At 66.2% G+C, this 57671-nt stretch carries 49 protein-coding genes and 3 pseudogenes (2 of these 52 cut by a window edge); 28 read left to right on the top strand and 24 right to left on the bottom strand.

The genetic code is table 11. From position 1 onward, the window contains the following. Positions 1-4206: the 3' portion of a trifunctional serine/threonine-protein kinase/ATP-binding protein/sensor histidine kinase gene (locus tag JQX13_RS05800; protein WP_203408072.1), read on the top strand. The gene continues 1080 nt to the left of window position 1, outside the view; 4206 of the gene's 5286 nt are visible here — the last part of the coding sequence; its start codon lies beyond the left edge, outside the window; it ends in the stop codon at positions 4204-4206. A gap of 393 nt (positions 4207-4599) precedes the next feature. Here JQX13_RS05800 and JQX13_RS05795 read toward each other — a convergent pair whose 3' ends face one another. Next, positions 4600-5526: an alpha/beta fold hydrolase gene (locus JQX13_RS05795; protein ID WP_239014564.1), complete on the bottom strand. Its 927-nt coding sequence runs from the start codon at positions 5524-5526 to the stop codon at positions 4600-4602. 560 nt (positions 5527-6086) lie between these two features. On the opposite strand from JQX13_RS05795, the gene JQX13_RS05790 reads away from it, so the two are divergent. Continuing rightward, positions 6087-6770 (top strand): hypothetical protein, encoded by a 684-nt coding sequence (locus JQX13_RS05790; RefSeq protein WP_203408071.1) that lies wholly within the window; start codon positions 6087-6089, stop codon positions 6768-6770. Positions 6771-7098: 328 nt separating this feature from the next. Here JQX13_RS05790 and JQX13_RS05785 read toward each other — a convergent pair whose 3' ends face one another. From JQX13_RS05785 to JQX13_RS05775, 4 genes and pseudogenes are all read right to left on the bottom strand, one after another. Beyond that, positions 7099-7995 carry an RCC1 domain-containing protein gene (locus JQX13_RS05785; RefSeq protein ID WP_239014563.1) on the bottom strand — a complete coding sequence of 299 codons (897 nt, stop codon included), beginning with the start codon at positions 7993-7995 and terminating at the stop codon, positions 7099-7101. A 21-nt stretch (positions 7996-8016) separates the two neighbouring features. Beyond that, positions 8017-8412, bottom strand: a pseudogene (locus JQX13_RS56125) (RCC1 domain-containing protein); the annotation flags it as partial. 615 nt (positions 8413-9027) lie between these two features. Further along, on the bottom strand, positions 9028-10017 hold the full coding sequence (locus tag JQX13_RS05780) for an alpha/beta hydrolase (RefSeq protein WP_203408069.1): 990 nt from the start codon (positions 10015-10017) through the stop codon (positions 9028-9030). A 203-nt stretch (positions 10018-10220) separates the two neighbouring features. Then, positions 10221-11099 (bottom strand): spermidine synthase, encoded by an 879-nt coding sequence (locus JQX13_RS05775; protein WP_203408068.1) that lies wholly within the window; start codon positions 11097-11099, stop codon positions 10221-10223. 404 nt (positions 11100-11503) lie between these two features. Here JQX13_RS05775 and JQX13_RS05770 point away from each other — a divergent pair, with 404 nt between their 5' ends. The 5 genes and pseudogenes from JQX13_RS05770 to JQX13_RS05750 all read left to right on the top strand — a co-directional run bounded on the left by JQX13_RS05770 (position 11504) and on the right by JQX13_RS05750 (position 16385). Next, positions 11504-13579: a hybrid sensor histidine kinase/response regulator gene (locus tag JQX13_RS05770; protein WP_203408067.1), complete on the top strand. Its 2076-nt coding sequence runs from the start codon at positions 11504-11506 to the stop codon at positions 13577-13579. A gap of 24 nt (positions 13580-13603) precedes the next feature. Then, positions 13604-13905: pseudogene (locus JQX13_RS56120) on the top strand (acyl-CoA dehydrogenase family protein); the annotation flags it as partial. Next, complete coding sequence (locus JQX13_RS05760; RefSeq protein WP_430384200.1) at positions 13882-14778, top strand: acyl-CoA dehydrogenase family protein; 897 nt, start codon at positions 13882-13884, stop codon at positions 14776-14778. The pseudogene JQX13_RS56120 and the gene JQX13_RS05760, both read left to right, overlap by 24 nt. After that, the gene (locus JQX13_RS56115; RefSeq protein ID WP_203408065.1) at positions 14703-14906 is read left to right on the top strand and encodes a winged helix-turn-helix domain-containing protein; all 204 of its coding nucleotides are present in this window, start codon (positions 14703-14705) and stop codon (positions 14904-14906) included. Before JQX13_RS05760 ends, JQX13_RS56115 begins: the two co-directional genes overlap by 76 nt. 264 nt (positions 14907-15170) lie before the next feature. Next, the gene (locus JQX13_RS05750; protein ID WP_203408064.1) at positions 15171-16385 is read left to right on the top strand and encodes an ISAzo13 family transposase; all 1215 of its coding nucleotides are present in this window, start codon (positions 15171-15173) and stop codon (positions 16383-16385) included. A 397-nt stretch (positions 16386-16782) separates the two neighbouring features. Here JQX13_RS05750 and JQX13_RS05745 read toward each other — a convergent pair whose 3' ends face one another. After that, entirely contained in the window at positions 16783-17661 is an 879-nt protein-coding gene (locus tag JQX13_RS05745) for a spermidine synthase (protein ID WP_203408063.1), read from the bottom strand. 297 nt (positions 17662-17958) lie between these two features. On the opposite strand from JQX13_RS05745, the gene JQX13_RS55260 reads away from it, so the two are divergent. From JQX13_RS55260 to JQX13_RS05710, 9 genes are all read left to right on the top strand, one after another. Further along, complete coding sequence (locus tag JQX13_RS55260; protein WP_275424981.1) at positions 17959-18081, top strand: hypothetical protein; 123 nt, start codon at positions 17959-17961, stop codon at positions 18079-18081. Between the two features lie 690 nt (positions 18082-18771). Further along, entirely contained in the window at positions 18772-19263 is a 492-nt protein-coding gene (locus tag JQX13_RS05740) for a transposase (protein ID WP_203403352.1), read from the top strand. Next, entirely contained in the window at positions 19203-20090 is an 888-nt protein-coding gene (locus JQX13_RS05735) for an IS1380 family transposase (RefSeq protein WP_203408062.1), read from the top strand. Before JQX13_RS05740 ends, JQX13_RS05735 begins: the two co-directional genes overlap by 61 nt. Then, the gene (locus JQX13_RS55255; RefSeq protein ID WP_275424884.1) at positions 20078-20209 is read left to right on the top strand and encodes a hypothetical protein; all 132 of its coding nucleotides are present in this window, start codon (positions 20078-20080) and stop codon (positions 20207-20209) included. The genes JQX13_RS05735 and JQX13_RS55255 overlap by 13 nt, the downstream gene beginning before the upstream one ends. A gap of 420 nt (positions 20210-20629) precedes the next feature. Continuing rightward, positions 20630-21373, top strand: a complete 744-nt coding sequence (locus JQX13_RS05730; RefSeq protein ID WP_203408061.1) for a hypothetical protein — start codon at positions 20630-20632, stop codon at positions 21371-21373. A gap of 393 nt (positions 21374-21766) precedes the next feature. Further along, positions 21767-24928, top strand: a complete 3162-nt coding sequence (locus JQX13_RS05725) for an alpha-L-arabinofuranosidase C-terminal domain-containing protein (RefSeq protein ID WP_203408060.1) — start codon at positions 21767-21769, stop codon at positions 24926-24928. Positions 24929-25606: 678 nt separating this feature from the next. Continuing rightward, positions 25607-26428: a hybrid sensor histidine kinase/response regulator gene (locus JQX13_RS05720; protein ID WP_203408059.1), complete on the top strand. Its 822-nt coding sequence runs from the start codon at positions 25607-25609 to the stop codon at positions 26426-26428. 24 nt (positions 26429-26452) lie between these two features. Further along, positions 26453-26644 carry an acyl-CoA dehydrogenase family protein gene (locus tag JQX13_RS56110; protein WP_430384152.1) on the top strand — a complete coding sequence of 64 codons (192 nt, stop codon included), beginning with the start codon at positions 26453-26455 and terminating at the stop codon, positions 26642-26644. 187 nt (positions 26645-26831) lie between these two features. Further along, positions 26832-27440 carry an acyl-CoA dehydrogenase family protein gene (locus JQX13_RS05710; protein WP_203408057.1) on the top strand — a complete coding sequence of 203 codons (609 nt, stop codon included), beginning with the start codon at positions 26832-26834 and terminating at the stop codon, positions 27438-27440. 139 nt (positions 27441-27579) lie between these two features. Here JQX13_RS05710 and JQX13_RS05705 read toward each other — a convergent pair whose 3' ends face one another. Beyond that, a complete protein-coding gene (locus tag JQX13_RS05705; RefSeq protein WP_203408056.1) occupies positions 27580-27885 on the bottom strand; it encodes a hypothetical protein in 306 nt (101 codons plus the stop codon). Positions 27886-28179: 294 nt separating this feature from the next. Beyond that, positions 28180-29250 carry a glycoside hydrolase family 5 protein gene (locus JQX13_RS05700; protein ID WP_203408055.1) on the bottom strand — a complete coding sequence of 357 codons (1071 nt, stop codon included), beginning with the start codon at positions 29248-29250 and terminating at the stop codon, positions 28180-28182. 862 nt (positions 29251-30112) lie between these two features. Here JQX13_RS05700 and JQX13_RS05695 point away from each other — a divergent pair. Both JQX13_RS05695 and JQX13_RS05690 read left to right on the top strand, forming a co-directional pair. Continuing rightward, positions 30113-30595 (top strand): hypothetical protein, encoded by a 483-nt coding sequence (locus JQX13_RS05695; RefSeq protein WP_203408054.1) that lies wholly within the window; start codon positions 30113-30115, stop codon positions 30593-30595. Then, positions 30595-31149 (top strand): hypothetical protein, encoded by a 555-nt coding sequence (locus JQX13_RS05690; RefSeq protein WP_203405751.1) that lies wholly within the window; start codon positions 30595-30597, stop codon positions 31147-31149. The genes JQX13_RS05695 and JQX13_RS05690 overlap by 1 nt, the downstream gene beginning before the upstream one ends. A gap of 564 nt (positions 31150-31713) precedes the next feature. On the opposite strand, the gene JQX13_RS05685 is transcribed toward JQX13_RS05690, so the two are convergent. The 5 genes from JQX13_RS05685 to JQX13_RS56105 all read right to left on the bottom strand — a co-directional run bounded on the left by JQX13_RS05685 (position 31714) and on the right by JQX13_RS56105 (position 35518). Beyond that, entirely contained in the window at positions 31714-32508 is a 795-nt protein-coding gene (locus JQX13_RS05685) for an acyl-CoA desaturase (protein ID WP_239014562.1), read from the bottom strand. A gap of 467 nt (positions 32509-32975) precedes the next feature. Then, positions 32976-33482 (bottom strand): hypothetical protein, encoded by a 507-nt coding sequence (locus tag JQX13_RS05680; protein WP_203408053.1) that lies wholly within the window; start codon positions 33480-33482, stop codon positions 32976-32978. A 31-nt stretch (positions 33483-33513) separates the two neighbouring features. Next, positions 33514-33951 (bottom strand): hypothetical protein, encoded by a 438-nt coding sequence (locus tag JQX13_RS05675; RefSeq protein ID WP_203408052.1) that lies wholly within the window; start codon positions 33949-33951, stop codon positions 33514-33516. A gap of 12 nt (positions 33952-33963) precedes the next feature. Beyond that, complete coding sequence (locus tag JQX13_RS05670; protein WP_203408051.1) at positions 33964-34578, bottom strand: hypothetical protein; 615 nt, start codon at positions 34576-34578, stop codon at positions 33964-33966. Between the two features lie 727 nt (positions 34579-35305). Then, on the bottom strand, positions 35306-35518 hold the full coding sequence (locus tag JQX13_RS56105) for a hypothetical protein (RefSeq protein ID WP_430384199.1): 213 nt from the start codon (positions 35516-35518) through the stop codon (positions 35306-35308). Between JQX13_RS56105 and JQX13_RS05660 the strand changes: the two genes are divergently transcribed. From JQX13_RS05660 to JQX13_RS05640, 5 genes are all read left to right on the top strand, one after another. Continuing rightward, complete coding sequence (locus JQX13_RS05660; RefSeq protein WP_239014561.1) at positions 35441-35989, top strand: hypothetical protein; 549 nt, start codon at positions 35441-35443, stop codon at positions 35987-35989. The two genes, JQX13_RS56105 and JQX13_RS05660, sit on opposite strands and share 78 nt — an antisense overlap. Before the next feature lie 161 nt (positions 35990-36150). Further along, positions 36151-36951 carry a hypothetical protein gene (locus JQX13_RS05655; RefSeq protein ID WP_203408048.1) on the top strand — a complete coding sequence of 267 codons (801 nt, stop codon included), beginning with the start codon at positions 36151-36153 and terminating at the stop codon, positions 36949-36951. Between the two features lie 9 nt (positions 36952-36960). Beyond that, on the top strand, positions 36961-37287 hold the full coding sequence (locus JQX13_RS05650; protein ID WP_203408047.1) for a hypothetical protein: 327 nt from the start codon (positions 36961-36963) through the stop codon (positions 37285-37287). 123 nt (positions 37288-37410) lie between these two features. Continuing rightward, positions 37411-38796, top strand: coding sequence for a hypothetical protein (locus JQX13_RS05645; protein ID WP_203408046.1), 1386 nt, complete (start codon positions 37411-37413; stop codon positions 38794-38796). Between the two features lie 194 nt (positions 38797-38990). Beyond that, on the top strand, positions 38991-39293 hold the full coding sequence (locus JQX13_RS05640) for a PRC-barrel domain-containing protein (protein ID WP_203408045.1): 303 nt from the start codon (positions 38991-38993) through the stop codon (positions 39291-39293). 36 nt (positions 39294-39329) lie between these two features. Here JQX13_RS05640 and JQX13_RS05635 read toward each other — a convergent pair whose 3' ends face one another. Further along, entirely contained in the window at positions 39330-39551 is a 222-nt protein-coding gene (locus tag JQX13_RS05635; protein WP_203408044.1) for a PDZ domain-containing protein, read from the bottom strand. A gap of 130 nt (positions 39552-39681) precedes the next feature. Between JQX13_RS05635 and JQX13_RS05630 the strand changes: the two genes are divergently transcribed. Together JQX13_RS05630 and JQX13_RS05625 are read left to right on the top strand one after the other, a co-directional pair. After that, positions 39682-40569 (top strand): RCC1 domain-containing protein, encoded by an 888-nt coding sequence (locus JQX13_RS05630; protein WP_203408043.1) that lies wholly within the window; start codon positions 39682-39684, stop codon positions 40567-40569. 100 nt (positions 40570-40669) lie between these two features. Then, positions 40670-41422 carry a hypothetical protein gene (locus tag JQX13_RS05625; RefSeq protein WP_203408042.1) on the top strand — a complete coding sequence of 251 codons (753 nt, stop codon included), beginning with the start codon at positions 40670-40672 and terminating at the stop codon, positions 41420-41422. A 125-nt stretch (positions 41423-41547) separates the two neighbouring features. Here the strand turns inward: JQX13_RS05625 and JQX13_RS05620 are convergent, their stop codons facing one another. After that, on the bottom strand, positions 41548-41691 hold the full coding sequence (locus JQX13_RS05620) for a hypothetical protein (protein WP_203408041.1): 144 nt from the start codon (positions 41689-41691) through the stop codon (positions 41548-41550). Here JQX13_RS05620 and JQX13_RS56100 point away from each other — a divergent pair. Together JQX13_RS56100 and JQX13_RS05615 are read left to right on the top strand one after the other, a co-directional pair. Beyond that, a pseudogene (locus JQX13_RS56100) lies at positions 41639-41875 on the top strand (hypothetical protein); the annotation flags it as partial. The gene JQX13_RS05620 and the pseudogene JQX13_RS56100 sit on opposite strands and share 53 nt — an antisense overlap. 180 nt (positions 41876-42055) lie before the next feature. Further along, on the top strand, positions 42056-43717 hold the full coding sequence (locus JQX13_RS05615) for a right-handed parallel beta-helix repeat-containing protein (RefSeq protein WP_239014559.1): 1662 nt from the start codon (positions 42056-42058) through the stop codon (positions 43715-43717). Positions 43718-43766: 49 nt separating this feature from the next. On the opposite strand, the gene JQX13_RS05610 is transcribed toward JQX13_RS05615, so the two are convergent. From JQX13_RS05610 to JQX13_RS05575, 8 genes are all read right to left on the bottom strand, one after another. Next, on the bottom strand, positions 43767-44162 hold the full coding sequence (locus tag JQX13_RS05610; protein ID WP_203408040.1) for a type II toxin-antitoxin system PemK/MazF family toxin: 396 nt from the start codon (positions 44160-44162) through the stop codon (positions 43767-43769). Positions 44163-44238: 76 nt separating this feature from the next. Continuing rightward, positions 44239-44694, bottom strand: coding sequence for a hypothetical protein (locus JQX13_RS05605; protein ID WP_203408039.1), 456 nt, complete (start codon positions 44692-44694; stop codon positions 44239-44241). Between the two features lies 1 nt (position 44695). Further along, positions 44696-45472, bottom strand: coding sequence for an Imm49 family immunity protein (locus JQX13_RS05600; RefSeq protein WP_203408038.1), 777 nt, complete (start codon positions 45470-45472; stop codon positions 44696-44698). Positions 45473-45502: 30 nt separating this feature from the next. Further along, a complete protein-coding gene (locus JQX13_RS05595; RefSeq protein WP_203408037.1) occupies positions 45503-48427 on the bottom strand; it encodes an RHS repeat-associated core domain-containing protein in 2925 nt (974 codons plus the stop codon). Between the two features lie 45 nt (positions 48428-48472). Beyond that, the gene (locus JQX13_RS05590; protein WP_203408036.1) at positions 48473-49384 is read right to left on the bottom strand and encodes a DUF4123 domain-containing protein; all 912 of its coding nucleotides are present in this window, start codon (positions 49382-49384) and stop codon (positions 48473-48475) included. Then, positions 49381-49713 (bottom strand): PAAR domain-containing protein, encoded by a 333-nt coding sequence (locus tag JQX13_RS05585; RefSeq protein WP_239015237.1) that lies wholly within the window; start codon positions 49711-49713, stop codon positions 49381-49383. The genes JQX13_RS05590 and JQX13_RS05585 overlap by 4 nt, the downstream gene beginning before the upstream one ends. A 421-nt stretch (positions 49714-50134) precedes the next feature. Next, complete coding sequence (locus JQX13_RS05580; protein WP_203408034.1) at positions 50135-54826, bottom strand: translocation/assembly module TamB; 4692 nt, start codon at positions 54824-54826, stop codon at positions 50135-50137. Beyond that, positions 54823-57018: a BamA/TamA family outer membrane protein gene (locus JQX13_RS05575; RefSeq protein WP_239014558.1), complete on the bottom strand. Its 2196-nt coding sequence runs from the start codon at positions 57016-57018 to the stop codon at positions 54823-54825. Before JQX13_RS05575 ends, JQX13_RS05580 begins: the two co-directional genes overlap by 4 nt. A gap of 176 nt (positions 57019-57194) precedes the next feature. Between JQX13_RS05575 and JQX13_RS05570 the strand changes: the two genes are divergently transcribed. Continuing rightward, on the top strand, positions 57195-57515 hold the full coding sequence (locus tag JQX13_RS05570) for a hypothetical protein (RefSeq protein WP_203408032.1): 321 nt from the start codon (positions 57195-57197) through the stop codon (positions 57513-57515). Here JQX13_RS05570 and JQX13_RS05565 read toward each other — a convergent pair. After that, on the bottom strand, positions 57512-57671 hold the 3' portion of the coding sequence (locus JQX13_RS05565; RefSeq protein WP_203408031.1) for a hypothetical protein. 236 nt of this gene lie beyond the right edge of the window; 160 of the gene's 396 nt are visible here — the last part of the coding sequence; the start codon falls outside the window, past its right edge — the gene reads right to left on this strand; it ends in the stop codon at positions 57512-57514. The genes JQX13_RS05570 and JQX13_RS05565 overlap by 4 nt on opposite strands.

The raw sequence follows: 57671 nt of genomic DNA, 5'->3' as shown, positions 1-57671 counted from the left end.
CAGGCCATTCCCTACGCCACCCTGGCCCAGGCCATTCGGGGGCTGACGCAGCAGCTGCTGGCCGGCAGTGACGAGGAGCTGGCCCGCTGGCGCAAGTACCTGCTGGAGGCCTGGGAGGGCCAGGGACAGGTGCTCGTGGACGTGGTGCCTCAGCTCGAGCTCATCGCCGGCAAGCAACCCCCCTGCCCGGAGTTGCCGCCCACCGAGGCCTCGCATCGCTTCAACCGGGTGTTCCGCAAGTTCCTCGGCGTGTTCGCCACCCCCGAGCACCCGCTCGTCATCTTCCTGGATGACCTGCAGTGGGCGGACCAGGCCAGCCTCCGGCTCATCCACCACCTGCTCACCCATCCGGAGACGCCGCCGGTGCTGCTCATCGGCGCGTACCGCGACAACGAGGTCAGCAGTCCCTCCCACCCGCTGACCCTGGAGCTCCAGGAGCTGCGCAAGATGGGGGCGCGGATGACGGATCTCCCGCTCGAGCCCCTGAGCCTCCTGGAGGTACGGCAGCTCGTCACCGACGCGCTCCCCGGGGCGGGCGCGGAGGTCCTCCAGCCCCTCTCGGCGCTGGCTCACGAGAAGACCGGCGGCAATCCCTTCTTCCTGCTGCAGTTCCTGCGGACGCTCAACGAGGATGGGCTCCTGGTGCGCACGCAGGAGGGCACGTGGCGCTGGGACGCCGACGCCGTCCGGAGCAGGGGCTACTCGGACAACGTCGTCGACTTCATGGCCGGCAAGCTGCGTCACCTCCCGCTGGAGACGCAGCACCTGCTGCGGCTGGCCTCGTGCGTGGGCAACGTCTTCTCGCTCCGGATGCTGGCCCGCGTCTCCAGCCAGGCCGGGGAGGACGAGGTGGAGCGGGGACTCGAACCCGCGTTCCTGGAAGGTCTGCTGGTCCACGTCGGCCCGGAGCAGTACCGGTTCCTCCATGACCGCATCCAACAGGCGGCCCACGCCTTCATCCCCGAGGAGGAGCGCAAGTCCCTCCACCTGCGCATCGGCCGCTTGTTGTTGGAGAGCCTGTCTCCGGAAGAGGTGCAGAAGAACCTCTTCGATGTCGTGAGCCAGTTCAACGCCGGAGCCGAGCTGATCGACTCTCCCGAGGAGCGCCTGCGCGTGGCTCGCCTGAACGCCGAGGCGGGTTGGAAGGCCAAGGCCGCGACCGCGTTCCGCTCGGCCGTCGCCTATCTCTCGACGGCCTTCCTGTTGCTCCCCGGCGACCCCTGGGAGACGGCGCCGGACCTGGCCTTCAAGCTGCGATTGGAGCACGCGAGCTGCGAGTTCATGAGTGGCAGCGCGACCGAGGCGTTGCGCCTGGTGGAGGAGCTCCTGGCCCGGACCCGCACCCGCAAGGAGACGGCGGCCGCCTACTGCCTGAAGACCGACGTCCTCATCGGAATGGGGGACATCCAGACCGCCGTCACCTGCCTGCTGGAGTGTCTGACCCTGATGGGCATGCCGATGTCTCCCCACCCCTCCTGGGAGGAGGTGGTGGCGGCCAACCAGGAGGTGTGGTCCCTGCTGGGCAACCGCTCCATCGAGAGTCTCCTCGAGTTGCCCCTCTCGACCGATCCGGACCTGGAAGCGGTGATGAGCGTGCTCGGCGCCTTGTTCGCACCGGCGTACGTCACGGACTCCAACCTGCTCATCCTCCACCTGTGCCGGATGGTCTCCCTCAGCCTCCGCCACGGCAACACGAGCGCCTCCGTGCACGGGTACTCCTGGTACGGCATCGTGCTGGGGTCCGCCTTCAAACGGTACCGGGAGGGCGATGCCTTCGGTCAGCTCGCGTGTGAGCTCGTCGAGCGCCATGGCCTGACGGCCCTTCGGGCGAAGGCGCTCTACGGCATGGAGATCATCAGCTACTGGACCCGGCCCCTCTCCGACTCCCTGGAGCTCGTCCGCAGGGCCTTCCAGTCCGCGCTCCAGTCCAGTGACATCCAGGTCGCCGGCTACTGCTGCAACCACATCGTCACGGACCGCTTCGCCCTGGGGCACGACCTGGAGGAGGTCTACCAGGAGTCCGTCGCGCGCCTGGACTTCGCCCGCAAGGCGGGCTTCCTGGACTCGCGCGACATCATCCACTTCACCCAGCGCTACGTGCAGCAGCTGCGCGGCCTCACGCCCGCGTTCAACTCCATGAGCGGGGATGACTTCGACGAGGAGGCCTTCGAGGCGACCCTGACGCCGGAGCGCATGAGCACCGCGCGGTGCTGGTATTGGATCATCAAGATGAAGTCGCGCTACCTGTGCGGCGACTACCGGGAGGCGCTCGCGGCGGCGGCCAGGGCGGCCGAGCTGATCTGGTCCTCGCTCGGCCACATCCAGCTCCGGGACTTCCACCTGTTCCGTGCCCTGTCCCTGGCCGCGGGCCTGGAGGAGATGTCGCTCGAGGAGCGCCTCCGCTCCCTCGCGCTGCTGCGCAAGGACCATCAACAACTGGATGAGTGGGCCAGCGTGTCTCCCAATACCTTCCGCATGGCCGAGCGGCTCGTCTCCGGAGAGCTGGCACGTGTCCAGGGCCACGAGAAGGAAGCCTTCCGCGCCTATGAGGAGGCACTCCAGGTCGCTCGAGCGCACGGCTTCATCCAGTACGCCGCCCTCGCGGGTGAGCTGGCGGCCCGCTTCTGGCGCGAGCAGTGGATGCCCTCCATCGCGGAGAACTACGCGCGCGGCTCCCGGGAGGACTGGCTGCGTTGGGGCGCGAAGGGCAAGGCCGCGCACCTGGAAGCCTCGTGGCCGCAGCTGACCGCCGGTGGCGCTCCCGATGCGAACGCCACGAACACGGACTCCACGCAGATCGACGCGCTCACCGTGGTGAAGGCCCAGCAGGCCATCTCCGGGGAGATCGTCCTCGAGCGGCTGTCGGACACGCTGCTGCGCGTCGCCATCGAGAACGCCGGGGCCCAGCGCGGCGCCCTGTTGCTGCCTCGCGAGGACAAGCTCTCGGTCGTCGCCGTCTCGGGCTCCCTGCCCGAGGGCTCCGATGCCGGCGCGGACGCGTCATCCCTGCTCCCGTGGTCCCTCATCTCCTACGTGAAGCGCACGCGGGAGCACGTGCTGATCGGCGACGCGTCCCTGCCGCACCCGTTCTCCGCCGATGCATGGCTCGAGCGCAGTCGTGCCCGCTCCGTGCTCTGCCTGCCGTTGCTGCGCCAGGAGGAGTTCCGCGGCGTGCTGTACCTGGAGAACAGCCTCGCCACCAACGCCTTCACCCCGTCGCGCCTCGCGCTGCTCGGACACCTGGCCTCCCAGGCGGCCATCTCCATCGAGAACGCCCGGCTGTACGCCGAGGTCCAACGCGCCGAGACGGCCCTGCGCCAGGTCAATGACGAGCTGGAGAAGCGGGTGGAGGAGCGCACCCGCGAGCTGAAGCAGGCCCAATCCCGGTTGGTGGACACGGCGCGCTCGGCCGGCATGGCGGAGATCGCCGCCAACGTGCTCCACAACGTCGGCAACGTCCTCACCAGCGCCGTCATCAACCTCCAGATGATGCGCGAGATGGTGAACGCCTCCCGCATGGGAAGGCTGAAGCAGGTCTCCACCCTGCTCGAGGAGCACCAGAACGACCTGGAGGACTTCCTCACCCAGAATCCCCTGGGCTCGCGGCTGACGGACTATGTCTCCGCCCTCGCCGACGCGCTGCTCACCGAGCAGACGATGCTCAAGGAGGGCATGAGCGCGATGGGCCTGCACATCGAGCACATCCGCGCCATCGTCCAGGTCCAGCAGACGTATGCCCGCAGTACGCTCGTCACCGAGGAGTGTGACCTCTCCCTCCTCGTCGAGGATGCGCTGAGCATTCAGCGGCCCGCGCTCCAGCGCCACGGTCTCACCGTCTCCCGGGAACTCACCACCCTGCCCAGGGTCCGCCTGGACAAACACAAGGTGCTGCAGATCCTCATCAATCTGATCAGCAACGCCAAGAACGCCACCCAGGCCCTGCCCGAGGGACAACGTCACATGCACGTGCGGCTCGACGCGGTGGGCAACACGGCGCGCATCCAGGTGAAGGACAACGGGGTGGGCATCGCGCGGGAGAATCGGGCTCGGCTCTTCTCCCAGGGCTTCACCACGCGGGAGGGGGGGCACGGACTGGGCCTGCACTCCAGTGCCCTGGCGGCGAAGATGCTGGGAGGCCGGCTCCTCCTGGAGAGTGACGGGCCGGGCCAGGGCGCCACGGCCACGCTGGAGCTCCCGCTCGCCTGAGCCCCCGGGGCGAAGAGACCGGCTTCGACACGCACGGTGCCACTGGGCTCACCGAACCGCAGGATGGGCAATTGAAGACCCACCCCTCTCCCTCTGGGAGAGGGACGGGGTGAGGGTATGGAGAGGACGCGGGTTCCCAAACCGCAAGGAGCCGCTGAAGGAGAAGACGTCGCGAGTGCGGTGGGCCGAGTTGCTCAGGAGTACGGTGCTGCGCCTGGCGCACCCACCACCCACAACTCCCTCCCGCTCACCTCGAGCAAGGCTGGCCAGATAGGGTGTTGTTGTTGCGGACGCAGAACTTCGAGCTGCCGGCCACCGCGATGGAGTAGGTGAAGGGGTTCCGGGTGGTACATGTTGGTGATGAAGGTGCCGGCCGGCAGCCTGTCACGGGAGCTAATTCTCCAGCATGAACTCGCGAATGTACTGCGTGACGAGCGCCGGCTTCTCCAAGGTGACCGAGTGGTCCGCATCGGGGATGCGCCGGAAGGAGAGGTCCTGCACGTACTCCTCCAACCCCACCTGGCCAGACGGCAAGAGATAGGGGTCCATCTCACCGTGGATGAAGAGCACGGGCAGGTACACCTTGAGCTGTTGCGGCTGCAGCCCGTCCAAGAGGTTGCTGCCACCCTGGCTGCCCAGGCCATCGGGAGGACCGATCTCCGCCGCCCGGTAGTAGTTGAGCCCACCGGTGATGGCGCCCGGCTGCTTCCAGGCGGCGATCAGATCGGCCTCGTCCTCGGCGGAGATCTGGGCGCCCAGCTCTCGGGCGGCCTCGATCATCCCCTGCCGCCCGAAGGCGTAGTCATCGGCCATGATGAATGCCTCGGCCTCGGGCGAGCGGAAGAGCAGCATGTATTGGCTGGCCTGCTGCTGAGCTGCGTTCTCGCGCAGGTCCCGGTTGAAGAGGGCAGGGTGCGTGATGTTGATGGTGACGAACCGGCGCACGTACTCGGGGTGGCGCAGCACGAAGCTCCAGCCCACCAGCGCGCCCCAGTCCTGTGAGACCAGGGTGAACTTCTTGATCTTCAGGTGGTCCGCCAGTGCGCGGATGTCAGCCACCAGGTGCTCGATATGGTACGGCTCGACGCCGGCCGGCTTCGAGCTCAGGTTGTAGCCACGCATGTCCGGGGCGATGACCCAATGGTCCTTGCCCAGCTCCTCGAGCTGCTTCTTCCAGATGCCCCAGTACTCGGGGAAGCCATGGAGGAAGATGATGGGTTCACCGGCACCGCGCGTCACGTAATGCATGCGGATGCCGTTGATGTCCGCATACTGGTGTTGCACACCGGTCCCAGCGTCCGTGCTGAGGGTGCTCCTCACCTTCTTCTCCCGCGGCGCCTCCGCGAACGCGGGCGTGGCACATACGAGCCATACGGCAACCAGAGCAAACCATCTCAAACCCATGAACATCTCCTCGGATGGAATCACTGCGGAGAAATCCAGCCCGACGGTGACTGGCGCGGCCACCGCGTTCGAGCCAGATGGCGCGCAGTATACATGTAGAATTGGCGGATAAGTGAAAATGGGTGAGGCGTGTATTCCGCTGAAGGCTCACTGGCGCATGGAGGCGGCTGATTACCAATAGATGAAACATAAAGTTTTCATCTTCTTGGAAGTCGAACACAAACCCCGGACCCAGGCGCCAACCTTGTCACCAGGCCACGAGGCCCTCCGGCGTCGAGAATTGCTCGAGCAGGAGCCGGGCGTTCTGGAAGTCCACTGCATGCGCGTCGGGAGCGCATGGTGCGAGGGAGAGATGACGGGGACTCGTGGGAGTCGTCACCTACGAAGTTTAGGACACCCGTCGGACTCACACTCGGAGGGCACCCCACCGTCGACTGGGCTCCCATGCTTCCTATACGTTTGCTAGGGTCCGCTCGATGCGACAGACCTCCCAGGATGCTGCGAAGGTGCTGCGCAGCTCACTCATGCGCAACGGGCTCGCGCCTGCGACCTTCAGGGCGGCGCTGACCGGGGTTTGCGCGGAGGACCGCGATGCCTGGCTGGACCTCCTGTGGGACATCGACGAGCTGCCCGAGGACGATCCCCTCCTCCCGCGCGGGTGCGTGCCGTACTTGCCTTGTCCCGTGGCAACGGTGCTCGAAGCCGTGCAGCAAGCCGCGGTGACGAGCGACGACGTTTTCGTGGACGTCGGAGCTGGACTGGGAAGGGCCGTCGTGCTGACGCACCTGCTCACGGGAGCCGGGTGCATCGGCCTCGAGCTCCAGCCTGGACTGGTGCAGGCCGCACGCGGACGCGCGGCGTGGCTGAACCTGAGTCGCGTGCGCTTTGTCGAGGGCGACGCCGTGGACCTGATCCGCTTCATCACCATCGGCACTGTTTTCTTCCTGTACTGTCCTTTCGGCCAAGACCGGCTCCATCGCGTCCTCGACGACCTGGAACACACCGCGCGTACTCGGCCGATCCGGGTCTGTTGCGTCGGCCTCCCGCCCCTGGACCGCCCTTGGCTCGCTCCGGTCCCGTCCACATCCGTGGACCTGGCCGTGTACCGGAGCACCCTGCACCAAGCCCGACCCTCACCACCCCCCATCAAACCCCCATGACCAGGCATCGACTCGCCCCATCGGCCGTCGAACTCGATCACCCGCGAATAGGGCCGAAACTGGTTCGGGTAGGTGGGCTCCCCGTTCGCGCCGGCACCGAAGCCGGCCCTGCCGCCATTGTCGAACACCATGATGTTCCGGCGCCGTTCAACAGGAGCGGGCGCATGTGCGCGTGAGGCGGGCCGAGCGCGCACGTTCCCATGTATGCCACCTGTTGGCGCGCGGTGCATCCGGCCATGCGGAGCGCATGCGAACCCGGGAAGCCCAGGCACACGGATTCAACAGTGTGCCTGGACCTCCGTGGAGCATTCAAACGCTCATGGACGGCTCAGGGCTCGGAAGTCGGCAGTGGCACGAGGACTGGAGTGGAATGGATGCTCGACACTCCGTCTCCAATCTGGTCATACACATTACTGCCCCAGGCGCGAGCCGTACCGTCGGAGAGCACGGCCAGGACGTGAGCAGGGCCCGCGGAGATAGTCACGACTCCCGCGAGCCCCGGACGCTGGACGGGGGTAGGATAGGTGAGCTGCTTTGAATCGTCGATTTGACTCGAGCTGTTGTCGCCAAAACCCCACACCGTGCCATTTTGGAGCAGTGCCAGGGAGAGGGCTCCACCCGCCGAGATCTCCGTCACGTGGGAGAGGCCCTGCACGGGGGCTGGCTTGTGCCGGGTCATCCTCGTGCCATCCCCGAGTTGCCCGTACGAGTTGTAACCCCAGGACCAGACGGTGCCATCCTCTCGCAGGGCCAAGGAGCGCATGTTGTTGGCCGAAACCGCCACCGCATTCGCCAGGCCCAGCACCTGCACCGGCGAGAATCGAATCTCCGAGCCGGTAGCGAGTTGTCCATTTTGATTGTCACCCCAGCCCCAAACAGAGCCATCCTTGCGCATCACCAGGGCATGCGTCTCAGCTGCATTCAGGGAGATGACGTCCGTCAACCCTCCTATCTGCCGCGGCCGACTCCCCGAGCCATCCCCGAGCTGACCGTCTCCGTTGCCACCCCAGGCCCAGACGGTGCCATCCTCTCGCAACGCCATGGAGAAGGTGAAGTCGGCCGCGACAGTGATGATGCCCGAGAGGCCCGAAACCTGCGTCGGCGTGGGATTGGCGGAGTAGTTCGCGGGCCTCCCGAGCTCGCCAATGAAGTTGCTACCCCAAGCCCAGACGGTGCCATCCCCGCGTACGGCCAGGGCGTGGCTGTGGCCGGTCGCGATGGCCACGATGTCCGTCAGACCAGGAACCTGCGACGGAGTGGAGGAGGCGCCCGGGGGCGCGGACGGGCCAAGCTGACCGCGGGAGTTGGAACCCCAGGCCCAGACGGTTCCGTCCTCTCGTAACGCCAAGGAAAAATCGTCGCCGGCCGCGAGGGATTTCACCCCATCGAGGCCCTGTACCTTCACCGGCTGGAGGGGTCTTCCCCAGGTCCCGTCCCCCAGTTGAGCGCTCCAATTTCCCCCCCAGGCCCAGACCGTGCCATCCGCACCCAGCGACAGGGAATGTCCACGCCCGGCCGCGAGCCGGTTCCGGCGGGACGCGCCCCTCGCTCGTCGCTCGAGAGCCGTGCGCTCCGAGGTATCCACTCCAGGCTTTCCATGAGAATCGGATTCACTGTCCAGCAGGGCCCGGCCCTTCGCCATGCCCTGCCGCCTCGTGGCCGTGCTCGAAGGCTCAGGTGATACATGGCCCTGGGGCGGCGTTCCCCGCCCGTCATCGCAACCGGTCATCAGCGCGACCGAGAGCAATGCCATCCAAAGCCTTCTCACTCAATGATGCCTTTCTCAAGACATGGAAGTGCCGCACGAACGCACGTTCGTGAGCACGGGTCCCTGGCTCATTTGTGTGAGGGGTGCCAGGAACAACGGGCCATGGAGCACCAGGCGTGCCAATGTCTGGATCGTACACCCCTTGAAATCACCGTCGGCCTGCCTGCCTGCTGGTGATGGGGTGACGAATTTTGTCTGGGCTTGTGACCAGATTTGTCGTAGAGCCCGGGCCGGAAGGACGTGCGCCGTCCGCCCACGTGGTTCCGGCCGAGCCCGGGTCGCCGTTAGGGACGGACCCCACCACCTGCCGAACCCTGCTTCCTCCAGCACGGGGTACTTGGGTGCCATTGAGTCAGACCAGATGCATGTAGAAACGCATGGCGAATATGCAAGTCCGCCGGTAGTCGAGCGAGCCACGCATGGTGGATGACGTGCGGCGCATCAGGTGGCGCGGACCCACTCCGCCCGAGCCCGCGCCGGCCTCCGGACTCACTCAATGTCCTGGTGACCAGGTCTATCGACAGGTGTGGAGTACGGCGCAGCTGGAGTCAGTCCTGCCATTGTAAATGCGGTCTCCAGGAAGGCGGCCGCATTACGAAGCGCCTGATCCGCTTCAGGCATCAGGTTGCCGAATAGGTGCCAGACGTGAAACATGCCGGGCCAGACCTCGAGCGAAACCCGAACCCGGTTCTCGCCGAGATGCGCCGCGAGTCGGATCGCATCGCTCAACATCACCTCGTTCTCGCCGATCTGTACGAGGATCGGTGAAAGCCCACGTACGTCCGCAAAGACGGGCGACGCATCTGGGGCCGTGGGCAGCGTATCTCCGAGAAAGTTCCGGGCGAGGAGGGTAAGGAAATGAAGGCTGCATAGCGGATCGAGGCCATCACGCTCCTTGGCCGATGCGCCGCTGTGGGTGAGGTTCGCCCAGGGTGAAATGGCGACACCTGCCACCGGAAGCGGCACACCCGCATCGCGCGCCCTCCTCATGATGGTGACAACCATTGCGCCGCCGGCAGAGTCGCCAGAAATGGCGATCGATCGTGGAGAGTGCCCTTGCTCGAGCAACGATCGATAAGCAACGAACGTGTCGTCGATTGGCACCGGAAACCGATGCTCGGGAGCCAGGCGGTAATCAGGAATGTAGACTCTGGCACGCAGGAGCTGGGCATAGCGACCGGCAAGCCCGTGATATCCCTTTGGACCGCCGCTCGCGTAACCGCCCCCGTGTATATAGAAGAGTACCCTGCCATCTTCGACTTTCTCGGGCGTTACCAGCGTTCCTGGCACCCCGCCCATGTCGACCTCGGCGAACGAGACGCCCTCAGGCGCCGGAAAAAGCTGTGCGAGTGTACCAAGATAGGTTGAGCGCGCTTCGTCCCAGGTAGCGCTTCCCTGCCCCTGTAACACTTCTCCGATGGCCTCGGCTCCGCGGCCCCACGCTTTCAGCACTTCCCGGACATCCGAACTCAAAGGCATGAATCCTCCAGTTGTTCTGGCAACCCTCTTTCGCTGACGAATGATCTAGGCTATTCATTGGGGAAATGGCTTCCCCACAGCGTTTCCGCTCCATCTCGCCAACGTGCTCGTCAACGCAGCCCAGGCCATTCCCCACGGGGATGTGAAGACGAACGAGAGCCGCGCTTCCTGCCGGTGTCCTGACCGTCGGGCTCCGCTTCGGATCAGGGAGACCCGGCCGGGTCCACCAGTTCCTGTCCGCGTGCGGGGCGATCCGTCGCGTCCTCGTACCCGCGAACCACCAACGCACTCAGGTCGAAAGGCACTCCCCGCTCGCGCTCCAGCCGCTCGGCACGTGCCTCCAGTGCCTCCCGTGATGGCTTCACCGAATGTGGCAGCCCCACCAGGATGCGGTTGTCACTCGACGGCACCTGGAATGTGTACAGTTGGACGAAGCCCTCCTGGTAGGTGCGGACCATCGAGTCGAACAGCGGGTTGGATCGCTGCTCCCAGACGTTGCTCACCACCGCGCCTGCCCCGGTCAGGCGCGCCCGCACCGCCGCGAGGAACTCGCGTGTCACCAGGTGCTTGGGGATGCTGCGCGCACCGTACGCATCCAGGAGGATGAGGTCATATGCGGGACCGGGTGATTCGATGAACCGTCGACCATCGGCCACGTGCGCGCGGAGGGCCGGGTCTTCCTGGAAACCGAAGTAGCGCCGTGCCACCTCCACCACATCCGGGTCGATGTCCACCACGTCGATATGGGCCTCGGGCAGCAGGGCGCGCAGGAACATGGGCATGGCGCCGCCCCCCAGGCCCACTACCAGGATGCGTCGTGGCGCCGGCACGAAGGCCAGTCCCACCATCGCTACCCGGGTGTAGGGCAGCTCCAGCTCCAGCGGATGACCTGGCCTCACCACACTCTGCAGTGCGCCGCCCTTCTCGAACTGTAGATAGCGCCGGCCCCCGCGATCCTCGCTGACGACGATGTGGTTGTACGCGGACTCCCTTTCGTACAGCACCGTGCGGGTGCCGGAGACCGACCAGCTCAAGAGCACCAGCACCGCCACCAGGGCCAGCCGTCGAGCGTCGCGTCGCATGATGCCTCCCGGAATGACGCTAGTGCCGAGGGAGCGTGGGGGCCGGTGGCCTGGAGTGCATCTGTCGGCACTCCGACGGACACCTGTAACCCATCAGGCTGAGGCATCCCCTCATGAAAGACCAAAGACTTCACGGAAAACGAGCTGCTCGCAGATGAGTTGGGCGAAGCGTTCAATGAGAGGCCGCAACCGGGCTTCGGGTCTCGCCAGCAGTTCCCAGCAGCGAGGCCACCAACGTGGTGTGGTCGTCCTCGTCGAAGTCCGTCCAGCCCACGGCCACCACGGCCTGGAACCAACGGTAAGTCTACCGGAAGACGTATTAGATCTCGTCCCTTGGTTGCCGCCTCATACCAAGGTACGGGCAATGTGTTGTGGGGCCGACCCTGGTCCCTGTGTGAGGAGTCATGCCGGAGCGAGACCAGCGGTTGTTCACTTCGAGTTCCCCCCTCCCTCGGGAGCCCCACGGCGACTCGCGACCGACTTCAGAGGAGGCTCGCTTCCAGGAACTGATCGAAGGGCTCGACTCCATCGTCGCCGAGTATGACGCCAAGCAATGTGTCTTCACCTATGTGAGCCGTCGTGCGGAGCAGCTTCTCGGCTACCCCTCCGAGAACTGGCTCCTGAGCGGCTTCTGGGAATCCATTCTCCACCCGGAGGATCGGGCCAAGACCATCCAGTTGTGCCAGCTCTTCACGTCCAAAGCCGTGGATCACGAGCTGGAGTACAGGGTTGTCTCCATGGATGGCCGGGTGGTGTGGCTACGGGAGACGGCCCGTGTCCTCCGTGACTCCCACGGGAAGGCCGACCGGTTGTTCATCCTCCTGATGGATGAGACCGCGCGCAAACGCGCGGAAGCCGTGCTGGAGGCGCAACGACAAATCCTCGAGCAGGTGGTCCGAGGAGAGCCCTTGGATGCAATCTTCCGCTCCCTCATGGGCGTGGCGAAACACCTGCTGCCGGGCTCCTCCTGCCTCATCAGACTCGGGGAGCACGAGAACGAGATGCGGGTGGTGGCGTCATCGAACCTGGACGAGGTCGATGCCCGGCTGCTCACGGGGGCACTCCTGGAGGAGTCCTCCGTTCCAGGCAGGGCGGCCCCCGGCCTCGAGCGAGTTGTCATCGAGGACGTCACCCGCCATCCCGGGTGGCGCGGACCCAGGGAACTGGTGACGAAATATGGGCTGCGGGCGTACTGGTCCATGCCCATCCTGACTGCGGAGGGACACCCGCGAGGGCGGTTGGACGTGCACGCCCGGGACAGCCGGGCGCCCCATTCGGAGGAACTCCAACTCCTCGAGGTGATGACCCACCTGGCGGCGATTTCCCTCGAGCGCATGGAGGCGCAGGCGGCGCTCCAGCAGCGGGCGGATGCGTTGGCCGAGAAGGATCGTCGCAAGGACGAGTTCATGGCCATGCTCGGCCACGAGTTGCGGAACCCCCTGGCGCCGATGCTCACGGCCGTCACGCTCCTCCCCACGGCGGAGGCTCCCCAGCGGACGAAGATCTGCGAGATGCTCGCGCGGCAGGTCAAGCACATGACACGCCTGCTCGATGATCTTCTGGATGTCTCCCGCATTACCCGGGGCAAGGTCCAGGTCTTCCCGGAGCCCCTGCTCTTGGAGGATGTACTCCATCGAGCCCTGGACGGGGTGCGGCTCATGACCCAGCAACACCGGCTGTCGGTGGAGCTCGGGAGCGCGTCGCATTTCCTGCAAGGAGATCCGGCGCGTCTCGAGCAGGTCTTCGTGAATTTGTTGAACAACGCGGCCAAGTTCACGCCACCGGGCGGAGACATCGCCGTGTCGGTCTTCGAGGAGGCGGACCGCGTCGTCGTGAGCATCCGGGACACGGGTATGGGCATTCCGGCGGAGCTCCTGCCCCACGTCTTCGAGCCGTTCCGACAGGGAGAGCAGCCGCTGTCGCGTCACCTCGGGGGTCTTGGCATCGGCTTGACCCTGGTCCGGGATCTGGTCTCGTTGCACGGAGGAAGCGTCGAGGCGCGGAGCGAAGGTCCGGATCGTGGCAGCGAGTTCAGGGTGTCTCTGCCCGTAACCTCCAAGCAGGAGCGCCCCCAGGACGCGAAGCCGGTGGATGCCGCTCCTCGCTCCCAGACCGTCCGCACGCGCCGCGTCCTGGTGGTGGACGACAACATCGACGCGGCCGAGACCCTGATGGAGTACCTCCAGTTCCGAGGACACACGGTCCATCTGGCCCATGAGGGGCCTGGGGCCATCGGACAGGCGCTTCTCCAGAAACCCGAGCTCATCGTCCTGGATCTCGGCCTGCCTGGGATGGATGGCTTCCAGGTCGCTCAACGGCTCCGGGGCGAGCCGAACATGGCCGGGGTCACCCTGGTGGCGCTGACGGGCTATGGCCAGGAGCGAGACCGGGTGCGAGCCCGGGAGGCGGGTATCCAGCACTTCCTCCTCAAGCCGGTTGATCTCGACGAGTTGATGCGAATCATCGAAAGCGAGCGATAGGTCCCTTCTCCGAGCTCATTCCAAATGAACCCCACTCCCTTGACCCCACTCCTGGATGAGTCCTCCCTGCGGTATGTCTCCCTTGGCGAAGAGCTTGCTCGCACGGTCCTCGCCCCGAAAGCGGCCTCCGTCGATGCGGAGGCAACGTTTCCGCGCGACAGCGTGGCGGCATTGGCCGAGCAGGGACTCCTGGGTCTGTGCCTCCCACGGGAGTAGGGGGGCAAGGTCAGGGGCCCCGGACGTTCGCCGCGGTCGTGGAGGTCTTGGCGAAGGCCTGCTCTTCCACCGCCATGGTGTTCGTGATGCACACCACCGCCGCACAGGTGCTCGCGTCTGCGGTCCCGTCCCAGCAGACGGCGAAGCTCCTCCGGGAGATTGCCGCGGGTCGGCACCTCACCACCCTGGCGCTCTCGGAAGTAGGAGGGCGCTCGCAGTTCTGGGCCCCCCTGTCAGAGCTCCGCACGCATGAGAAGGGGTTCACCTATCAGGCGGAGAAGTCCTGGGTCACGGCCGCGGGGAATGCCGACTCGTACATCTCGTGCGCGCGGGTCCCGGGTGCCGCCTCCGCACTCGAGTCGGTGCTGCTCCTGGTGGAACGGCGTACCGAAGGAGTCCGGGTCACCGGGCGATTCGAGGGACTCGGTCTGCGCGGCAATGGCTCGGCGCCGGTGTCCTTGGATGCTGTCCAGCTCTCCGCGGACGCGCTCCTCACGCCCATGGGTGAGGGGGCTTCGGCGCTCGTGGGGCAGGTGCTGCCGTGGTTTTGTGTCGGTACGGCCGCGATGTCCAATGGCCTGTGCCAGGCGGCCGTCGAGGCGACGGCACGGCATCTCCAGCAGGCAGGCTTCGCACAAACCGGCACTCACCTGAGGGAGCTGCCAAACCTCCGCGCACGCCTGGCGCAGATGAGCGTCCGCTCCGAGCAGGCCCGAGCGCTCCTCGGCGCCGCGCTGTCCGGATTCAACCCCCCGGCTCCAGCGCCGCTCCTCCCTCTGCTCCAATCGCGCCTGTCATCCATCGAGGCAGCGCTCGAGGTGTGTGACCTGGCGATGAAGGCCTGTGGTGGCGCCGCCTTCTCCCGCCATCTTCCCGTGGAGCGCATCTTCCGCGACGCGCGCGCCGGGTGGGTGATGGCCCCCACGGTGGATCATCTGCAGGACTTCATCGGGCGCCTCCTCACCGGGCTCCCCCTCCTGTAATCGCCTTCACCCGCTGGACACGTTCGCGCCTGGCGGAGTACCTGCGGCAGCGTACGGGCGTTGACGTCAGCCCTGAATGGGTGGGCCAGTTGCCGGACTCTTCTCCGTCCTTCGCGCCGGACCCATGAAAGAACTTGGTTCCTATGGTTTGGGGACCGGAACCTCGAAGGCATTCAGGAGCGCGCACGTTCCCATGTAGGCCACCTGTTGGCGCGCGGTGCATCCGCAGGGCCCGCGGAGATAGTCACGACTCCCGCGAGCCCCGGACGCTGGACGGGGGTAGGATAGGTGAGCTGCTTTGAATCGTCGATTTGACCCGAGCTAAGGAGGCTCGGAAAAATAAATGTTCCACACGGCGTGTTGAGTGTCTGAATTCAGCAGACGGGTGACAGATGAACGTAACGCCATCGATAGAGGCTGTTCAACGCAAATTCGAGGCGCTGCGTGCGGGAATGAACGAGGCGGTTCGTCGGCGCTGGGCGGCTGCGGAGGCCAGGTCCTTGGGAAGGGGAGGCATCAGTTTGGTGGCAAAGGCCACAGGACTGTCCCGGTCGGCAATACGGCGGGGGTTGAAAGAGCTTGAACAGGGGGTGACTCTCGACATCCACCGCGCACGCCGCCATGGTGGAGGCCGGAAGAAAGCGACAGAGAAAGACACAACGTTGCTGTCGGACCTCGAGGTGTTGGTGGAGCCAGCCACGCGCGGCGATCCGATGTCGCCCTTGCGCTGGACTTGCAAGAGCACCGTGAAACTGGCCGCTGAGTTGAGTCATCGAGGCCATGCCATCGATCCCAGCACCGTGGGGAGACTTCTGCGCCAGACGGGCTACAGCCTCCAGAGTAACCGCAAAACGCGTGAGGGCGGCAAGCATCCCGACCGAAACGCACAATTCGAGCACATCAACGCGCTGGTGCGGGCCTTCCACCGGCGCGGAGAGCCTGTCATCTCGGTGGATGCCAAGAAAAAGGAGTTGGTGGGGGACTTCAAGAACGCAGGAAGGGAGTGGCACCCGAAAGCCAAGCCGTCCGAGGTTCGGGTATACGACTTCGTAGATAAGGAGTTGGGTAAAGTCCTGCCGTACGGCGTCTATGACGTGGGCGCCAATGAGGGATGGGTGAGCGTAGGGGTGACACACGACACGCCCGCCTTCGCCACGTCCACCATCCGAACCTGGTGGTTGGAGATGGGCCGAGAGCGCTACGCGCGAGCGAAGGAGTTGCTCATCATCGCAGACAGCGGTGGCAGCAACAGCGCTCGTGCTCGGTTGTGGAAAGTGGAGTTGCAGCACCTGGCGGACGAGATGGGGCTGCGAATCAGCGTCAGCCACCTACCGCCCGGAACGAGCAAGTGGAACAAGATAGAGCATCGGATGTTCTGCCACATCACCCACAACTGGAGAGGGCGTCCCCTGGAGAGTCGAGAGATCGTCGTCAACCTCATCGGGAGCACGACTACCGAAAAGGGCCTACACATTCAGGCAGCACTCGATACGGACGACTACCCTCTTGGCATAAAGGTAACCAACCATGAGATGGAGTCGCTCCGAATAAAAAGGAACAAGTTCCATGGGGAATGGAACTACGTATTCATACCCAACGTGGTTTGAATTTCACGCACAATGGAACATTTATTTTTCCGAGCCTCCTCAGGCGCCGGAAAAAGCTGTGCGAGTGTACCAAGATAGGTTGAGCGCGCTTCGTCCCAGGTAGCGCTTCCCTGCCCCTGTAACACTTCTCCGATGGCCCCGGCTCCGCGGCCCCACGCTTTCAGCACTTCCCGGACATCCGAACTCAAAGGCATGAATCCTCCAGTTGTTCTGGCAACCCTCTTTCGCTGACGAATGATCTAGGCTATTCATTGGGGAAATGGCTTCCCCACAGCGTTTCCGCTCCATCTCGCCAACGTGCTCGTCAACGCAGCCTAGGCCATTCCCCACGGGGATGTGAAGACGAACGAGAGCCGCGCTTCCTGCCGGTGTCCTGTCCGTCGGGCTCCGCTTCGGATCAGGGAGACCCGGCCGGGTCCACCAGTTCCTGTCCGCGTGCGGGGCGATCCGTCGCGTCCTCGTACCCGCGAACCACCAACGCACTCAGGTCGAAAGGCACTCCCCGCTCGCGCTCCAGCCGCTCGGCACGTGCCTCCAGTGCCTCCCGTGATGGCTTCACCGAATGTGGCAGCCCCACCAGGATGCGGTTGTCACTCGACGGCACCTGGAATGTGTACAGTTGGACGAAGCCCTCCTGGTAGGTGCGGACCATCGAGTCGAACAGCGGGTTGGATCGCTGCTCCCAGACGTTGCTCACCACCGCGCCTGCCCCGGTCAGGCGCGCCCGCACCGCCGCGAGGAACTCGCGTGTCACCAGGTGCTTGGGGATGCTGCGCGCACCGTACGCATCCAGGAGGATGAGGTCATATGCGGGACCGGGTGATTCGATGAACCGTCGACCATCGGCCACGTGCGCGCGGAGGGCCGGGTCTTCCTGGAAACCGAAGTAGCGCCGTGCCACCTCCACCACGTCCGGGTCGATGTCCACCACGTCGATATGGGCCTCGGGCAGCAGGGCGCGCAGGAACATGGGCATGGCGCCGCCCCCCAGGCCCACGACCAGGATGCGTCGTGGCGCCGGCACGAAGGCCAGTCCCACCATCGCTACCCGGGTGTAGGGCAGCTCCAGCTCCAGCGGATGACCTGGCCTCACCACACTCTGCAGTGCGCCGCCCTTCTCGAATTGTAGATAGCGCCGGCCCTCGCGATCCTCGCTGACGACGATGTGGTTGTACGCGGACTCCTTGTCGTACAGCACCGTGCGGGTGCCGGAGACCGACCAGCTCAAGAGCACCAGCACCGCCACCAGGGCCAGCCGTCGAGCATCGCGTCGCATGATGCCTCCCGGGATGACGCTAGTGCCGAGGGAACGCGGGGGCCGGTGGCCTGGAGTGCATCTGTCGGCACTCCGACGGACACCTGTAACCCATCAGGTAGATGACGAAGTCGCCGCGTCTGTTCTCGCGCTTGCCCGCCTTCCAGACGGAGTCGTCGCGCCCGAGGCCCTTCGCCAGCCCAGAACCACCTGCTTCCCCCGAGTGAAGCCGTGTATACGGTGGGATACCCATGTGCGTGCAAGGGTCGAGGGGTGTGCCCCTCCTGCAACGGCGTCTTCGTGCCAGGGGAGGGAGGCGTGCGCATCGAGGTGTTGCCGCCGCCCAAGCAGGGTGAGGTGGAGCGGCTGCTGAAGGTTGTGCGCCACCGGGTGCTGCGCCTGCTGAAGAAAAGAGGGTCCTTGGCCCGCGCAAGGGCCTGAGGACGCGCAGCAGGCGTACCAGGCGCACTCGCTGCAGCAGCGGCTACGCTGGACGGAGGTGGAGGTCCGGCCCCCGCCCCGAAAGCAACCCCGGTGTGCCTTGCTGGAAGGCGAGTGCAGTGGGCCGAGTTGCTCAGGAGGACGTTCGACTGCGACGTGTTCGCCCGCGGGAGGTGTGGAGGCAGGCGCCGGGTCTTGGCATCAGTGAAAGAAGCCGAAGGGATGCGCTGCCCCACGGGCTGCTCTGACCCCTACACCGGCGCAGCCCACGGCCTTCCTGGCCCCTGCCCCCCTCCTCCACCTCCCTGCAAGAGGGCTCCTATTTCGCCTATACGTCCCAGAGTGCCCCAGTTCCAACCTCGGGCCGAGCCAGGGCCCATCCAACACCGACCCCGTCAGTCCCGTTCCCTACCGCCGACACCACCAGTGCCATCATCACGCCCATCTCGCTTTGCATGTCATGGCCCCATCAGGCGAACGATGTGCCTGTCTTCCCGCGGGACGCAACGGCAAGCTGGCGCTCCGTGACCTGGCGTCCCGTATTGGTCGAGGTGCGACCTCCGGCCTCACCCCGCCTTATTCACGAGAGGTGCAGGAGGATGACCGGAAAAGGAGGGTGACGCGCCTGACCTCCCGAGTGGTAGAGGGGTGTTGTTCAGACATCCACCACCACAAGGCAGGAGGCGCGTCATGGGTGAAATCCTCAACGACTTCGGGCTGGAGTTCAACGGCTCCGTGAAGCTGGAGGCGAGGGCGGAGCGGTTGACGTCGGAGGCAGGTGCGGTGCTGCTGAGGGAGGTGGACGAGCGGTTGGGGCTGACGCGCTGGCTGGGGGAGATGTTGACGGACACGCGAGACGAGAAGCGGATAACCCACTCGCTGAGGGAGTTGGTGCGCACGGACCTTCTGCTGTTGGGGCAAGGGTGGAGAGACCACGACGACGCGGACGCGCTCAGGAGGGACGCGGCGTTGAGGTTGGCGGTGTCGGACAGCAAGAGCAGCGTGCCGCTGAGGGGGAAAGAGGGGGGAGCGGAGGGGTTGGCCTCACAGCCCACCTTGTCGCGGCTGACGGCCATGTTGGCGCGAGAGGAAAACCGGAAGGTGCTGCACGAGGCGCTGGTGTGGCAGACGGGGCGGAGGCTGAGGCGCAGCAGCCCAAGGGCCAGAAGCTCAAGCAGGTGACGGTGGACGTGGACGGGTTGCCGGTGGAGGTGCATGGGCACCAGGAGGGCAGCGCGTACAACGGGCACTACGGAGTACGCATGTACCACCCGATTGTCGCCAGTCTGGCCGAGACGGGAGACCTGCTGGACGTGAGGTTGCGCGAGGGAAACGTGCACAGCGCCAATGGAGCGCTGGAATTCATCGACGAGTTGCTGGGGCGAGTGGAGAAGGAGGTGTGTGAGGTGGCGGCGGTGCGCTTCGACGCGGGCTTTCCCGAGGAGAAGCTGCTGGCGAAGCTGGAGGAGCGAGGCACGCCCTACGTGGCGCGCGTGCGCAACACCAGCGTGTTGCAGCGGGAGGCGGCGCTGCCGCGCTTCATGAATTCGGGAGTGCCGCAGGGGGAGCCGGGCACCCACCTGTACGAATGGGAGTACCAGGCGCAGGGCTGGAGCCGTGCGCGGCGCGTGGTGTTGGTAGTGCTGGAGAGGAAGGACGAGCTCTTCCCGCACGCCTTCTGGCTGGTGACGAGCTGGAGCAAGGAGCAGATGCCGGCCGAGGCGCTGCTGGAGCACTACCGCCAACGCGGCACGGCGGAGGGCCACTTCGGAGAGCTCATGGACGTGCTGGCCCCGGCGCTCTCCTCGGCCAGACGGCCCAAGTCCAAGTACCGGGGGCAGCCGCCCGTCCAGCGCGCGGTGTCCATCGACGCCTTCGCCAACAACGAGGTACGCCTGTTGCTCAATGCCCTGGCCTACAACCTGGTGCACGCCGCGCGCGTGCTGATGGAGCAGGCCACGGGCGAGGGCTGGGGCTGCTCCGTGTGCGCGAGCGGGTGCTCAAAGTAGCCGCGCGGGTGCTGTTACACGCCAGAAGAGTGGTGCTGGTCATTGGCCGGGAGTCGGCCAGCCTCTGGCAGAAGCTGTGGACGAAGCTGGGCTCGCTGAGCACAGCGCAAATCACGTAGCTGCCTGGAGTCAATTGCAGCTCACGTGTCGCACTCTCCCCACTCCCCTCTCCATCTCCTCCTGCTTGCTACCCGCTGCCCCGGGGCGGGCTTCCTCTGCCTTGTGCCCGATAACTCAACCCAACGCGCTCGACCTCAGCCTTCATGCATGTCTTGAGCCAGTCGTCGCGAATATGGTGGGCTCACTCTTCACCGACCTGTCCGACAATCGGACAGGTTGCTGAAGACTCGGCCCGGAGGCCCTCCTTCGGGTGTCAAAGGACTTGAGCAACAGGACCTGGCACGACACGCGGCGGGAAGGAGGCGACAGGCGCCGAATTGGATGTGGCCACAGGGCCACACCCTTCCCCCAGGCCAGAGTGTTTCCGGGGAGTTGCGCAACTTCCAGCGCTGGTCCACAAGCTGCAATGGGGGCGCGGCATGAGACCACTCCACCTTCTTCATCAAATGTTCCTGTCCTCCCTGTCTGCCCTGGTTCTGCTCACGGCCTCGTCGGCCCGAGCGGATCTGCCTCACGAAAGGTTCTTCCTGAGCCGAGAGGAAATCTCAGAAGAAGCCCTACGGGGGGTCATCGGCATTGCCATCATTCATACAATGACGGGGCCCGATTACCAACCCACCGCGAGCCTGCCCCGCTTCGCGCCTCGAGGTGATGACTTCGTGACCGAGACCGCGCTCCCACTGAAGCAACTCCGCGCCATCAGCGGCTGGGACTGGGATTACTTCGCTTTCCGCAAGTTCCCCGTCATCGAAAAGCGCGGCGAGTACCTTCACATCGTTATCGATGCACACACGAATGAGCGCGCCTGGGTCAGCTTGAATACCCAGGCCCCCCAGGAAACCGGCGTGCAATTCGTTCCGCTCGACTCACCCGAGTGGGAATGGAACGGCATCGAACTCTATCTCCTGGCCTCCCAAGGACAGACACGCTTGTATAACGCGCCGAGACCCGAGGCGATTTCCCATCCGCTCTCGCCCCTCAAGCCGCCGAGGAGGAATGGAGCGCTGATCGGGGACCTGCGCATCATGAAGACACGGGGGAAATTCATGCAGATCGGAGAGCTGCTCAGCCTGGATGAGCCCCTCGCCCCGGTGGGTTGGGTTCCCATCACCGACGAGCAAGGCCGTCTGCTTGTCTGGCCAGTACTCGCCCCCATGTGCTGATGGGGCCCCGCCACACTCCAGCCATCCGAGTGGTTCTGTCTCCTCTGGCGTAGTGGATGGCTTCCCATTCTTCAGTGATGCCTCGAGTCAAAGGGGGGATGTCCATGTCTTGAATTCCAATCATGTCTGGCTGAATGAGCTGGGCAATCACACGCAGACGGCCTTTTCAATGAATAGGCAAGTCCAGCAGGAAAACAAGGCCACGAACAAGTCAAATATTTCCTGTTGCGGGGTGATTGCGATATCAGTCCAAATGGAAAAGCCCGGCTCCACTCGGGGTTGGCGCGGACGCCAACTCTACGAGCCCTTGAATAACATCGTTTCCGACCATGTCGAAAGCTTGCTGGCACTCCACGAGTCGAGAGTGCCGGCGTATCAAACAGGAGTGGATAAATGAACGAAACCGTAGGTAGGTGGGCCCGCCTGGGGCGAAACTCCACGGCAGGCCAGTTCTTGCTGATGGGGCTGCTCGCCGGGGCCTTCACGTCGGCATGCAGCAACCGTCCCGATCCGGCCATGGGGCGTGAATCCATCACGCAAGCGTTGGGGGACCAGAGTGGGGCGGCGGTTCTGCCGACGACCATCCACATGGATGTCGGGGGCGGGGGGCGCCCCATTCCTCGGGAAATCTTTGGCAACAACATCCGGTGGGATTCCTTTGATTCATACTACGCGTCTGGCAATGAGCTACCGCCCGGGATTCTCAACGACTTGCGCGCACTCGGTGTCCCCTCGCTGCGCTACCCGGGTGGATGCGGCGCGGACGGCTTCACCTGGGAGACCACGATTGGCCCCAAGGGACTCCGCGGCGAGCAGCTGAGCACCCTGAAGTGCACGAAGGACAGTGTGGCGTTGGCGGGCAAGGCCCACTTCGGAGTGGACGAGTTCCTCCAGTTGGCGGAAAAGCTCGGTGCCGAGCCGCAGCTCACGCTCCAGTTCCGGCCGCTCGACAAGACATTCACCGTGCAGGCGGAGTCGAGCTACACGGTCCTGGAAGATGAGGGGAATCCCAACATCCGCGTCAGTGACTACGATTTCGATGATGGCTCGCACGTCGACATCCATGACCCGGGCGACTCCATCGAGCTCTCCTTCAACGTCCCCCGCGCGGGCTACTACCGGCTGCATCTGCGCAACCGTGCCGGCTTCTTGGGCCAGATCAACAATCCCACCGCCTACTGGACCCGGGATTCCTACACCTACATGCTCAACCCGGGTGAGCTCGAGAAAGGGAAAGGGGCCCAGTTCGTCCCCGTCTCCTTCACTGGTGACACGAACACTCTCACCGACAAGGCCCCCGACCGCGATGGCCACACCGTGTGGGGCATCACCCGCTCGCCGGTTCTCTACCTGCGGGAGGGCACCCGCCAGTTGCGGATCACCACCAACGAAAGGGGCAATTACCTCATGGTGGACTGGCTTCAAGTGGAGGAACTCAACCATGACAACTCGGTCAAGCGGGCGATGGCCTGGTTGGCCTACGTCAATGGCGACCCCGCGGATACTCGCTCGATTGGCATCGACGAGGCGGGCATCGACTGGCGCACCGTGGGCTACTGGGCCTCGCTGCGGGGCCGCTCGGATCATGGCAACCATCCTGCCCCGTATGGAGTGAAGTTCTGGGAAGTGGGCAACGAGGCTTGGGGGGGAGATCCCTTCGGCGTGCCCCAGGACGCTGCCGGCAGAACCGATCATCGCGGATATGCGCAGGCCTTTCTCGATTACAAGAACGCCCTCTCCGCCATTGACCCCAACCTGTACCTGTCCGCCTCGAGCACCTCGTTCTACAGCCAGGGCTCAACATTGACCGACTGGATGTCCACGCTCGTCCAGGAGCTTGGGGATGATGTGAGGATGATCCACTTCCACCCGTACTACCCGTGGGTCGTCGAAGACAACAAGAGTCCCGCTTCGCACTATCAAAAGGGAATCACCGCCTATGTGGGCCTGCAAACCTCGCTCGACTGGTACCGGAACAAGCTCCAGCTCCACCATCCCTCGCGGTATGGCAAGCTCAAGCTGTCCGCGAGCGAGTGGGCGGCAGCCTACGGTTGGGACAACGAGAAGGAAGACACCGAGGGAAACCTGCTGCGCAGCTACGCGGTGCGCTGGACCGGGGTCATGACTGCGGCGGACAAGTTGGGCACCATGAGCAAGAACACAGACCTGCTCGAGAATGCTCAGTACTGGATGCTTTGGGGTGGGGACACCTGCGTGTTCCAGGTGGAGGGTGGAAGCTACTTCAAGCATGGCATCTTCGAGGTGCTCCAGGCCTTCAATCACTACTGGGGTGACCAGCACCTCCCGGTCTCCGTCTCCGGCAGCTCCAGCTACTACTTCCCACGTCACAGCGAGGTCATGCCCGAGGGCTACCATCCTCACCTGGCGGCCTACGGCAGCCTCGATGCGAAGCGCTACTACCTGATGGTGCTGAACAAGGATGAGTTCAACGCCAAGGCGGCGACGGTGCAGCTCAGCGGTCTGCCCAGCGCGACCAACCGGGTCCAGGTCCGCACCATCCGGGCCAACGCGCCGGCGCCCACCTACAGCGCCATCGATTCGGCCACCGCCGACATCATCACCACCAGCGTCACATCCCTCACCCCGTTCGCCCCGTCCTTCGACTACACCTTCCCCGCCAGCTCCATCACCCTCTTCGTCATCGACCGCGCGCCGGAGGCCAACCCCGCCCTGCTGCGCGAGGTGGAGGACGTGGCGACGACGGTCAAGGACACCGGGTCGCCCATCAATCTCTACGATTGGGCCCACGACAGCGGCTCCCACATGGCCCTGAACGAGGTGGGCGACGAGATTCTGGTGCCCTTCAGTGTGACCGAGCGCGCCTACTACGTGCTGGAGCTGCGGCACCGTTCCGGCACGAGCGACGACACCACGTCGTATTGGGAGAAGAACGCCTATACGTACACGCTCGACGGCACGCCGATGATCTTCGCTGGCGACAGAAGCACCATCCTCTCGGGCGCCGACCTCGATGGCTACACCGTGTGGGGCACCAGCCGAAGCGACGCGGTGCTCCTCGAACCCGGCCGGCACTCCCTGCGCATCAAGATGAACGCGACCTGGGGCAAGGTCGACTGGCTGCGGGTGCGCCAGGACATGACCCGGGTGGTGGAGGTGGAGTCGAGCCACACGGTGGTGACCAATGCCTCGGGCGAGGTGAAAGTGATTGATCTCACACTGGACAGCGGCAAGAACCTGAGCCTCCAGCCCGGCGATACAGTGAGGATCCATTTCAGCGTTCCGCGTAGCGGCAAGTACGCCCTCTCCCTGCGGCAGCGGACGGGCGTCGGCGAGAACGCCACCAGCCAGGTGCCGGCCTACCAATATAAGTTGGACACGATCACCATCCGCGGCGCGGTCGACACGGCTACCCTCTCGAAAATCGATCCGTACGACGGCTTCACGGTGTGGGGGACGGTGAACTTCCCGCTCACCACCCTCAGCGCGGGCAGCCACACCCTGGAGGTGACGATGACCAGTCAAACCACCTACGGGATGCTCGACTACCTGATCGCCGTATCACAGGCACCCTGACGAAGCTCGAGGTCCATCCCCGGCGTCCTCTCCTTCTCCGACGCCTCCACCGCCGCGGCCCAGGACGAGCTCTCCTCTTCCGGCCCTGGCGCAACCCCCACTCCAGGGAGCAGAAGTGGCCGGAGTCTCGAGCATGGAGTGAAGACGCCGTGGAACCTTCAGCGTTCTGACCGACACCTACCGGACCGAGTCACCTCACCACGCTCCGGGGTGAGGTGACTTCCTTTCCCCGGAGTCCGATGAGCCGGGTGGAGGGCACCATCGCGCCGAACAACGCCTCACGGGTCGAGGGATTGGAGCAAGCGAGTCGCGTGGCCGTGCGTAGAGCGGGGAGGTGAGCCCGAGCTCCTCCGCGTAGGCCTTCGCGATCTGCTGCTCCAGGGGGGCTGGCGGCCTTCCACCCGGGGTCCGAACGAATCAACCCACCATATTCGCGACGACTGGCTCAAGACATGCATGAGGGCTGAGGTCGAGCGCGTTGGCTTGAGTTATCGAGCACAAGGCAGAGGAATCCCGCCCCGGGGCAGCGGGTAGCAAGCGCGGCAGGTCAAGCACATGACGCGCCTGCTCGATGATCTTCTGGATGTCTCCCGCATTACCCGGGGCAAGGTCCAAGTCTTCCCGGAGCCTCTGCTCTTGGAGGATGTACTCCATCGAGCTCTGGACGGGGTGCGGCTCATGACCCAGCAACACCGGCTATCGGTGGAGCTCGGGAGCGCGTCGCATCTCCTGCAAGGAGCTCCAGCGCGTCTCGAGCAGGTCTTCGTGAATTTGTTGAACAACGCGGCCAAGTTCACGCCACCGGGCGGAGACATCGCCGTGTCGGTCTTCGAGGAGGCGGACCGCGTCGTCGTGAGCATCCGGGACACGGGTATGGGCATTCCGGCGGAGCTCCTGCCCCACGTCTTCGAGCCGTTCCGACAGGGAGAGCAGCCGCTGTCGCGTCACCTCGGGGGTCTTGGCATCGGCTTGACCCTGGTCCGGGATCTGGTCTCGTTGCACGGAGGAAGCGTCGAGGCGCGGAGCGAAGGTCCGGATCGTGGCAGCGAGTTCAGGGTGTCTCTGCCCGTAACCTCCAAGCAGGAGCGCCCCCAGGACGCGAAGCCGGTGGATGCCGCTCCTCGCTCCCAGACCGTCCGCACGCGCCGCGTCCTGGTGGTGGACGACAACATCGACGCGGCCGAGACCCTGATGGAGTACCTCCAGTTCCGAGGACACACGGTCCATCTGGCCCATGAGGGGCCTGGGGCCATCGGACAGGCGCTTCTCCAGAAACCCGAGCTCATCGTCCTGGATCTCGGCCTGCCTGGGATGGATGGCTTCCAGGTCGCTCAACGGCTCCGGGGCGAGCCGAACATGGCCGGGGTCACCCTGGTGGCGCTGACGGGCTATGGCCAGGAGCGAGACCGGGTGCGAGCCCGGGAGGCGGGTATCCAGCACTTCCTCCTCAAGCCGGTTGATCTCGACGAGTTGATGCGAATCATCGAAAGCGAGCGATAGGTCCCTTCTCCGAGCTCATTCCAAATGAACCCCACTCCCTTGACCCCACTCCTGGATGAGTCCTCCCTGCGGTATGTCTCCCTTGGCGAAGAGCTTGCTCGCACGGTCCTCGCCCCGAAAGCGGCCTCCGTCGATGCGGAGGCAACGTTTCCGCGCGACAGCGTGGCGGCATTGGCCGAGCAGGGACTCCTGGGTCTGTGCCTCCCACGGGAGTAGGGGGGCAAGGTCAGGGGCCCCGGACGTTCGCCGCGGTCGTGGAGGTCTTGGCGAAGGCCTGCTCTTCCACCGCCATGGTGTTCGTGATGCACACCACCGCCGCACACATGCTCGCGTTGCCGACTCGTACATCGCGTGCGCGCGGGTCCCGGGTGCCGCCTCCGCACTCGAGTCGGTGCTGCTCCTGGTGGAACGGCGTACCGAAGGAGTCCGGGTCACCGGGAGATTCGAGGGACTCGGTCTGCGCGGCAATGGCTCGGCGCCAGTGTCCTTGGATGCTGTCCAGCTCTCCGCGGATGCGCTCCTCACGCCCATGGGCGAGGGGGCTTCGGCGCTCGTGGGGCAGGTGCTGCCGTGGTTTTGTGTCGGTACGGCCGCGATGTCCAATGGCCTGTGCCAGGCGGCCGTCGAGGCGACGGCACGGCATCTCCAGCAGGCAGGCTTCGCACAAACCGGCACTCACCTGAGGGAGCTGCCAAACCTCCGCGCACGCCTGGCGCAGATGAGCGTCCGCACCGAGCAGGCCCGAGCGCTCCTCGGCGCCGCGCTGTCCGGATTCAACCCCCCGGCTCCAGCGCCGCTCCTCCCTCTGCTCCAATCGCGCCTGTCATCCATCGAGGCAGCGCTCGAGGTGTGTGACCTGGCGATGAAGGCCTGTGGTGGCGCCGCCTTCTCCCGCCATCTTCCCGTGGAGCGCATCTTCCGCGACGCGCGCGCCGGGTGGGTGATGGCCCCCACGGTGGATCATCTGCAGGACTTCATCGGGCGCCTCCTCACCGGGCTCCCCCTCCTGTAATCGCCTTCACCCGCTGGACACGTTCGCGCCTGGCGGAGTACCTGCGGGCGCGCGGTGCATCCGGCCATGCGGAGCGCATGCGAACCCTGGAAGCCCAGGCACACGGATTCAACAGTGTGCCTGGACCTCCGTGGAGCATTCAAACCAGTGGCACGAGGACTGGAGTGGAATGGATGCTCGACACTCCGTCTCCAATCTGGTCATACACATTACTGCCCCAGGCGCGAGCCGTACCGTCGGAGAGCACGGCCAGGACGTGTGCAGGGCCCGCGGAGATATTCACGACATTCACGACTCCCGCGAGCCCCGGACGCTGGACGGGGGTAGGATAGGTGAGCTGCTTTGAATCGTCGATTTGACCCGAGCTGTTGTCGCCAAAACCCCACACCGTGCCATTCTGGAGCAGTGCCAGGGAGAAGGCTCCACCCGCCGAGAGTTCCGTCACGTAGGAAAAATCGTCGCCGGCCGCGAGGGATTTCACCCCATCGAGGCCCTGTACCTTACTGTTGCCCGCGCGGCTGATTCCAAGGGGGGTAGACCGCCAGACGCGCGATGGTGGTTCGGTTGGCGGCGAGGTGTCCCTGCCCTCCACAAGTCATCACCGGGCGAATCCCAGGAGATCTTCAACGTTCAAGGTGACTCCTCCGGAGGGGAACGAGGGTGCCCGGACAGGGCATCCTCGTCGAAACGCTCCAGCTCATGGAAGAGGCCAGGACGATGTCCGGCGGGGGAGGCTCCGTCAGAGGTGGCTGCTCAGCGCGCTCATCTGGGGCTTGTCCACGCCGCTCGCCGGCTCGAGCGAGAAGAAGTAGCTGCCCCACCAGGGTCCACCGGCCCAGTACGTCCACCCGAGGTAGACATCCGAATTCGCCTCCAGGTGGTCCAGGATGTTGTCGAGGGCGCTCAGGCAGACCGAGTCCGTTCCGCCGGCCACCTCGCCCAGGAAGCCCTTCTTGCCATTCGCGCGCAGCCAGTTCGTGAAGGACTGCATCCGCTGCGCGCCGATGGTCGTGCTTACACAGGAGGCCTGGGTGCCCGAGGAGTCGCTGTCCAGATACTGGTGGACCTCGAAGGCGTAGTTGTTGCGGGGATCCTTGACCTGCAGCATCACCGTGGCGTTGGGCGTGCCGTACCAGTTGCTCGTCCACGAGTGGGCACCAGTCCACGCGTTGCCCGGCACGAGGATGAGCTGGGTGGCTCCGGTGTTGCGAATGGCCTGGATGGCGGCGTTGGCCGCCGCCAACCACTGCTCCGTGGGCATGCTGTGGGGCTCGTTCATGAGGCCGAAGACGACCTTCTCATTGCCCTTGAACTCGTTGGCCAGCCGCGTCCAGAAGTCGGCGAAATCGGCGTTGGGAATACCCGAGCCGATGAGGGCACCGTTGTAGCGAGCGTAGTTGTGCGGATCCAGGATGACGGTCGCGCCCTTGCCGGTGAGCCGGTTCACCGTTGTCTTCAGCCGGCTCAGTTCCGTGGCGTCGAACGCGGCATTCCGCGTCCGCTGCAGCCGCTCCCACCTGAAAGGCAGGCGGAACGTCGTCATGCCCTTGGTGATGTAGTAATCCGCCGTGGTGTAGTTCGCGTAGGCGGGATCCGGATAGACATAGTCTTTGCCGTGCGTGCCCGGAATCGCCGAGCCGAACTCGGCACTCGCGAGGTTGATCCCACGGTACGGCAGGGGTCCGGCCAGCGTGACCTCATTCGCGCGGGTCTCCGGCTTCTGGGTCCCGGACTGCTCCTCGATCGGTCCACCGCAACCCCAGAGGAATGCCCCCAGGGTGAGCCATCCCATCAGTCGGGTGTTCTTCATGTGTGGTTTTTCCTCCAGATTGTGGGATGGGCAATGTGTGCTCAATCCCAGATGAGGTCAGGCAACTTGGGGAAATCAGAACTACCAGTTAATTGTAGTCTAAACGGTGAGTGGAGGGAAGTGCAAGCCAGCCTGTTTCCAGTCTCTTTCAATGTTTATGGTGGAGTTGACCGCGGCGGAGCGAGAACTCCGTGGACGGGTGTCCTGGAGGGCGACTCATGGGCTGCTTGGGTGCTTACGGAAGGGGGAGCCGTCCTGGGCTCCTGAGATGCGCGAGCACCGCGTCCGCGACCTTGCCTGGGGCTTCCCGTGCGGGGATGTGACCGACACCGTCGAGCACGAGCCGCTGGTAGGTGTTACCGCGCAGGCTTGTTGATGGGGATGTGAGCACGCTTGCTGATGGACTCTCCTTGGTGGCTCTATCGCCACACTGGGAGATGGGGAGGGGTCCGGGGAGGGGCGGCCCAGGGGTTGCAAAGGGAAGGCGGCCGACCCTCATGAGGCAGGCTTGATTCAAAGTCCCACGGGAGAGGTCATCCCACCCGGGCCTACGGCTGAAGTATAGTCCCGCCTACAGGCGCCCACCGGAGGCGAGCAGCCGCGGGCAGATCGCGAGGGGGAGCGCCAGCACAGAGCCGGAGACGGGCCGGACAGGTCCGGGGAGGAGAAGGATGAGTGGGAAGAAAAACCGGGGCGGGAGGGCTGGCGGGCCCTCCACACCCCAAGCGGGAAACGGGAAGGGGAAGAAGGACGAGCAGGAAACCCCCTCCCGCGTGCAGAGGATGATGGCGAGCCTGGGGCTGACATTCAAGGAGGTAAAGGACCCCGGGCCCGCCGGGGACAGAGGCACCCGCTGGCGGCGATGTTGATGCTGCTGGTGCAGGCGATTGCGGTGGGGCGGCGGGTGTTGAGGCATGCCGAGGCGCTGGGGGAGGACATGCTGCGCGAAGGCACGGCGCCCGAGGGGCTGAAGCGGCCGGTGTCCGACACGACGTTGGATAGGCTGCTGGGGAAGTTGGAGCCAGAGGGGTTGGAGCAGGAGGTGCACCAGATGGTGCACCGAGGCCTGGAAGTGGGGCTGATACGCCATGAGCTCTTCGCCCGGGGCGTCGTCAGCATTGACGGGAAGGCGGGGGAGAGCACGCCGGGGCAGCCGCCGTGCGAGCCGAGCCACACGACGAAGGATGAGCAGGGGCGGGAGTACTGGTACCCGTACGCGCTGCGCGCCAGTCTCACCAGCAGCGCGGCCCAGCCGGTGCTCGACCAGAAGTTGCTGGAAGGCAAGCAGGGAGAGGCGACGGCGTTCCCGGAGTTGTTCAAACGGGTGGTGGAGAAGACTACCTGATGGCGCTCAAGGAGAACTTCCACCGGCTACATGACAAGGCGTGGGTGGCGCTGGCGGTGGCGCCAGTGAAGGTGCGCACGCGCGAGCGGACGAGCGGGGAGTGGGTGGAGAGGGAGTTGAGGGTGGTGGACAAGCCGCCAGAGGAGGACTTTCCCGGCGCCCAGCAATGGGTATGGGTGAGGCAGACGCGAACCAGAGACGGCGAGCTGCCGAAGGTGGAGACGCGGCTGTTCCTCACCTCCATTCCCACAGGGCAACTGTCCCCGGAGCGGATGCTGACGTTGGTACGCCGGCACTGGGGGATTGAGAACGGGCCCAACTGGACAGCGGACGTGGTGCTGGAGGAGGACAGCGCCTCGCCCAGCCTGCGAGGCAATGCACCCCTGGTGCTCAGCTGGCTGCGTTTGCTGGCCTACAACCTGCTGGCCCTGGTGCGCACGCACCTGCCGACTCGCGACAAACGGCCCCAAAGCTTCGCACGCACCATGGAGGTGCTCTACCAGGGCCTGTTGGGTCTGGCCGTGCTGCCCGAGAGTCTGGCCACACTTGCCTGAGCGCCCGCCAGCTGCTCCCGCTCCGGCCTTCCCGCGCCTCTTCTCCCCTGGCTGTTCGGCCTGTGTACCTTCACTCCTGTCCTTCCACGGCGCCCCTCTTTCAGGCGCCGTCCGGAGGGATGCTCCCTCTTTGCCTGTGAATGTCTGGACTTGCTCTCCGCCTCTTCAAAACCTCTCCTACGGACTTTGGATCAATCCTGCCCTCATGAGGGAGGGCACGGGGTACGGCGGGGGAAATCGGGCGTCGCTCGCGCAGCCCATCCAGGCCATCCGGAGTGCTGGATGTCCCGAGCGCGGGAGGTAGCGCCCGCCCACACCTGCCCCAGCTTCCAGTCGACCCATGGCCGCCAGGCGGGGCGAGGCTACCTTTCGGTTGGGAGATGGCCATGGACAGCGTGCCCTCTACAGCCGGGTGGGCAAGGAAACGAGCGGTCGGGACAAAAGCCCCGCGGAGGTACGCCCAGGCCGGCCCAACGGAGCCGCGAAGTGGAAGGACGTCCTTGGGAGGCTGAGGCAGGGGTGGATATGCAACAGGCTGGGTAGCGCAGCCGCCGCTCTCACCTTCTACGGCATCCTCGCCCGCCATCCCTCGCGAGGGAACGGCTGAGCCTGGGCGCGATCCGCTGGCGCTGCCGGGGCGTGAGTGATGCGAATGAGCCGCATGCGGGCCAGCTGCTTCATCACCCACCAGGTGGGATCGAACTCGAAGCGGCGGGCGGCGAAGTTCGGGTTCGCCGGCCGGGCGTGGTGATTGTTCTGGAACAGTTCCCCCATGCATACCGCGTCCACGGGCAGCGAGTTGCGGGACAGATCCCGGGTGGAGAAATTGCGGTAGCCGTAGCGGTGGCCGCACCAGTTGACGATGGCCCCGTGCAGCGGGCCCATCACGAAGTGGATGGGCAGGGCCAGGAATTGCCAGCGCCGGGTGGCGAAGCGCCAGTAGAACAGTGTGTAGAGCGCTCCGCAGCCAATGCGTACCGGCCACTTGTTGAACGTGCGGTCGATGAAAGGCCACTCGGGATACCGGCCGAGGAAGCGTGCCTCGGGGAGCTTTCGCCCCGAGAAGTAATCGGAGTAGCGCCGCGCCGTCTCCAGCATCATCCGGAATGGGTTGCGGTGGATGGCGGGCGAATGAGGATCCTTCTCCGTGTCGGCGAAGGCATGATGCTCGCGGTGGAGGAGCGCGTAGGTTCGTGGCTCGAGGTAGCTCGAGCCCTGGGCTACCAGGGTCAACAAGTGCATGGCGCGCTCGGTGCGCGGCCCCATGGTGTACATCTGGTGAGCCGCGTAGCGGTGCAGGAATAGACTCTGCATCAGGACGGAGAGTCCCCAGTGGGTGACAAAGAAGAGAGAGATCATGGTTGAAGGCCCCCGCGCGAAGCGCACCTTCAATGTGCGCATGGGCAGGGGCACGAGCCCCCGGGCTGGGAACCGAAGGCAAGTCCACTCGGTGGGGGGCGGGCTGGCCACCTACCGCCCGCAGGAGGGCCGCTATCCCGCCGATGCGCTCGGGGCCTTCGCTGATTCCGACGTGAGTACCATGTCATGAGGGGGGTCGCCGAAACGCCATGCAGGACAGCGGACATGGCGACCGCGCATAAGAGGAATGGGGGCAATGTCGAGGGCAGCGGGAGGGAGCAGAGAGGCAGAGGAAGGCCGCTGACGGGAGCCCAAGAGCTGTGAGCCAGGCCGGTGCACTCTGGGTGTAGCCCCAGTGTCATCCGCCATGGCCGGTTTCCTTCGAAGGCCCGGGGGACTTTCCGCTCACGTCGTACTCTCCGACCCACTGCTCCAGTTCAGGGGCAGACTCAGTGGCGATGGTTTCTTCAGTGCGATGGCAACAGCCTCTCGGCCAGGTACTCCTTCATGAACAGGGGATGGATGAGCGGCTCGAACAGCTCCAACCCATGGTTCGCGCGAACGAAGGCATGGTCCATGAAGTTGATCTTCCCCCAGTGGGCCTTGAATCGAATCCCCGCCTGGGTGAGGTGCGCCCAGAGTCCTCGGAGGTGGGTGTAGATTCCTTCCCGCTCCGCCTCGGTCCTGCAGACGTCGGTGAGGTACATGAAGTTGAACTTGACGACGTACTCCAGCCCGGGCCAGTTCCACGGCGACATGTGGTAACCGTCCGTCTTGGTCAGCTCGATCTCAATGGGCATGTTGGGCCAGCCGCTCTGCTCGAAATAATCCCTGCACTCCTCCCGGACCCTGGGCAGGTCGGCCGGATCAAAGCTCCACTCCGCCATCGCCGCATGTAGGGGCGCTCGCCTGTCCACAGGGAGCATGTTGCGCAGCGGGCCGGTCGCCTTCGTGGTGCCGTAGACGTCGGCCATCACCTTGTAGACCACCTGGCTCGCGCACCGGTCAGCCTCGCGGTGCAGCCTCCACGGGCACCGCGTCGCGCGGAGACGAAGCGGGCACGCCCTGGAAGTCGATGGGGCCGTGCCGCGCCGGGAGGCTCGACGGCTCGAGCAGCGCCTCCGCCCGGGCGCGCGTCCGCTCGATGCACACCGCCATCAATCGCCCCAGCTCCGCCTGGGGCAGCACGCCGTTTCGCGTGAGGAAGTCTTCATCGACGCCCGGGATGCGGGGGAGCGCGGGCGTCTGCTGCGACTCCAACGCCGAGAGGGCCTGGCGCAAGGCTTCCTTCGCGCCCCGGCCGCCCCGCTCCAGGGCGAAGGCGATGATGTCCCAGGCCAGCTCCGCGTGCCGCCCCTCGTCCTCGGAGATGACCGACAAGGTCTCCCGCACGACGGGGTCCGTGGCCCGAGTCGCCCCTTCGCCCGCGACCCGGGAGGCCATCCCCTCGGCCAGTCACCCATCCAGCAGCGACCCGCGCACCAGCCGGGACCAGTCGTCCCCCGTGCCCGTAGGGGAAGGCTGGGCGCTTCCCTGTCCGAGCTCCGGAATCGCTCCCGCCGTCCAGCGCACCCCCGAGTAGGCCCTGGCGAGCGCGAAGCACCGCCTGGCATGACGGACTTCATCCAGGGCCGCCAGATGACAGTCCTCCAGCAGCGCCGAGGGCGCCCCCAGGGCGGAGAGCTTGAGCGACAACTTCGAGAAGGCTGGAACGGACGCGTGCTCCAGGCCCGCCGAGTACATCCATACCTCCCCGAGCACCGTTCGCTGCCAGGGCGTGAGCCCCGAGACATCCGGAACGGCGTCATCCGCCCAGCCCTCCCCCAGGGCCCGGCGAGCCACGCGCGTTCGCCCCCGCAGGCGAAGGACCCGCCCCTTCGAGTGGTTGCTGGAGAGGAACGTGGTGATGAGCCAGGCCAGGCTCCCCATGACCGCGGTGCCGATGAGAGTCATGGCCCCCCCGAGGACTCGGATGCCGCCGGAGTGGCGCTTCTGGCGCATGAGGACGAGCCCCCACACGAAGGCCAGGGGTCCCAGGAGGACGACGAACAGCACGCGCTCACCAACCATGGACAACCCTTTCGAGAATCAGCGACGGCGTGACACCCAGCCAGATCTCACGGATGTCGCATAGTGCACGGGGGATGCCAGTCCCTTCGGCCGTTCCGAGGGAAGGATGAATGCCCGGGTGTGCAATGGGCTGCGCGTCAGCGGCGCACCTGTACATTCCGCTACACGGTGGGCGAGGGTCGGGCGGGTGGACATGGCTCGGGCGCGAACTGCTTGAACTCTCCCCGTCCCTCTGCGCTGCCCCCACCTACCTCTGCCCGCCAGTTTCAGGCCTCGACGCTCGGCTCGTCCAAATTCCCGCGCTTTTCGGTGATCATCGACACCACCTGCGAGGACGGCCGGCTTTCTGGCGGACGACTTCGTGGACTTGGACGTCTTCGTGGTGGGCATGCGACCGGGGTCGCGGGTATTAGCGCCTGCTGTCGCGCGTTTGCAAGCCGTCGGCGCGCGTGATTCCGTGGCCAACCGTGGCAAGAGGCGTGGGCTTGTGGGGCACGGTTATGTCGCGGCGTGCGCTCCTTCGTCGGCTCCACCCTCACCGCTGTCTCCGCTCAGGAGTGTGTCCCAGGGAGGCTCCACCAGAGTGCACCGGCATGGCGCACAGCTCGTGGGCTCCCCTCAGCGGCCCTCCTCTGCCTCTCTGCTCCAACCCGCTGCCCTCCCAGACATTGCCCCCATTCCTCTTATGCGCAAGGAGAGTGTGAACAGTACTGGATGAGGATATCCGTTATCGTATCCGCTCGGCGGAGCGGTGCAGAAGGAAGGCGAGGATGTGATAACGGGCCGCGCCGCCCAGCCTGACCGGGAGGGGCAGCGCACAGGTCGCCGCAGGAGCGGTTGAGGGAGGCCGCGCGGCAGCCTCGTGCGCTACCTTCCACATGGGTGGCAGCAGTTCCTCAAGCCGACGCTGGGGCCAGCCGCGGGCGTGCGTCTCCAGCACGTCGGCCAGGTACGCCCACGGCTCGACTCCGGCCAGCACGTACGAGGCCATCAGCGTGTACACGCAGGCGGCGCGCTCGGCGGAGCGGTGAGGAGGGAAGGCGGCGGGCTGATGAACCTGTGGACGTGGATGCAGGAGGCGAACCGCACCTCCGGCCATCCCATCAAGCCCATCGCCGGGACGGAGTTCGGCTGGACGTACACCGAGTACGGACCCACGCTCACCGCCGGCCGCCGCTACACGCTTTCGGCGTATGCCCGGGGGAGCGGGGACACCGCGCGTCTGCGCGCGCTGGGCTTCAACACGCTCAACGGCGTCCAGGAGGCCTCCACGCAGGTAGCCGCCGGCGCGAGCTACCAGCCCCTCACGGTGTCGTTCACTCCCAACTCCAACTCCGTGGTCATCAGCCTGGAGAGCAACGGCAGCGGCACCGTCTACTTCGATGACGTGACGCTCACGGAAGCGCCGTAGCGCGCGCCGAGCGCGGAGACTGGCGGCACACACGCCGGTCTCCGCGAGCCCGTTCCCCTCATCACCGCCGGGCTCGTGCGGATTTTACTCATGGTCGCGGTGTGGCTCCGTGGTATGGGCAAGCTCCGAGGGGGTGCATCACATTCGTGATGCGGTCATTCATGAGCTTCTGGAACGCAGTGATATTGGCCGTGACGGTAGGGGCCTCGGGCGGCGGTGTGCCCGTGGTCCACGTCGTCGAGACGGCAGATGCCGTGTACTTCGAGCCCACCGCGACCCACCAGTCAAACATCGTGTGGGTCTATCCAAAGGCCCGCACGGTGGTATCCCGCGATGCGGCGAACGCGACCTACCTGCTGGTCGAGCGGGTGCTTCGGGATGTGCAACTGCCAGCGGACCCGGGCTCGCTGCATCCATCGTGGAAGGGCAGACAGGCCTTGTTCTACCAGGTGGAGTCCGAGTCCGAGTGCGTCCTGGCGACCCGACCCGAGATGAGATTCATCCAGCAGTGGGTGAAGGCGAAGGGCATGACGATTCACGGAACGAAGAGGAGCGCCATCTGCTCCTTCTCCTTCGAGCTGCGTGGCGAGACGCCAGCCATGGTGCAACAGCTGGAGGCGGAAGCCGCGGCGGGAACGCTGATCCAACACACGTTCGAGCTTTCGCTGGGCATTCCCTCCGCCGCGCCGCTGAGCTGGTCGGCGCTCCACGCGGGACTGGTGAGCGACGGTGTGCAGGTGGGCGGCGCCCGGAGCCCCGAGCTGGCGGCCTTCGAGCTGGGGTTGGTGGGCGAGGCGGATATCGTGCGGAGCCAGCCTCCCGAGGTGCAGCGGTCCTTCCTGGACGCCGCTCTGCTGAACCTGTTCGGCTGGGACCGGGTCTCTCCCGAGGTCGAGCTGCGCGCCACCGCGCCCGCCGGACAGTACGAGTTTCCCAGCATGACGGACGTCATCCCCCTGTAGGCACTTGATATGAGCCCGAATGCACGACGTGCGCTGGTGTTTGCCGCGGTCCTCCTTGGAGTGGGTGGGCTCGCCTGTCCGAGTCCACAGCCCCCCGAGCCACCGCCGCCCGATCAGGAGAAGCCGGAGCTGAAGGTCCATCCTCGCGACAGCGGGACCCTGGTCTGTCACGGATTCGAGCTGCGGATTCCAGCCCTCGATGAATCCATGACACCCGCGTGGGCCAGCTTTCAAATCGCCCAGCTGAACCAGGAAGCGCTCGCGCCGCTGGCGCCGGACGCGCGCAAGGCCCTCTTCGAGGCGTGTGTCATCCCAGCCATCCAGGGAGAAAAATAGCACGTCTCCCGGCTCGAGATTCTCTTCTTGTGAGACATCGAGACGGATACATGGTCTTCTAGGAAGAAGGGACTACCCCGCATTCGGTGTTCTCGCGGGTTCCTTCTTCCAAGGGGTCAGGCCATGCGTTCGAAGCTGCGGTCGACGTTCATGACGATGATGTTGGGAGTCTCGCTGACGGGAGGCGCCGCGCTCGCGGAGGGCTGGACGGAGGAGCTCGCCACCGGAGAGGGCACGGGTGAGCTGGTGCGCACCCGCGAGGGTCTGGTGTTCGAGCCCTACGCCGTCATGCGCCGGTCCGAAGGGCTGCGCACCCTCACGGGCCTCTACACCTTCCCGGCCCGGAGGCTGGAGCAGCCGGTGGACACCCTCCGGCCGGTGCTCCGGACGACGAGCTCCCTGGGGATGGGGGTGGAAGTGGATGTCCGCGTGCGTGCGGCCAGTGGCGCCTGGAGCGAGTGGAGCACCTCCAGCGCGGGCGAGGCCGTGCGCCTGCCCTGGGCCGGCACCGAGGTGCAGGTGCGGCTCGCGCTCGTGGCGGACGAGCACGGCCGCGGTCCCCTGGTGCGAGAGGTGACGATGGAGGGCTCTCTGGAGGGGGGCGCCTCGCAGGAGCTCACGGCGCTGGCGACGCCGTTGACCTACCGCATCTACGCCACGCGCGAGGGGCTGGTGGGCGGCACCACGGCCAACGGCCACGTCATCAAGAGCTATGACCGCTTCGTGGCGCTGCCTTCGCGCCGGGCGCTCGCGAGCAATGGCGGCTCCGAGTACCAGGTGAGGGTGTGCTACTCGAAGACGGGCAAGTGCACGACCACGTCGGTGTGGGACGTGGGACCGTGGAACACGAAGGATGACTACTGGAATCCCTCGAGCGTCCGCGAGATGTGGAAGGACCTGCCGCAGGGCAAGCCCGAGGCCCAGGCCGCGTACCAGGACGGCTACAACGGCGGGTACGATCAATTCGGGCGCCGGCCCGCCAATCCCGCGGGCATCGACATCGCGGATGGGTCGTTCTGGACGGACCTGGGGATGAGCAACAACGACTGGGTGGACGTGACGTACCTGTGGACGTCGGGCGGGTCGACGACGGGCCTGGTCGTCGACAACAACAACGCCAACAACGACACCACCAAGGGCTACAGCCAGATTTCGGCCAACTGGGCCACGGGCACCAGCACCGGCTTCTTCGGCAACAACTACAACTACGCCTCCACGCAGGCCGTCTCCGACCCGGCCGTGTTCTTCTTCTACCTGCCGGCGGCGGCCACGAAGACGATCGACGCCTGGTGGGTGGCGGGCACCAACCGCTCGCCGACCGCGCCCTTCATCATCACGAACGCGAGCGGCACCAACCTGGCCACGGTGAGCGTGAACCAGCAGCTCAACGGCGGCAAGTGGAACACGCTCGGCACGTGGAGCTTCCCGGCCGGCTGGAACAAGGTGCAGCTGAGCCGCTGGACCACGACGGGCTACGTCGTCATGGCCGACGCCATCCGGGTGCGGTGACGAAGTGGTGGGCGGGGGCATCACCCTGAGAGACCATCCAGCCGCTCCTGGCGGGTCCTCTGGGAGGCGAGCGGAGTGGCGGACAAGGGCTTTTCCGTCCGCATGCGCCTCATGGGAGCTCAAGCCCCCTCCCATGGCCAGCGCTGACCTTCCCGCCCTCCACGACCTACTTTTGAGCGGAGAGGAGCCAGGCGATGCGTCTTTCTGATGAAAACCTGCGGGGACGGACCATCATTGGAGCAGATGGTCAGGTGATTGGAGAGGTCATGGCCCTCTTCCTGGACAGCGAGACCTGGAGGGTCGAGTCACTTCAGGTGAAGCTGGATCGAGTGATCGCCGACCAGATCGGAGCCTCGCGTAGCATCTTCCACGCGGGAATACTCGAGGTTCCTGCCCGCCTCGTTCAGTCGGTGGGTGACACGGTCGTCCTCTCCGTCGTCGTTGATGCACTTCGGCAGGTCCTCCCTACGGAGGGGGAGCCCGCGTCAGCCCACTAGGATGGTCGGTCACGCGGGGGGCTCGTGCGCCAGGGTCTACAGCTCCGGGCACGCGCTTCCAACGCCAGCCCGGCATGGTGCACCGCGTGGCGTGTAGCGGATGCGGAGCGGCTGGCCATCCCGTTCGACGGTGAGCTCCATCGGCCGCTCGGGATGGGGCCGCACCTCCTCGAGCGGTGTCATCGATAGGAGCTTGTCGCCTTCCTTCACGCCCGCCTGCTCCGCGGCGGATCCGGGCCTGAGGATGCCGAGGCTCATTGGGCGTCGACACGTGCGAGATACATGAAGCCGCGGCCGTAAGGCACACGTTGCGCGCGGCCGTAGCTGCGGATGAAGGAGCTGGAGAACGCGGTAGAAGGACGGCACCGTGTGGGCCTGGGGTCGAAACATGTACGGCCAGCTCGGGGATGGGACGAGCGACAGTCGCTCCTCTCCGGTGCTGGTGCCCGGCGTGACGGAGGTGAAGACTGTCGCGGCGGGCGAGAGCTTCTCCCTGGCGCTGCGCGAGGACGGCACGGTGATGAGCTGGGGGCGCAACCTCTATCGCCAACTCGGGCATGGCGATCCGGGGAACATCAACATCCCTCCGGCCCAGGTGGAGGAGCTGACGGGCGTGGTGGCCGTCTCGGCGGGCGCGAACCACGCCCTGGCGCTGCGCGAGGATGGCACCGTGTGGGCCTGGGGTGACAACTCCTACGGCCAGGTCGCGGGCGAGTTCGATTGGATGCTCCAGTTCGTGCCGGGGCAGGTGCCCGGCCTCTCGGGGGTGACGGCCGTCGCCGCCGGTCTCTCGCACTCCCTGGCGCTGCGTGAGGACGGCACCGTGTGGGCCTGGGGTAGCAGCTCCAATGGCCAGCTCGGGAATGGGACGACGGGCCGGTTCCAGAACATTCCGGAGCAGGTGCCGGGCCTGACGGACGTCGTGGCCATCTCGAGCCGTGGCTGGCACTCCCTGGCGCTGCGTGCGGACGGCACCGTTTGGACCTGGGGCCATGACATCCTCTCCCAGGTTGGTTCGGGGGCGCTCCACCTCGTTCCCGTCCAGGTACCGGGCCTGACAGGGGTGGCCATCTCGGCCGGTTCAGGCCATTCCCTGGTGCTGAGCGGGGATGGCACCGCGGTGGGTTGGGGAGCCAACCGGCAGGGCGCGCTCGGCAACGGCGAGTCGAACCTGCACCTCACCCCGGCCCGCACGCTGCTGCCCTGCCGCTTCACGGGGATGCCCTCGTGGGAGCACCGCGCTTCCGCTCGGGGCCAGAGCCAGGCGTCACCCTGAGCCTGGAGAACCCATCAGGACCCGCCGGCCATCTTGACTCATGAGGTCAAATCCGTTCCCCTGTGCGTGCATGAGGTGCGCATCCACGGAGGGACGGCACGTGGCGGACGATAAGACCTGGAAGGACGGCGGGACGGGGGCGTTCCAGTTCGGCAGGAAGTACGAAGAGGTAGGGCCCGAGCTGGGACGTCTCCACGAAGCGAGGCATGTCGGGACGGGCAACCCCGCGCTGACGTTGATTCCCTGCGACCGCGTGGAATGGCAGCCCGAGGGGGAATGGCGGATGCGTCTCTCCTGCCATCCGAACCCGCCTTCCGTGACGCTGGAGGTGGAACAGTCGCCCGCGTCGGTTCCGGTGACGGAGCTGGCGGACATTCTCGTGCTGATGACCGCCGCGGTCGAGCGCGTGGAGGACAACCCTCGGCTTCGGGCGCACCTCGCGGGAGGGCGGGTGAGCCCCTGGGTCAGGTGGGGGCCGCGGGCCGTCGCGGGCCTCTCCGTGCTAGCGCTGGGACTGGGCGTCTGGCTGCATGGGGCGAGCGAGCCCGAACACCTGTCGCCCACCTCGCCCGGCGTGGGCTCCACGAGGCCCTCCCAGCTCGATGCACCGGAGATGATCAACGCGGCTCCTCCGACAACGCCCATCGTCTACCCTCTGCCTTACGAGCCTTTCCGGAACCAGGCGAAGGCTCCCTGCCAAACCAAGACAGGCGAGGTCGAAATCAATGGGGGTTGCTGGATGGCGCTCGAGAAGCGTCCTCCCTGCTTCGAAAACCAGGCCGAGTACAAGGGCAAGTGCTACATGCCCGTCTCGAAGGACCGGGGGGGCCTGCCGCAATCCGTCGAACCCTGAGTCCCCTCCTTTCGCTGGGCTTCGCTCAGGCCGCTCGCGAGGAGGATGCCGCGAGTGGCTGTGGGCTTGTCCCGGCAAGGTGGACGGTAGGGCCGAGGTGCCAACTTCTACGCCCACCCGGTTGCTCAGGCCTTCAGGGAGGAGAGCAGATCGATGTTGAACCGATCCTTGTGCGTGCTGGTGAGGCCGTGCGGCGCACCGGGATAGACCTTCAGCGTGGAGCCCTTGACGATCTTGGACGAGAGCAGGGCCGAGGCACCGATCGGCACGAGCTTCCTCGGGCGGCTGCGTCAGCAGATCCGCGAGGCCCTCGTGACCGGCGGCCCCACCATCGAGAACGTGGCCCGCACGTTGCGCATCAGCCCATGCACCTTGCAGCGACGGCTGGCCAGTGAGGGGACCCACTTCCAACAACTGGTGGATGCCGTGCGCGCCGAGCTGGCGCGCCGCTATGTGAGCGAGGGCAGGATGTCCCTGGGAGAGATTGCCAGCCAGCTGGGATATGCCGAGCAATTGCCAGTACTCGTGGCGCGTCCTGTCACTGCGAGTCCAAGGTGCTCTTCAAGGCCCCTCGAGACATCTGTCAATATCACCACGGTCGGGACACCCATTTCCCCTTCAGGAGTCACACCCATGCGTTGGAAGATCGTCGTCATTGTCATGTCAACCCTCATCGCCGCGGCTTGCGCGGAGGACGAGGGGCGGGATGCGGGCATCCAGGTGGAGGAGCCAGCTGGAAGTGATGGCTCGGACGGCCGCGCGGAAAGCTGTGAGCCCTTTGGCCGTTTCGGGCCTCCAGGGAACACGTTCACGCTTCCCGGGCCAGGTTCGAATGGGCAACTCTACATCCCGGACGTGCAGGCGCGCTTTCCGGAGGTGGATTGGAGCACGCTGGACCGGCTCTACATCCAGGCGGGGACGTACAAACTCCTCAACCTGGGCAACCTGCCGGTGCGCAGCGCGTCCCGGCCGCTGGTCATCACCAACAAGGGCGGACAGGTCATCCTCCGGCCTTCCGCGGGAACCACGCAGGGTTATCTGTGGGTCATCAATGGTGGCACGAACTGGGTGCTCACCGGCCGGTATGACGCTGATTCCGGCACTGGCCACCCGGACTTTCCCGGCCACCGCTGCGGCGCCTACGCCACCTCCCGCCAGCGCTATGGCTTCCTGAGTGACGATGCCTTCGTGCATGGCAGCCACATGGGGCTCGCCATCGGCGGAGCGCGCGGCTTCGAAGTGGAGTTCCTGGAAATCACCCGCTCCGGCTTCGCGGGGCTGCGCATCAACAACACGAGCAGCGGGGGCACGGTGCCGCCGCTCGACGACATCCGGTTGCATGACCTCTACATCCACGACACGGGCAGCGAGGGCATCTACTTCGGGTCCACGCAGGCTCCGCCCACGCCGCTCGGGTCCGGTCTGAAGGTCTACAACAACCGCATCGTTCGCACCGGCACGGAGGCGCTGCAGGTGCAGAACCTTGGCGAGGGCGCTGAAATCCACCACAACGTCATGGCCTTCGGCGCCCTGGACTGGCGCGCCGCCTTCCAGGGCTACCAGGACAACAACTCGCAGGCTCAGGTCCGGGGCGGCCATATCCGCTTCCACCACAATGTCTTCATGGGCGGAGCCGCCGCGCTGCTCAACTTCTTCGTGGGCGCGGAGAGTGGGGATCTGCCCCTGGACGTGGAGTTCACCGACAACTACTTCGCGGACACGCTCAACCTCGGCATCTACGTCGGTGGCACCTCCGGCGGCGGCTCGAGGCTCCGCTGGGAGCGCAACGCCTTCCGCGGGCTCGACTTCGGCTATGCGGAGGTCTACCCGTCCACGACGGACCCCGGCGTCATCTTCCGGCTGGGGAACACCATCAGCTCACCCACCACGCTGAAGGACAACGTGTGGGAGGGAGGGCGCAAGCTCGTCGCCGGGCTCACCGGCGGGAGTGGCACCTCCGGCGTGGTGACGGCCAGTGGCAACGTGAATGGCCCCGTCCCGGCCATGGGCTTCGTCGCGACGGGGCTACCGGCGGGCACCGCCACCCGGGCGCTGGAGATGTGGACGAGCCGCGCCACCCTGGCTCCCGGGCAGCCGGAGATGACGTACGCCGCGGGCAGGCTGGTGATGCACGACGGGCAACTCTACCGGGCCCGCTCCGAGAACACCAACCGGGTCCCCCCGGAGCACCCGGATGTGTGGGAGCTGCTGCCCCTTCCCGTGGACGACCTGCGCACGGCTCCCGGGAGCGAGTGGGCCGCGCGCGGCGTGGGTCTGCTGGACTCCGCCCCCTGACAGCCGCCGCGTCAACCTCGACACCTCCCCGCTGAGAGGGAGCCGTTCTCTACCGCCTGAAGAACGACACCTGCTGGAATCGCAGGCCGGCCAGGATCTGCTCCACCCGCGTGTCGGACAGCGAGCCGATACGTTCACCCAGGCGGGTCTTCTCGACCGAGGAGAGCCGCGACACGACCACGACGCTCTGCTTGGGAAGGTTCCCCTCGCCCACCTCGAGCAGGACGTTCCCCGGCTCGCTCGCCCGGTGCAGGTTCGACGTCAACGCGCACACGACCACGGTCGTGATGCGCGAGTGGTTGAAGACGTCGTCCTGGACCACCACGTGGGGATGGGAGTAGTCCGGGGCAGGCCCTCGCGAGTCATCCGGTGCGATCCAGAACACGTCACCGCGGTTGATCCTCACCGGGGGAGTGCCCGTGGGTTCTCCTGTGTTCGTCGTCATGTCGCGCTCGTGAGATGGGTCCGAAGGAGGCTACCCGAGGAGGCGGGTAGCCGGCCATGCCGCCAGCCGGGGACGCCTACGTGTGGAGGATGGCGAGTGCGTACCCTCTGCGAGCCGCCTCGTCCGCCGCTGACCGGAGGGTGTGCAGCACCGTCCCGACCGTATCGTCATCGGCGCTCTCGATTTCCTCAATGAAGTCGTTGGGAACGTCATCGAGGGATGCCTTGAGATCCCGCACCTGCTCGGGGCTGAAATAGCCAAAACTCGGGCAGTTGCTATCGTCGCCGAGGACATTGTTCGGAGAATTGTTGAATGCGAACACGGGCAGGAACTTCGTTCCTCCCATCTGCTCGTCGATGATTTCGAGTGCCTCGGCGAAATCGAGGGTGTCCATCTCCAACTGCCCCCATCGAGCCCCCCGGGCCTGTACGGATGCAACGAGCTTGTCATGGAGCTCTTGATCCGACAGACCTTGGCGCCCGGTGGGTAGCTTCTTCTCGTCCACGACGTACAGCGTCAGGGTATCACTCACCTCAACCCTCCAGCAGGAACAGGGGGAGGTAGGGGGACTTCACACCGCATTGCATCCCGCGCTCCTGGGCGAGCTTTGCCAGGGCCATTGCTGGCAGACAGATGAACCCCTCCGAGCGAAGCTTGAGTTCCCCACGCTTCGCTTGCACCTCGTGGGCCTTGACGACTTCGGCAAGGGACTCGTCCAACAACTTCGTATCCTGGGTTGCCACGGCTCGAAGGGCCTGGACCTCCGGCAGCACGGACTGCCTGTCGTCCTTGGAGGCCGTATCGGAAGAGCACTTCGCGATCAACTCCTCGATGGCGGCCGGATCCACGGCGCTCTTGCGCAGGTAGAGCCTCACCTGCTCCAGGTAGCCGGCATAAGCATCATCCGAGGGCTCCACGGGGTTGCGGAACTGCCAGGGCTGAAGCCGGAGCAGTTCTTCTCGCTCCGCCGGACCGCAGAAGCAGATGACCAGGGACAACGTCTTCTCGAATACCCACAGAATCCGGGACTCGCTGGGCGCTGGCTTCTGCCGCACCGCGTGCATCTTGAGCAGGTTTCGGCCGGCCAGGGTCAGGTGCTCCCGGATCTGCTTCGGGTCCTTCTCCTGCTGGTACAGCATGAGACCCACTTCGCACGAAGACTCACCGATCGAGCGGTAGTGCCTGTCGAGCTCCCTGGCGTCGCTCGCGGCAGGCGGCTTCTCGAGGAGCGCTTTCTTGAGCAGCCCCGCACGCCACTCCAGGTTCTTGGCAACGACGTCATCAGCGATCTTGTTGAGTTTCAGTCCCATTGCGCTCTCCCGAGCCACCCACCTAGCAGGTCAGTTGTATCTACCAAAGTCTTGAATATGGGGCGGGAGGTATTCGCGGGCTCCGCCTCCCTCCAGGGCTTCCAGCACCATGCCAGTCACCTTCGGAGGGGGCTTCCTGTCCAGGGCCTCCACCAACTCCCTGCCCAAGCGCATGTTCTTCGATGCCATGTCTTCGGCTGTGCTCCGGACCCACTGTTCGCTCATCTGGGCCCCCTTGGTCTTGGTGGTGCCGAGCTTGGCGCCAGGTCCCTTCGCCTCGACGATGACATATTCCTTGATCTTCCCGTCCAGACCCCGCTTCACATAGACCTGATCAAACCCGACCCCCTGCTTGAAGCCGTGACGCAATTCGAGCTCTGGATGGTTCCTTGCCACGTACTTCGCCGCAGCCTCTTCACCCACGGCCTCGGTGATCTTCCCCTTGTGTGCGCCGAGCGTCCTGGGCTTGGCATTGCGCTTCTTGGCCGCCTCCAGGGCCTTCTCGTATTTGGCTTTGTGTGCAGCCACGTTTTCCAGGTGCCTGGCCAAGCGTCTGTCGGCGATCTGCCGGGCTCTGCGCAGCCCGGGATGAACCGCCTGAAGAAGCTTCCTCGCCAGCCGCCTGGCGGCTTGCTTGACTCCGGGAATCTTTCCGAGCCCGAGGAGGGCGAGGTCGATGGTCGCGGCCACGAGTGCCCCCTTCAGGGCGCACATGAGGCAGAAGCCATCCCCATTATTGGCCTGCTCGACGAGCTGACCGGCGAAGGCTCCGACGCCGGCGGCCACCACGCCCGCCGCGAGCACGACCCCCGCCGAAGCCCCAGCAACGACAGCCACGAGCGCTCCCGCACCCGCGATGGCGCCTTCCACGGCTCCAGCAACGGGATCTCCCCCGGTCACCGCCGCAGTCACCGCTCCCACCGCCGCACCTACCAGACCGGCGATGCCCACGGCCAGCAGCGGCGCGAGCCCACCAAAGGGGTCTGCCCGGTTCCAGGGGTCATTGCGGCAGTAGCTGTAGTTCGTCGCCTCTGGCTCGTACCAACGCGGGTCGCGTGAGATGTAGGATTTCAGCCACGCGCAATAGTAGCGGGCATGGTTGTAGTAGAGCCCTGTCTCCTCATCCTCGTACTGACCGGCCAGGCGCCAGGGTTGGCGTATTTCGGAAACCTCCACCCGTACCACGCCAAACGAGTCATAGCGTGCGCTCCAGACGACCTGGCCTGACTCATCGAAAGCCCGGATGACGGCTCCTCGCGCATCCGTCTGCAGCCAGTATGTCCGCCCGTTCTCTCGGAAGGCGTGAGGAATCACTGTCTCCGGCAGGAAGAGGTAATCCCGCCGCACGGGGGGGGCCCCGGGGTGCCACTGCACCTCTTCCCAAAGGAGTTGGTGTCCCGCCCAGCCATACTTCCACGTCGTCCGTCCATCTGTCTTGAGGACCCGGCGTCCGAGGGCATCGTAGCCATAACGGACTTCCCGGCCCCCACTGCGCGTCTCGCGCAGCAACCCGTCACCACCAAAGGAACACCACAATTCGCCGCCCGGCGTGGGCAGCAGAACCATGTTTCCGTTTCCATCATACTCGATGGAGCGTTCCCCATACATACGGGGCTCATCCACCAAGCCCATGCACACCCGGGTGCCTGCGTCATCGACGAGGTTGCCCTTGGCATCGTACGCGTAATGCACCAGTGGCTGGTTCGTCGTGGCATCCAATTCGCCGAGCAGCCGACTCTCGGCGTCATAGAGGAATCGCCGGGACGTGGGTTGTCCGAAGCGCGCGGCCGACATATCCGTCATGGCCGTCAGCCGCTCGCAGGCGTCGTACTCATATCCCTGCTCACTGAGCGTCCTTCCATTCCGGCCGACGACACAGGCCTGGGCCAGCCTTCCGGTTTTTGCGTATGACTGCGTCTCGAGCAGACCGTTTCCGTAATGGATTTCCGAGACGGTCCCACCCGGTGAGTAACGGAATCGGGTCTCCCTCCCGCTCCACTCTCGTACCAGACTGAGCCGGCCGTCCTCGTCATACTCGTATTCGAGGGGCTCTCCGTGCTGTGAGACCAGCCGCACCAGGCGCCCCTCTTCGTCATAGGCGTACTGGACCTGCCCGAACGGCGACTCCTCCGTGAGTGGGTTACCGTCCGCATCGAAGGTGCTCGTGAGGGTTCCGAAGTCGTTGCGAGCGGCTGTCAGGTTGTTTCCCTTCAGCTCGAACTCCGTTCGCGACCCATCGGCCCAGGTGATGGCCTTGAGGACTCGCGCATCCTCATCGAACTCATGGACGATCTGACAGCCATCACGCAGGACGACCACCGCGGATGACTTCTCGGGATGCGGACGGTGCTCCTGGCGCGAACCGTCCGGGAAGACGATGGCCGTCAGGGCTCCTTGCCCATCGGTCTCATAGGTTGTCTTGCGTCCGAGCGGATCGACGATGGCCCGCAGCCTGCCGCTCTCGTCTCTCTGGTAGCGGGTGAGCGCGCCGGTGCGGTCGGTCACGCTCTCCACCGGTCCCGCCGGGTGATAGGAGAAACGGACCGTGTTGCCATCCGGATAGCGGATCAACAGCGGGCGGTCTTTGTCGTCGTACCGGAGCAGGTACGACATCAAGCCGGGGCGGCGAAGCGTGACAGCATTGCCTCTCGCGTCCCGTTCCAGCTCCAACCGTTCGGGACCTGGATGGAGGATGGCCGACAATCGCCCCTGGGCATCGAACTCGAAGCCCACCGTATTTCCCGAGGGCGGCGTCAGGCTCGAGGGCAGTCCGTCCGCTTGGAAGGCCATGCGCGTCTGGAAGCCACGCGCATCGGTGCTGACAAGGTCACCGGTGGTCGCCTCTCGCTCGGCCTGGAGCCCCTCCGACCGCAAGCCCGCGAGGATTCGCTCGGCGGACTTCGACCGCCAGATCGGGCGGAAGGCCTCCATCTGCTCCTGGCTGATCTTGAACATGCTCGTCCCACCGTTGCTCACGAAATCGGATCAGACCGCACACGCTCACGCCGAGACGAGTGATACCTCGTCCCTACGAATCTTGCGCTCCCGAACCGAGAAGCGAAGGAGGCGCTCTCCCGCGGAACCTTCCATCAAGAACGAGTCGATGCCCCCGAAGAACTCCTGGAGCTGCTCGGGCGAACATCTGGGAAGAAAGATGGGGAGCACCCGTGGATCGTAGAAGCGGAAGTAGAGTTCCTGGCCCGTGGAGTCCTGGATCATGAGGAACTTCCGCAGGTGCCGCCGAACGTCCTTGAAGGGTCGCTGGCTGGTGAGGAACAGTCCCCAATTCATTCCCCACCCTTCCTGGACCAACGATTCCAACAGGCGCGAGTCCCTGGGCAGGCTCACCAGCAACGGCGCAACCTCCGCCAGGACATCTCCCTGGGGGCCATCATAGAGGGAGCGGTATTCCTCCACCGACTCCCGCAGCAGGACGAGCACCCGCGCGTCTTGCGCCGCGTCCATCACCGCGAACAGCAGCCCGGATTGGGACACCAGGGCCTTCAATGCCCTGGCCTCGAGCGCCTTGCGCACCGGAAGCTCCGCCACTGCCGGTCGGTTCGGAGGTGTCATCGCCTCCACGTGCACCGAGAAGTCCGTCATTCCGGCGCGCACCCAACCCCCATGGGAGACCTGGCTCTCCTCAACGCGCTGTCCATCGAGCAGCGTGCCCGTTCCGCTTTTCAGGTCGCGTAGCGTGCAGTGTGTCCCGTCCCACGCGAGCTCGAAGTGGAGCTCGGACATCGATGCGTCACCGGGCACCGACAATCCCGCTGTTTCCGCGCGACCTACCTGAAGTACACGCCCCGGTTCGAGCACACCCTTGGAGCCGGCGGACGCGCCCCATCGCACCTCGACGATGAGCCGTCTCCCAGGGCTCGCGACCCGTGCCGAAGCCGTGTCCGCCGTCATGCTCCGGCCTTGGTTACAAAGGGATTTCCACTGGCGGCGGCGGACGCCATGCACCTGGCCTGCGCGGGCGCGCCAATCAACACTGTCGGACAGCCCGCCACGACCTGTCCACCGTGTGAGGTGGGATCTCCCAATCGTGCCGCCGGCTTGTTGCCGATGAGCACCGATGGCTCACCCTGAGAAATGGAGTCCGGCGGGCCGACACACACCGCCATGTCTCCGACCCGTGCGGCGGGCATGTAGCCGATGAGTACCGTTGGCTCTCCAGTGGAAACCGGTCCTCCCACGTGCGGCACTGGTCCCGGTTCTACTTTCGGGCAGACGTGCATGTCACTGATGCGTGCGGCCGGAGGCATGATGGGGCTCCTGTGTCGGTTGGTTCGTACTGCCAGAATCAGCAGGGTTCCTCTTCCATCAGTGCTCGAAGGCCTTCCTCAAGACGCCTCGTGGCATGGGCAACCCGCCGCCCCCGCGTGAGTAGCTCAGAACGGGGGGCACCATACAACACGCAGCTGTTGGCGGGTGAATCGATGAGCCAACTCTGGCCTCTCGCTCGAGGTCTTTAGCCCCCGCCGCGCCACCAGCTTCCGAACAATCGACGATGGGTCAAGCGAGCAACCCAGGGCGGGCAAGTGCCTGTACTCAGGGGCTGATCCAGCAGAGAGAACTCCACCTCCCCGGCAGGCGCCTCGTCCACCCCAGGTCATGAGGCAAACAGCGGCGCAGCCGAGCGAACGGAAGCGAGCGGCGTCAGTAGTCGTTGCTCCAGATGAAGTCCGCGCCGCCCTGCTGGGCATCGCCGTACTCCACCTGGACGCCCCAGCGCGGACCGAACTGGTACTCGAGCCGCACCGCGTTGGTGTTCTCCCGCCGCGTGGTGGACTGCGTCTGCGGCGAGCCCAGGCGGCCGGTGTAGCCCAGGTACAGCTTGTCCGTGAGGTACTTGCCCACCTCCAGCCTCGCTCCCGCCAGGCCCTCCTCTCCGGCCTCGATGGTGAGCACGTCCAGCGGCAGGTTCGCGGCCAGGGCCTTGCGGGCCTGCGAGGCCAGCACCGAGCCCAGCACCGACGCCACCTGCCCCTGGTTCATCGACGCGCCCGAGCCCGCCCGGAGCGTGCGCCGGCCCGTGGCCAGCAGCGTGTAGATCTCCGTCTCCGGCAGCGGCGGCTCGCTGGTGGGCTTGATGGTGATGTCCTTGCCCTGTCCGCGCACGGCGACGAACACCGTCACGTCCGCGCTCTCGTTGTTGTACTCGGCCGTGGCGTTGATGTACGGCGCCATCGGCGGGCCGGTGAAGCGCACCTGGCTGGATTTCTGGATGTCGAAGCGCCGGCCGAGCACCTCCACCTCGCCGCGAATCACCCGCACCTCGCCGTAGATGGAGGTGGTGTTCGCGGACTCGACGCGGAAGTTCTCCGACAGGCCCACCTCCGCGTTGACGTCCGAGCCGTGCACCCAGAGGTTCCGGGGGGCGTTGATGCTCACCCAGTACTGGCGCTGAGGCTCCCCCCTGGCCGGGCCGGCACCTCCCGTGGCGGTGCCCGGGCGGCCCGGTTGGGCCCTGGGCTCGCTGCTCCTGGAGCCGTTCATCGGCGTCCCGTTGCACACGAGGACGATGCCCTCGGGCCGATCCATCGTCTGCACGTCCTTGCGTTTGATGTCCGGCAGGGTGATGTGGGCCTCGGGGATGGTGAGGTTGCGGATGTTGACGAGCTGGCTGGACACCTCGCCCTCGAACTCGGTGCGCAGCCGGATGAGGGCCAGGAGCTGGTCCTCCAGGACGAGCGGGAAGTCATTCAGGTTGCCCTGGCCGGTCAGGAGGAACTGGCCCGACTTCGTGCGGTTCGCCTTCGCCTTGAAGTTCAGGGAGCCGCCGCCGCTGGTCGCGGAGAAGTCGGACAGCTCCAGGTTCTGCTCGGTGACGTTGAGCGCCACGTGCACGTTCTGGTAGTCGCCCAGGCCGTCCAGGGCGAGCTGGCCGTTCTTCCACTCGAGCCTGCCCCGGAGGTTGGGCGCGCCGACGGTGCCATCCACGTGCACCTTGTCCATCCGCAGCATTCCGCCGATGGAGCGCACCATGGGCAGCTGGGAGCCGGAGAGGAAGGACAGGTCGAACTGGTGCGAGTCCACGTCCACCTCCAGGGGCGTCCGGGAGTAGTCCACGCCCCGGCGCAGCGCCGACAAGGACAGGTCCTGCGTGGCGTGGCCCCGTGCCACCAACGTGCCGCCATTGGGCGAGGTGAGGTTCGCCGTGAACGTGGAGCGGGCGTTGTCATAGGCGTAGTGCAGGCGTGCCTGGCCGAGGCCAATCTGATTCACGCCGATGTTCTGCACTCCGGCGGTGAGGTCGACCTGGGGCTGCTCCAGCGTGCCGCGCGCCCGCAGGCTCAGCGAGAGGACGTTCTGGTTCCCGCTGACGGTCTGTTGGGGGAGGGACTCCGGGGTCCTGCACTGCGCGCCCAGGCCGGCCCGGGGTGAGGTGGTCTCGGCCAGGCCCATGAGGTCGCGCTGCGAGATGGGGCCGGCACGGATCGCCAGCGTGAAGGGCACCCGGCCCACGATCTCCTGGTCCTGCAGCGAGGCGATGGGGGCCTCGACATTGGCGTCCACCTGCGCGAGCAGCATGTCCTCGCGTCGCGCGACGAGCTGGAGCTTCACGGAGGCGTCATCCGTGCGCAGCGCGAGGTTGCCATCGAGGGGCTGGAGGCCGTTCATCGTCGCCCGCCGGGCCTCCACCTTCACCTCGCCCACGGGCGCCAGCAGCGGGCCGGTGAGGTGGGCCGTCATCGACACCGAGCCGCCCGCCCGGTCCGCCAGCCCGAATCGTGACAGCAGGCCGAGCGGCGCATCGAGCACCTCGGCGCGCAGCTGCCGCATGGGCGTCTCCAGCGCCTGGGCCGCGGTGGGAGGGTTCTCCAGCAACCGGCCCAGGGTGAAGGGCGTCTCGAGCGAGGCGGTGGCCTTCGAGCCGATGCCCTTCAGGTCCAGGGTCGCGCTGAGCGTGCCGTCCTGGTCGTCGGTGCGGGCGGTGAGCTCGAAGCCGATCGGCTCCCCGTTCAGCTCGGGCGGGAGCGCGCCGGGGGCGATCACCACGGGCGGTGGCTGCCGGGGCGTGGGTCCCCAGTAGCGCAGCTCATCGCCCTTCAGCACGAGCTCCATGCGGGGATCATTCGCCTGCCCCTTCATCGTGAGGGAGCCGGAGAGGATGCCGGTGGCGGACTCCGGTTGACCGGCCATGCGCAGCGCGGGGCCGATGTCCACGCGGTCCACGGTCAGCTCCAGGCTCACGGGCTCGCGGCGGCGCTTCATCAGCCCCTGCACCGGCATGTCGAAGTTGGCGGAGACGTGGCCGGCGGGCGCGTCGGCGGTGAAGGTGCCGGTGGCGCGGTCTCGCACGTAGCGGCCCTTCAGGTCGAAGGCCAGGTCCGAGTACTGCTGGTAGCGGCCACCCCGCAGGGAGAGGTCCATGTGGGCGTCCGGCCGGGACATGAGTCCGCTCACCTCCAGGTGGCCGGAGAGCTGGCCCGCGACGTCGAGGTCGGGCGGCAGGAAGGCCTTGGGCAGCCGCCCGAGGTCGAAGGCGCGCAGCTCGGTGCGCGCGTCGAGCCGCTCGCCCCGCTTCGTCAGGGAGAGCGACAGCGCCTGCGTGCCGGAGGAGAGCGAGAGGGGCGCCACCTCCACGCGGCCGTTGCCCCAGCCCACGTGCGTGGGCTGCTGGAGCGTCCAGCCGGCCTCGGGGTAGCGCAGGGTGAGGGTGTCGAGCCCCAGGCCCTGGTTGTCCTTGTCCACGGTGCCGCGCAGCGACACGAGGAGCTGCGTCGCGCCTCCGGTGCGGACGGTGGCCTCGAGGGCCCGGCCCTGGGTGATGAGCGAGGCGTTCAGGTCCTCGAAGGTGCGGCCCCCGGCGCTCAGCTTCGTGGCCTTCAGCGTGGCATCCGCGGTGAGGGGCTGGGTGGCGTCCGGCACGCGGGCGTCGAGCGTGAGCCCCTGCACGGAGGTGTCCGCCCAGGCGAGTGCCTCGAAGCCGCCCGAGAGGGAGACGGAGGGATGGCGGGCGGGGCCGGACACGGTGAAGTCCAGGGCGCCGTGGCCCGAGAGGGGCAGGGGCTCGCCGCTGCCCAGCCGGCCCACGGTGTTGGCGAAGTTGCCCAGGTTGGAGGCCACGAGCCGGCCCGTGAGCCGCACGTCCTCCTCGGTGCCCGCGCCGCGCGCGGTGAGGCTGACGCCCGGGGCCTGGGCCTGGAGCTGGGAGAGCTCGAAGCGGCCATCCTTCGCGCTCGCGTGCAGCTCCATCGGTCCGAGGGGCTGGCCGTCGATGCTGGAGGGCGGCACGGTGAGGTCCACGGTGCCATCGAGCGTCTCCAGGCTCTTGCCGCCGCCGCGCACGCGCAGGTCCGCCGCGAGCACGGTGCTCGGTCCACCGCCCAGCAGCTTCGCCAGGTCCAACTCGCGCACACGCGCGGTGAGGCCATCCGTGCGCAGTCGCGCCGTGTCAAAGGAGCCCTCCACCTCGGCGGTGCCACCCGCGGCCCGTCCGTCCAGGTCCACCTTCACGGTGTCTCCGGCCTGGAGCAGGGTGCCCGAGAGCGTGACGGGCGCGGCCACCGGGTAGGAAGGGAGGAAGGCGCGTGCCAGCTCGGGGCCGAGGGTGAGCTGCTTCACCTCGGCGCGGGCCTGGTTCTCGCCCTCGAGCCCACCGCTCGCTCGCAGGACGAGCCCCGGGGCGTCGAGGTCCACATCGGCGTCGAGCTTGCCTTCCTCGCCCCCGGCCTTCAGCGACAGGCGGACCGGGCCCGCGAGGGGCCGTGCGAGGCTGGCGGTGGCGTCGAGCTTCGCGTCGAGTCCCTCGGTGGCCGCGGTCCAGGAGGCCGTGCCCGTGGCATCGAGGTCGTCCAGGCGCAGCTCGCGGTTGCCCTCGGCCGCCTCCGCCACGTAGTCGACGGAGCCATCCACGAGCTGGAAGTCCTCGAGGGTGAAGCGCAGGGTGCCGCGGGCCTGGTTGGGAGGCTCCTCCGGCTTGGGCTCCCGTGGCTCGATGGCGCGCGAGAGGTTGAGGCCGCGCTCGTCCTGGTGGAGGTAGAGGTGGGGCTGCTCCACGCGCGCGGCGCTCAGCACGATGTGCTTGCGCAGCAGCGGGGCGAGCGCCACCCGTGTCTCCACCCGGTCCACCGCCGCCACCAGCTCGCCCTCGGGGTCGTACAGCTTCACGTCGGTGAGGTCGGCGGAGAGCAGGCCGATATCCAGTCCGCCAATCTCCACGCGGCCGGAGAGCTGCTTGTTCGCCTGTTCGACGACCAGGGCCCGGATGCGGGCCTCACCGGCCGGTCCCGTCACGTAGAGGAGCGCGCCGGCCACGAGCACCAGCACCAGCCCGAGGAGCCCGAGCAGTCCCCACAGGAGCCAGCGGCCCCAGTGTTTCCGGGGTGGGGTAGTTGCACTCAAAACGCCTCTCCAATCGACAGGAAGAACGTGCAGAGACCTTCAGGGGCCCCCGCGTATTCCCTTGCGTTCTCGACGTCCGTCCCTCCCAGCCCGAAGCAGTCACCCAGGCCGCCGATGGAGCCTGCTTCACCGGTGGCCGGGTCGAAGATGGGGAGGGGACGGCCGATATTCAACCTCCGGGCCAGGTCCAGCCGTACGGGCCCCACGATGGTCTGGTAGCGCAGGCCGAAGCCCACGGCCTGGTAGTGGTAGTCCCCGAAGATGCGGCCGCTCTCCCTGCGGACGTCGTCCTGACGGGGCCCGAAGTTCAGCGGGCCGGCGCCGACGAGGCCGGAGTCGTGGAAGGCCGCGAGGGACAGGCCTCCGAACAGCTTGAAGCGCAGCTCCACGGAGGTCTCCAGGAGGCTGTTGCCGCCGATGGGGACCACCTGAGCCGACGGCTGTTCCGCGTTCGGGTTGCTGCGGTTCATGGGGGACAGCCGCCGGCTGTTGAAGCCGCGCATGGAGCCTCCGCCACCCGCGAAGAAGCGGTTGACGACGGCGCTCTCCTGCCGGATGCGCTCACCCGTCTCGTTGGTGACGACGGGGGTGAGCAGCGTGCCCAGCCGCAGCCGCGCCGCGAGCGTGATGACGTCCCTCGGGCCGAACGTGAAGTATCCCCGCACATCCGGCAGCACGCGCAGGAAGGTGTAGTCTCCCTGGAGCGGCCCGCCGCCCTCCTGCAGCGACAATCCGGCGTAGTAGCCGCGGGTTGGCGCGATGGGGTCGTCCCGGCGGTCCCACTCGGCCGTCTGCTCCAGGTAGCTCACCGAGATGTTGCAGGTGTCCTGTTCCCCCCCCGCCGGGCAACCCAGCACGAGGGTGGGCACGGTCGTCTGGTCCTGGAGACCCCGTTGGCCCTGCAGCCGGTAGAGCTCCAGGTTGTAGGTGGGCGAGAAGGAGAAGTCCGGGTGGGGCTGCCAGATGACGCCGCCCCGCGCGCGCCCGCCGATGAAGTTGTACGCCTGCTCGAGTCCCCGCTCTCCGGTGAGGGACGCCTGCAGGCGGAGATCTCTCGCGAGGAAGCGCGGCTGCTCGAACTGGGTGGAGAGCTGGAAGACGAGCCCGTGCGGGGTGCTGAGGTTGGGCGTGTCCCCGCGGCCATCCCCATCCGTGTCGATCTGGTCGAAGGCGGCGGTGAGGGTGGGGATGAAGGCGTAGCCCACCCGGCCGCCCACGGTGAGCCGGCGCAGGCCGCCGAAGAAGTTGCGGTGGGTCCACTCGCCCAGCAGGCGCACTTCCTGCCGGGCCGCGTCCAGGCCCACGCCTCCACCCAGGCGGACGGAGCGGAAGGGGGCCTCGCGCACGTCCACCACCACCGGCACCGTGCGGGCCTCGCGGTCCGGGGCGCCCCGGTTGACCTTCACCGCGCCGAAGACACCCATGCGGAAGACGCGCGCCTGGGCCTCGGCCAGCGCCGACTCGCTGTACCAGTCGCCCTTGTTCACCGCGCCCTGCGCCTGCTCGATGATTCGCCGCGGGTTCACCTGGGGGTTGGCCTCCGTGGCCACGAAGATGTTGCCGAAGCGGTAGCGCGGGCCCGCGCGCACCCGCAGGTCCACCCGCGCCCCATGCGTGGCCAGGTCCACCCGCACCTCGCCGCCCACCTCCGCCTCGGCGTAGCCCAGCTCGCGCAGGCGCTGCTGCACCAGTTCCTTCGTCGCCGCCCACTCCTCCTCGCGGAACACCTCACCCTCCACCAGGGGCAGCTCCGCCAGGGCCTTCTGCCGGTGCTCCTCGGACAGCGCCTCCAGGCCCGTCACGTCGAGGGCGGCCACCTGGGTGGGCTGCCCCTCATTCACCGTCACCTCGAGGGCGATGCCGTTCTTCCCCTTGGGCTGCTCGTTCGCGGATTCGATGCGGGCCTCGTAGAAGCCCTGGGCCTGGTAGAAGCGCACGATGCGCCGGAGGTCCGCCTGCCACGTGTTGGGGTCGAAGTAGTTCGGCCCGACGAAGGGGTTGAAGGGCTCCCACCACGGCGTCTTGCTGGTGACGATCTTCTCCTTGATGTCGGAGGCGCTGACCTGGTCGGTGCCCTTGATGTCGAGTCCTACGACCTTGGGCTGGTCCGGCTGTTGGGCCCCCGAGGTGGTGGCGCACCCGGCCGCGAGGACGAGGAGGAGCAGGGCGGAAAGGAGCGGGCGAAGGAGCAAGGCGGCATCCACGGTGGGGTCATAACCTGGAAGTCGCCCGGTTGACTCGCAAGGTGTGTGGGGGCTCGTCCATCGGACAGTCGACTCCGGCCGGAGCGCGGACTCTGTCCGCTGGCACGCGCCGGAGGCGCTCGGGGCGTGCATCCCGGGCGCATCTGCCCCAGAGTGGGGGCCGTATGCCATGGCGAATCAGAGGACTCCTGGGAGCGGCTGCACTGGTGGTGCTCACCTCCTGTGGGGTGAGCGAGGACGAGGCGGTTCGGCTCAAGGAGGGTGAGACCCTGGGTGAGCCGGAGATCGGCCTCGATTACTGCACCACCTTCGGCTGTGAATACCAGGGGCAGTACTGCCTGGAGGTGTTCTTCGAGTACGGCCGTTCGCCCGCGCTGTGCCTCTTCGCGGACGTATGCGACAAGCTCGAGTGCGTGAAGGCGGGGCAGGAGTGCGCCATCTTCGATGGCTTCCCCGGCCAGGTGAAGTGCATCGACCCGCGCTAGGGCGTGCCCCCGTCGGAGACGCTCTTCTCGCACGAGTAGGCGGCGTCCCAGGCGTCCCGGCACGTGTCGAACTGGGTGAGGGTCCGCCCCTCGCCCTCCCTGGGGACGCAGAACCAGCTGTGGTCCGCGCCACAGCCGTAGGCCTGCACCAGCGCG

Origin of the sequence: Archangium violaceum (assembly GCF_016859125.1) — a bacterium.
Classification (GTDB): domain Bacteria; phylum Myxococcota; class Myxococcia; order Myxococcales; family Myxococcaceae; genus Archangium; species Archangium violaceum_A.
The sequence above is the reverse complement of the archived record's forward strand: the minus strand, read 5'-3'. Positions and strand labels throughout refer to the sequence as shown.

Bases quoted from the DNA above. Each gene is read 5' to 3' on its own strand.
- JQX13_RS05585 (WP_239015237.1), bottom strand. From the start codon at position 49,713: ATGCACGTCTGCCCGAAAGTAGAACCGGGACCAGTGCCGCACGTGGGA.
- JQX13_RS05760 (WP_430384200.1), top strand. From the start codon at position 13,882: ATGCACACCACCGCCGCACAGGTGCTCGCGTCTGCGGTCCCGTCCCAG.
- JQX13_RS05695 (WP_203408054.1), top strand. From the start codon at position 30,113: ATGTTGATGCTGCTGGTGCAGGCGATTGCGGTGGGGCGGCGGGTGTTG.
- JQX13_RS05630 (WP_203408043.1), top strand. From the start codon at position 39,682: ATGTACGGCCAGCTCGGGGATGGGACGAGCGACAGTCGCTCCTCTCCG.
- JQX13_RS05745 (WP_203408063.1), bottom strand. From the start codon at position 17,661: ATGCGACGCGATGCTCGACGGCTGGCCCTGGTGGCGGTGCTGGTGCTC.
- JQX13_RS05650 (WP_203408047.1), top strand. From the start codon at position 36,961: ATGAGCCCGAATGCACGACGTGCGCTGGTGTTTGCCGCGGTCCTCCTT.
- JQX13_RS05750 (WP_203408064.1), top strand. From the start codon at position 15,171: ATGAACGTAACGCCATCGATAGAGGCTGTTCAACGCAAATTCGAGGCG.
- JQX13_RS05690 (WP_203405751.1), top strand. From the start codon at position 30,595: ATGGCGCTCAAGGAGAACTTCCACCGGCTACATGACAAGGCGTGGGTG.
- JQX13_RS05570 (WP_203408032.1), top strand. From the start codon at position 57,195: ATGCCATGGCGAATCAGAGGACTCCTGGGAGCGGCTGCACTGGTGGTG.
- JQX13_RS05590 (WP_203408036.1), bottom strand. From the start codon at position 49,384: ATGACGGCGGACACGGCTTCGGCACGGGTCGCGAGCCCTGGGAGACGG.
- JQX13_RS05595 (WP_203408037.1), bottom strand. From the start codon at position 48,427: ATGTTCAAGATCAGCCAGGAGCAGATGGAGGCCTTCCGCCCGATCTGG.
- JQX13_RS05640 (WP_203408045.1), top strand. From the start codon at position 38,991: ATGCGTCTTTCTGATGAAAACCTGCGGGGACGGACCATCATTGGAGCA.
- JQX13_RS05680 (WP_203408053.1), bottom strand. From the start codon at position 33,482: ATGGCCGACGTCTACGGCACCACGAAGGCGACCGGCCCGCTGCGCAAC.
- JQX13_RS05645 (WP_203408046.1), top strand. From the start codon at position 37,411: ATGCGTTCGAAGCTGCGGTCGACGTTCATGACGATGATGTTGGGAGTC.
- JQX13_RS05770 (WP_203408067.1), top strand. From the start codon at position 11,504: ATGCCGGAGCGAGACCAGCGGTTGTTCACTTCGAGTTCCCCCCTCCCT.
- JQX13_RS05615 (WP_239014559.1), top strand. From the start codon at position 42,056: ATGCGTTGGAAGATCGTCGTCATTGTCATGTCAACCCTCATCGCCGCG.
- JQX13_RS05655 (WP_203408048.1), top strand. From the start codon at position 36,151: ATGAGCTTCTGGAACGCAGTGATATTGGCCGTGACGGTAGGGGCCTCG.
- JQX13_RS05730 (WP_203408061.1), top strand. From the start codon at position 20,630: ATGAGACCACTCCACCTTCTTCATCAAATGTTCCTGTCCTCCCTGTCT.
- JQX13_RS05740 (WP_203403352.1), top strand. From the start codon at position 18,772: ATGGGTGAAATCCTCAACGACTTCGGGCTGGAGTTCAACGGCTCCGTG.
- JQX13_RS05670 (WP_203408051.1), bottom strand. From the start codon at position 34,578: ATGGTTGGTGAGCGCGTGCTGTTCGTCGTCCTCCTGGGACCCCTGGCC.
- JQX13_RS05720 (WP_203408059.1), top strand. From the start codon at position 25,607: ATGACCCAGCAACACCGGCTATCGGTGGAGCTCGGGAGCGCGTCGCAT.
- JQX13_RS05775 (WP_203408068.1), bottom strand. From the start codon at position 11,099: ATGCGACGCGACGCTCGACGGCTGGCCCTGGTGGCGGTGCTGGTGCTC.
- JQX13_RS05790 (WP_203408071.1), top strand. From the start codon at position 6,087: ATGCGACAGACCTCCCAGGATGCTGCGAAGGTGCTGCGCAGCTCACTC.
- JQX13_RS05610 (WP_203408040.1), bottom strand. From the start codon at position 44,162: ATGACGACGAACACAGGAGAACCCACGGGCACTCCCCCGGTGAGGATC.
- JQX13_RS05635 (WP_203408044.1), bottom strand. From the start codon at position 39,551: ATGAGCCTCGGCATCCTCAGGCCCGGATCCGCCGCGGAGCAGGCGGGC.
- JQX13_RS05675 (WP_203408052.1), bottom strand. From the start codon at position 33,951: ATGGCCTCCCGGGTCGCGGGCGAAGGGGCGACTCGGGCCACGGACCCC.
- JQX13_RS05725 (WP_203408060.1), top strand. From the start codon at position 21,767: ATGAACGAAACCGTAGGTAGGTGGGCCCGCCTGGGGCGAAACTCCACG.
- JQX13_RS56110 (WP_430384152.1), top strand. From the start codon at position 26,453: ATGAACCCCACTCCCTTGACCCCACTCCTGGATGAGTCCTCCCTGCGG.
- JQX13_RS05685 (WP_239014562.1), bottom strand. From the start codon at position 32,508: ATGATCTCTCTCTTCTTTGTCACCCACTGGGGACTCTCCGTCCTGATG.
- JQX13_RS05600 (WP_203408038.1), bottom strand. From the start codon at position 45,472: ATGGGACTGAAACTCAACAAGATCGCTGATGACGTCGTTGCCAAGAAC.
- JQX13_RS05700 (WP_203408055.1), bottom strand. From the start codon at position 29,250: ATGAAGAACACCCGACTGATGGGATGGCTCACCCTGGGGGCATTCCTC.
- JQX13_RS05780 (WP_203408069.1), bottom strand. From the start codon at position 10,017: ATGCCTTTGAGTTCGGATGTCCGGGAAGTGCTGAAAGCGTGGGGCCGC.